Here is a 50509-nt window from a genome sequence, read left to right as displayed (position 1 = left end):
CTCCACCATCTTCCGGGGGCGCACTGGTGCCGCTTGCTGGTGGGGCATTGGCAGGGGCCGCGGCTGGGGGCATTTTCGCTCGGTTCGGCGGAGGAGGCGCGATCCCCCCAGGGGGCACGCCGCCATTGGCGTTGCCGGGGCCAGGTGGCATTCCGCTCAATCCGCGTTTCAGCCCGGGATGGAAGGTTCCAAGGGTTGGTGAATACGACTACCTGCACGCTGGCATTGCGGCGGGGATGGCCGGGGGCGGCATCATGGCCGGGCTGCGGTCGGCCCTGGAGCAAGGCGCTGATGTGGCGCACCTGCAGGCCATTCTCGGCACGGACAAGCGGTTGCACCCGGACGCGCTCAAGGCAGCCCTGAACGTCGCATATTTTGCCACGCAGAAGGCCCCCGGATCGACGCTCGCCGGGAATATGGGGGCACTGATCGATCTGAAGACGGTCACCGGCGACATCGGCGAAGCCATGCTGATGCTCCCGGCGTTCGCTGAGCTGTCTACGGTGCTGAACACCGTTCAGAAGACGCGCACTGGCCGGGATGAGCCAGTTTACGCTGCGGCCAAGGCGCTTGAGATCCTCGGCAAGCTAACCGATGAGGTGACGGACCCGAAGACGGGCAAGAAGCGTGTCGAGTTCCACCCGCAGAACCTAAACAAGCTGCTCAGCAATATCGCCCGCGTCGATGTGGCGACTGGTGGCCGCGTTGATCCCGCCGAGATCCTGGCGTTTGCCAAGATGGGCGCTGTCCCAGGGATGATGATGTCGGACGAGTTCCTTTGGGAAATCGCCCCGGCCATGATCCAGGTCATGGGTGGCTCGCGGTTCGGCACCGCGATGATGTCCATGTTCCAGGTGGTCGAAGGCGAGCGTATGACCGCCAAGACCTATGATGCGCTTGCGAAGATCGGCCTCGCGAAGCAAGACCCGCATACAAAGGTAGTAGTAGACCCGAAAACGGGGCGCTCCAAGCGGACACGCGAGCAGGTCACGACGGAAGGCGTCTACGACAAGGAAATGATGTTCTCCAATACGCTCGAATGGGTTCGTAAAGCCCAGGAGAGGATGGAGAAAGCCGGCGTCCACGGCATTGAGGCGCAGATCAGGGCGCTCTCTGGGCCGGCGGCTCAAAGATCAACTTATGCTCGGCTTCTGGCTGATTTTCTCAAGGATATGCCAGCCATTGAAAAGGAGGCTGCGAACACCCGCAATGTTCGTCCAGACCTTCCGAAATATCTTCAGGCCAATGATCCAAAACTGAAATTCGCGGCTTTCCAGGCATCTCTGGAAAAATTCCTAGCGATGCTGGGCGGACCACTTATGGATCCGGCCATCAAGATGCTCGATTCTCTCACAGACAAGTTGAACAAGATTGCCGATTGGGAGAAGGAGCATCCACGCCTGACCGAGCTGGCAGGAACAGGGGGAGGCTACCTTGGTGCGGGACTGCTCGGCCTGATGGGACTGAGCATCGGTTCGTTCTTCCTCAGGCCGGGGGCGCGCGTGCTCGGGAAGATGGCAAGCCTCGCGGCTCCGGGTCTGTTCGCCGGGGGCGCCGCCACAACTGGGGCGGCAGGCGCCGCGGCCGCCATTCCGCAGCTTGCCCTTGTCGGCGGCACGGCCTGGGGCATCGGCAGTGCACTGGACTGGGGGCGCGAAAAGCTCGAGGAAGCGATCTGGGGCAAGACCTACGTCGAACTCCGGAAAAAGCTGGAGGCCGAGCGTGCTGAGCGGGCCAAGCGTGAGATCGGGAACATTGGCTCCTGGATCTTCGGCAATGGCTCAGTAGGCGGAATCGGCCGGCTGCTGTTCGGAGAGGCCACGCCAGCGCACGCGGCGACGCAGGGGCCGGTTCCCGTGACCGTCGTGCGATCTGGTGGGGTTGGTGAAACGCAGGAGGCGATCCCTGTGAAGGTCGCGCCCGATAGCGCCGATGCCCTGTCCAGGCAGGTGGCCGAGGCCGTTAAGCATGGGCTGGAAGGGGTGGGGGTCTATCTCGACGGGCGAGAAGTCGGGCGCATCGTCGCGCGTGCCATCGCAGACAACATGAATCGCGCTCCATCCGGCCCGGCTTCACCAGACATCCGCATCAATCCGTGGGGTGGTCAGTAATGGATATCACTGGCCTGATCGGCCGCGTTGACGCCGCGGCCTCCATCCTCTTCGGGGGTGATGGGGCCGTCATGCTTGGGGACTTCACCTTCCAGGATTACGAGGTGCCCGAGCGCATTTGCTGGCCTCGCCAGCAACAGCTTGTCGTGCATCGGTTACCCGGTGGGAACCGGGTGATCGATGCCATGGGGCCGGATCCGGGGGAGATCGCCTGGTCCGGGTTCATGCTCGGGCCGGACGCGTCGGATCGGGCGCGCGAGCTGTCCTGGATGTGCGATGCCGGCGACGCGGTCCCTCTCTCCTGGGGAGATCATGTCTACACGGTGGTGATCGGCACTTTCGTGCCGGACGAGGGCTTCCACCGGGTCGATTACCGGATCACCTGCACGGTCTTGCAGGAGGAAGTGGCCGAAGCCGATCCGGGATGGCTCGACGGGATCAAGAACGACATCAACGAGACGCTCGGGTTCGACATCTTCGCCGCCGGCTCGGCGGCGCTCGGCGCGGCGCAGAAGGTGGCCGGGCTCGCCGCGGCGGTGACGGGCGGCAGCAGCGCGGCCGTGAGCGCCCTGTCCACCGTCAGCGCCGTCAGCGGCGGCGTGTCGCTGGCCTCCGGGGCAGTGTCCAAGATCGCGTCGGCCGTGGACGGAGCCAGGAGCATCCTGTCTGCCTCGGACGGCGGGATCGCATCCATCGCCGCTGCGGCGCCGTCCGGGGGGCTGATCGGTTCCGTGGCCTCGCTGGCGCGGGCGGCGAACCTGTCCGGGGTGTCTGCGCAAGCGGCTGGGGCGACTGGTTACCTCGGCCGGGCCGCGCGGAACGCAGCATCTGGGGGCTGACATGCGCACCATCACCGTCATCGGCGGCAATCTGTTCCGGATCGCCGCTGACTACCTGCGCGATGCGACCCAGGCGACGCGGATCGCGGAGGTGAACGGCCTGTCCGATTTCGTGCTGTCCGGGCAGGTTACGCTTCGCATCCCGAATGCGGATCCGTCCGCTGCCGGCGGGGTGCCGGATCAGTCATGAGCGGCACGAACGGGCCTCCGGCCGCGGGCGTTCGAGCGCCCAGGCTGCTCATCCTGGCCAACGGGGTGGAACTGCCGGGCGCGGTATCGGCGGACGTGGAGCAGAACAGCGCCTATCAGGCGGACAGCTTCCGGGCCGAGATCACGCTGAACGCGCCCGGTGGCCAGACCGCGGCGTGGTGGGCAGACCAGCCCACGTTGCTGTTGGATATCCGGGTCAGCATCGACGGGGGGAACGCCTGGACATCGCTCATCCAGGGGCAGGTCGAGCACCTGAGCATCCATCCGGACACGGGCCGGATCGAGGTGGACGGGCATGACCTCTCCATGCGGCTGGTGGAGGCGAAAACGCAGGAGGCGTTCCAGAACCTGACCGCCTCGCAGATCGCCGCGACGCTGGCAGCACGGCATGACCTCAAGGCGGACGTGACGGTCACCACAACCCCGGCTGGCCGCTACTACGAGTTGGACCACACCCATGAAAGCCTGGGCCAGTTCAGCCGCGTGACGACGGAATGGGAACTCCTGGTGTGGCTGGCCCAAAAGGAGGGGTTCGACCTCTATGTGACCGGCGAGACGCTGCATTTCCATCCGGCGACGGAGATCGACACCCGCAACCCCTACGTGGTCGATTACCAGCCCCGCGCACCGGGGGCGCCCTATCCCGTGTCCGGGGTGCAGGACATCCGCTTCGAGCGGTCCCTGACCCTGGCGCGGGACATCGAAGTGGTGGTCCAGAGCTGGCACGCGAAGCAGGGGAAGGCTTTCAAGAAGGTCGCGAAGGCGATCGGGGCCAAGAGCGCCGCCGCGGCGAAGTCGGCGACCCAGGTCGGCACCTCCACGCAGCGGTTCGTGTTCGTGATCCCAAACCTCACGGAAGCTCAGGCGCAGGCCGAGGCGAACAAGCGCCTGGCGGAACTGAGCAAGCACGAGAAGAACATCACCTGGCAGGGGCCGGGCGACGTGATCCTGTCCCCCAGGAGCATCGTGGATCTGCGGGGGACGGGGGCAGCCTTTGACCAGCGCTACTACGTCAACACCGTGTCAAGGCGGATCGAATTCACCGGCGGGTTCGGTATGTGGGTGACCCTGAAGAACCACGATACCAGATCGCAGGCGGCGCTGACCTGATGGACATTCGATGGACGCAGGCGATCCGACGCGTGGTGTCGGAGATGCTGAGCATGCAGCCGCGGCCCCGATGGGGCATCGTCCGGTCGGTCAACGCCGCTGATCAGACGGTCCGGGTGCTGATCCAACCGGAAGGGGTGCTGTCCGGGTGGTTGCCGGTTGTCCAGGCCGCGGCGTCCGGCGGTTGGGGCGTGACTGCGCTCCCGATGCCGGGCGACATGGCTCGGCTGGAACCGGACGGTGATTCCTTCGCGGTGACCGGGTTCGCCCACAACGATGGCAACCGGCCGCCGGCGCCGCCGAATGCCCCGGGCTCCGGTGGGGCGCCGAGCACCGGCAAGGCCGAGGCCGTCGCTGGTGAGGTGATCCTGCAGCACAGGAGCGGCAGCGTGATCCGCCTTTGCGCGGATGGGACCATCTACAGCCGCGGCACCTGGCGCCACGACGGGGACATGACCGTCAACGGCAACATGACCGCCGACCTCGATGTGAAGGCCCTGCAGAACGTCCGAGCGGTTCAGGATGTGACCGACCGCGACATGCAGCACGGTTCGGTCCGCGACCTCCGCGACGCCTACAACGCCCATCACCACCCGGTGCCCAACGTCGAGCCCGGCCCGGCGACGATCGACAGCAACACGACGGATCACCCGGTGGAGTGACATGGCCGATCTGGCGCATACCATGGGTTCCGACCTCTCGGTCGGCGCCACGGGCGACCTCGCCCTTTCGACAGGATCCCAGGCCGGGCAGGAGAGGGTCCTGCGCCGGCTGCTGACGAACCCGACCGACTACCTGTGGGACCTGGGCTACGGCGCTGGGCTGCCGGCCATGGTCGGCCAGCCGGCGAATGCACAGCGCATCGCGGCGATCGCGCGGGCGCAGATGCGGCAGGAGGCGGCCGTCGCGTCCAGCCCGGCCCCGACCGTGACCGTCTCGGCCCAGGATGACGGCACGGTGGTCGCCTCGATCCGCTACGTCGATGCCGATACCGGCGAGACGCAAACCCTGACCGCTCCGGTGACCTGATGGCAACACTTTCCCTCCGCACCTTCGCGGATTGGCTGTCGCAGCAGGCGGCGGCAGTCCAGGCGTCCGCATCCTCGCTGCTCAACGTGGCCTCGGGGACCGTCCTCCGGGCGATCCTGGAGGCGAACGCCAGCGTCGCGCTGTGGATGCAGTGGCTGATCCTCCTGGTGCTGCGCACCACCAGGCTGTCCACCAGCACGGGAGACGATGCGGACAGCTTCGTCGCCGATTTCGGCCTGGAACGGCAGGCTGCGACGGCGGCAACGGGCTCCGTCACCTTCTCGGCGTTCACGGCGCCGACCTCGGCGGTGGCCATCTCGACCGGGACCGTCGTCAAGACGGGGGACGGATCGGTCAGCTTCGCCACCACGGCCGGCGCGACCTTGGCGGCCGGTGCTACCTCGGTCACCGTGCCCGTCCAGGCGCAGACGGCCGGCACGGTCGGCAACGTCCTGGCGGGCACCATCACGCTGATCTCGGCGGCGCTGCCGGGGGTGGACACCGTCACCAACGCGACGGCCTTCACGAACGGGGAGGATGCCGAGACCGATGCGGCGCTGCGGACGCGCTTCATCAACTACATCAACACCCGCTCGCGCGCGACGCCGGCGGCGGTCGAATATGCCGTGACCTCCGTCCAGCAGGGGCTGTTTGTGCAGCTCGCCGAACGGGTGGACGGCTCCGGCGCGGCCCGGGATGCGCACACGACGGTCTATGTGGACGACGGATCCGGCTCACCGAGCGCCGACCTGATCGACTCGGTAGCCGCGGCCGTTGAGGCGGTGCGCCCCCTCGGCGGGACCTATGAGGTGCATGGGCCGACCGTGGTCCCCGCCAACGTGGCGCTCACCGTGACCGCGGCATCCGGCTACGCGCACGGCGATCTGGTCGGGCCGGTGCAGACCGCCATCGCGGCCTATATCGACGGGCTCGGGATGGGCGAGGCGCTGTCCTGGACGCGCTTGATCGCGGTGGCCTACGGCGTGGACGGCGTCGGTGGCGTGTCTGGCCTGACGGTCAACGGCGGCACGGCGAACATCGGCGGCGCGGCCGGCAGCGTCGTGCGTGTCTCCACCGTCACGGTGTCCTGATGGCAATTGGGGATCAGGCCGATTTCGTCGGGCGGCTGCGCTCCGCGCTGCCCGGACGATGGTTTCCCGACGATGCGCCGGTGCTGTCGGCCCTGCTGTCCGGCCTCGCGAGTGCCTGGGAGAGTATCTATGCGCTGCTGACCTACACCAAGGCCCAAACCAGGATCAGCACGGCAACCGACGTGTTCCTGGACGGCATCGGCGCTGACTTCTTCGGCGTGGATCTCCAACGCCGGACAGCCGAGAGCGACACCCAATACCGGCGGCGGATCAAGCGCGAGCTGCTGCGCGAGCGCGGGACGCGGGCGGCGGTCATCTCGGTTCTTGAGGATCTGACCGGGCGGACACCACGGGTGTTCGAACCAGCGCGGCCGGCGGACACCGGGGGGTATGGTGCCGGTGGCTGCGGCTATGGTTCGGCCGTCGCTCTCTTTGACAGCCGGGGCTCGCCTGGGACCTATGTCGGGGCCGATGGCCTCGTGCATACGGCCGGCCCCTACACGCCCCGCTACGACTACTCGTCCGGTCCCGCAGCGCTGCTGAATGAGTCGGGGGCGACGAACTACTGCCCGTATTCGAACCTCCAGAATGGGGGCACCTGGGGCGGCTGCACGGTGACGCAAAATGCCGTGGTGGCGCCGGACGGCACAATGACCGCAGCGCAGATCACCGCGCCCACAGCCGGCGGGGCGACCAGCGCGAAATACGCTTCACCGGACATTGGCACATACACGCCATCGGTCTGGCTGCGCGCCGACGCTGCAACCACGGTTTCGTTCTATTCCATGTGGAATGATTCGACCGGCTCACAGAAGGTATCGCGGCTGGACATCGCGTTGACGCCGACGTGGCAGCGTTTTCGGTTACCCACCATCACCACACAAGCGGGCGCGCAGAACGTTTACTGGCAGACCAACCTGCTGGCAGGCACGACGATTTACGCGTGGGGCACGCAGATCGAACCCGGCACGTCCATGTCGTCGCTCATCTATACGAACGGCGGCCCGGCTACCCGCGATGCCGATGTCATCTGGTCTCCGCAGTCGGGCGGCGGCTGGGGATCTCTGGACCTGCCAGGCCAGTGCTTCGTCGAGGCATACCGTCCCACATCCGGCGGCATCGCCAATGTCGGCGGATACTACAGCGGCACGGGGTGGGCCGGCGGCGGCTACGGGGCTGGCGCCATCGAATACCTGTCGGCTGACATGGTTGGCGACCGCGTGACCGACGACGAAATCAACGACGCAATCGCCCGCACGATGCCTTCGGGTTTCGTGGCCTGGGCGCGCATCACCTCCTGATCGGAGCTTCCATGGACCGTACGATCGTTTACCCGGGCGCAATCCCGCTGGATACGCATGTCCTGCAATCGCAGCGGGATGCCATGGTCGGCCTCGGCGCGCTGCTGCAGGCCGCGTTCGGCACCAGCACGCTGGTTGACGGGCTCGCGTGCACTCCGACCTCGCCGGCGTCGCTGAGCGTGCAGGTCGGGCCGGGCAGCATCATTGCCCTCGATACCGTCGATGACAGCGCGTTCGGATCGCTCGCGGCGGATTCCTCGAACCTCGTCAAGCAGGGTATCAATCTCGGGACCACGGCACTCGGCCCCCTGTCGGCGCCGACCACGGCCGGTCAGTCCCGCAACTACCTCGTGCAGGCCACGCTGGGCGAGACGGACGGCACTCCGGTGGCGCTGCCCTACTACAACGCGGCCAACCCAGGCGTGCCCTACGTCGGCCCGAACAACAGCGGCGCGGCGCAGAACACGCGTAGGCCGCAGACCGTTACCCTCGGCCTGAAGGCCGGTGCGGCGGCGACCACGGGCAGCCAGGCCACGCCATCGGCCGACAGCGGCTATGTGCCCCTCTATATCATCACCATCGCCTACGGGCAGACCACGATCACGGCCGGGAATATCGTCCGGCATTCGCAGGCACCCATTATCCCGGCGAAACTCGGGGCCGGCATGGTCCCGGGCTTCGCAAACATGCAGGTGTTCACGGCGAATGCTGCCTGGACTGTCCCGGCCGGCGTGACCCGCATTCGTGCACGCGCTTGGGGGGGCGGCGGAGGTGGGGGCGGGGCAACCGGCTCGTCCTCGGCTGGTGGCGGTGGCGGCGGTGGTGCCTATGCCGAGGGAACCTACACTGTCACCTCTGGCCAGGCATTGGCGATTACGGTGGGTTCCGGTGGCACCGCAGCGGCCGGTGCGAACGGCACGAACGGCGGTGCATCATCTGTCGGATCGCTGCTCACCGCCGGCGGCGCATCTTGGGGCGCTGTTGGGGCGAGCGGGTTGGGCACCTATGGGTATGGCGGGACAGCTACCGGCGGACAGATCAATATCAGTGGGCAGACCGGCCAGTCTGGGTCGCTGATTGGAACGGCTCCTGCGGGCGGGACTGGCGGGGGGGCGTTCGGATCCGGATCTGCCCCGTTCGTAACCGGCACGTCCACCGGATCGTCAGGCCCCTTCCCTGGCGGAGGTGGCGGTGGCGGATCCAGCGGTTCTGGCGCCGCTGTTTCCGGTGGAGCCGGCGCTGCTGGCCTTGTCATCATCGAGTATTGACCTATGGCATACGCACTGATCTCCCCGGCTGGCATGGTGGCGCAGGTTGCCGACGCCAAATTCGACGTTCACAGCGATTGGACCTGGGCAGAGTTGGCCGCTGGCACCACGGCCTCCGCTGGAGATGTGGCGTCGAAACAGACTGACGGCACTTGGACATTTGCCGCGCCATCCCCGGTGATTGTGGATCTCGTCTCTGCAGCACGGGCTGCACTGGACGGATCCGACATCACGGCGCTGCGTTGCTTTAAGGCTGGCGTTGCATTCCCGGCCGAATGGCTGACCTACGTGCAGGCGCTGCGCGCGATCGTCAACGGCACGGACACCAGCTCCACCGCGCTGCCGGCGCGGCCCGACTATCCCGCCGGGACCTGATCCTCGGCCCAGCCTGATCGGCTGACCTGCGGCCTTCTGGTGGCCGCTCCCCTCACAAGGAAATCGATATGGACGACCAGACGTGGCGCGACATCGCGCACACGGCGGCGACGGCTGGCGGCCTGGGGTTGCTCGGCCGGCTCCTGGCCTTGGCTGCGCACCGGCGCCCCCTCGGGTGGAGCCTGCTGTGGGAGGTGCCGACAGCAATCGGAATGGGGTGGATCGGCCAGGGGCTCGGTGAATGGTTGGGGCTGCTCGGGTTCCCGCGGTTCGCCCTGATCATCAGCATCTCCTATGTTGGCCCGCGCCTGATTGATGCGGCGGTGGTGGCCGTCCAGGCTCGGATCGCGGGGCGGGTGCTGTGACGGACGACGTGCAGCGCGCGGCCGGCCTCCACAAGCTGGCCGTTGCGGAAGGTGCTGTCCCCATGGGGCAGCACGTCTGCACCGGGCGCCGATCGGCAGTCTGGGAAGTCGCGGAGCGGGCAGGGTGGACGCGCAACGTCGCGCTCGCCCGGCTGCGGGAGGCGGAGAGACAGGGGCTGCTGTCGCCCCCTCCGGCTGACTTCGAGGTGCCGGACCTGCCGGACGAAAACCCGGATGTGGACGCGCTGATCGAGGCGCGCACCGCGGCCTTCCGGCGCAAGCAGGTGTCCCGTGAGGCGCGACGGCTGATCCCCGTGACGGTCCGGCTGGATGGGCCGATCGGGATCCTCCACATGGGAGATCCCCATGTTGACGATGACGGGTGCGACTGGCCTCGGCTTCGCCGGCATGTCGACTTGGCCCAGACCACGAAGGGCCTATTGGCCGGCAATGCCGGCGACATGACGAACAACTGGGTGGGCAGGCTGGCCCGCCTCTACGCCGCGCAGTCCACCACGGCGGCGCAGGCGTGGAAGCTGGCCGAGTGGTTCATCGGCGCCGTCCCTTGGCTCTACCTGATCGGGGGAAATCATGACGCCTGGAGCGGCGACGGCGACCCGGTGAAGTGGATGGCCAAGCAAGCCGGCGTTCCCTACGAGACGCACGGCGCACGGCTCGCCCTGCATCTTCCAAACGGGCGCGAGATCAGGGTGAACGCGCGGCATGATTTCCGCGGTGCGTCGCAATGGAACCCGGCGCATGGGCCCGGGAAGGCGGCGCAGCTCGGGCCGCCCGACCACATCTTCGTCTGCGGGCACAAGCACGTCTTCGGGCAGGGCTGGCACCGGCAGCCGAACGGCGTGTGGTCCTGCGCGCTGCGGGTGGGCACCTACAAGGTGTTCGACGGCTACGCCGATGCCCTCGGCTTCCCGGAGCACAACCTGCCAGCCGTCGTCACCCTGATCTTCCCCGACGCAGACGAGGAAGGGCTGATCGAGGTGGTCAAGGATCCGGAGCGCGCGGCCGAGTTCCTGACATGGGCTCGGGCGCGGCATGCCGCCGGCAAAACGGTGCGGCCCTGTGAAGCGAAAGCCGCGTGATGCCCTGCCGCCGCTGGCCTCTGGGCCGATAGCGGACGGGGCGCGGGCGGCGCTTGAAGCGCTGCTCGCCGAGGGCGTCAACGCGGCGCTGATCAAGGTGGAAACCAGAGACGGCCGGACGCTGCAGCGTGTGGTCCCTGACCTCGGCTGCATCGCGACCGGGCTCGAAATGGCGGAGGTGGACGAATGAAGCTGATCCTGCTGAACGGGCCGCCCCGGGCGGGGAAGGACACTGCGGCCTCGGCCATCCTCGCGCGCATGACCGGCGCGGTCCGGCTCGGGATGTCCTACCACCTGAAGGAGGCCACGCACGCGGCCTATGGCATGCCGGGCCGGCCGCACGACGCCTATGAGGCGGTGAAGGACGTGCCCAATGCGGACTTCTTCGGGCAGACGCCGCGCGCCGCCTACATCGCGCACTCGGAACGCTACATGAAGCCGCTGCACGGCGCCGATGTGTTCGGGCGCATCTTCGTGCGGCGGGCACTGGCGCTGAACGTGCAGACGATCGTGGCGCCGGATGCCGGCTTCGCCGATGAGTGGACGCCGGTCATTGCCGAGTTCGGCGCCGGGAACATGCTGCTGATCCGCGTCCACGCGGAGGGGAGGGGGCGCACCTTCGCCGGCGACAGCCGCAGCTTCATCAGCCTGCCGGGCGTGGTGACGGTGGACTTGCACAACGACGGGGACCGGTCGGTCTTCGAGCGCCAGGCGGTGCATGCTGTCCTCGACTGGGCATGGGCAGGGGAGGCACTGGCCGCGTGAGCTACTGGTATATCTGTTCGCCCTACACCCGCTATCCCATGGGGCGAGAAGCCGCATTCAGGATGGCCTGCCGGGTGACGGCGGCGCTGATCCGATGCGGGGTGCCGGTGCTGTCCCCGATCTGCCATTCGCATCCGATCGCCGAGCACGGGGATATCGATCCGACCGATGTGGAGCTGTGGCTCCGGGCCGATGCGCCACTGATGGCGTCGGCGCGAGGGCTGATCGTGGTCAAGGCGCCCGGGTGGCGCCAGTCGGTCGGGATCGCGGCCGAGATCGCCGACTTCACCCAGGCCGGCAAGCCGATCGTGTTCATGAGCGTGCGGGAACCGCTGGTCATCCCGCGGGAGGTGCTTCCGTGAGTTTGGACCGCTTCAACGTGTGCCTCCCCTTCGTGCTGCGTGAGGAGGGGGGATACAGCAACGATCCGCGGGACCCCGGCGGCGCGACCAACCTGGGCATCACCATTGCCACGCTGACGCGCTGGCGCGGCAGGTCGTGCACACCGGCAGATGTGCGGGCGCTGACCCGAGACGAGGCGGCGGAAATCTACCATGCGCAGTATTGGAACGCCCTGCGCTGCGGCGACTTGCGGCCCGGCCTCGACCTGTTGGCGTTCGATGCGGCGGTGAACCCAGGGCAGGGATGGGCCGCGCGCGAGCTGCAGCGGCAGGTCGGCGCCGAGGTGGACGGCCTGGTGGGACCAATGACCGTGCTGGCCGCACGCGGCGCGGACACGCGTGCCATCATCAACGGCATGTCGGTCGCGCGGGCGGCCTATTACCGGAGCCGGCCGGGCTTCCGGACCTACGGCAACGGCTGGCTCGGGCGCACCGACCGGTGCCGCGATGCTGCGCTGGCCGCTCTCACGCTCGTGGCGGCCTGATCCCGCCGCCTGCGGGCGGCTCCCCGAAAATCTGGAGTCTTGCATGACATCCGTGCTGCAGAAGCTGCGCGCGCGTCTCGCCGCCGTGGATTGGGTCGCAGTTGCCCGATGGGTTGCCGCCAAGTCCGCTGAGCGCACAACGCGGGGCGGCGCGCTCGGCCTGCTCGCCTTGGCGCTCGGTGTGTCCATCTCGCCCGAGCGTCTGGACGCCATTGCCTCGCTGATTGGCCTGGCGGCGTCGCTGTGGCTGGTGGTGATGCGCGAGCGCCCGCCCGGGCCGCCGCCGGGAGGGCAGCCATGAGCCGGCTGTCAGCCAAGCTGCGTGAGCTCAGTAGCCAGCATGGCCGCATGCTCGGGTTCTGGTGTCCCGGCTGCCAGGAAACGCACGCCGTCACTGTCGATGGCCCGAATGCGAACGGCGCGCGGTGGTCCTGGGATGGCAACGCCGACGCGCCGACGTTCTCGCCGTCGGTGCTGGTTACCAGCGGGCACTACGTCTCGAGCCACAAGCCTGGTGATTCGTGCTGGTGCAATTACGAGGCCCGGCTCGGACGCAAGGCGCCGTTCCTGTGCCATCGCTGCCACAGCTTTGTCCGTGCCGGCCGGATCGAGTTCCTCAGCGACTGCACGCACTCGCTCGCCGGGCGGACCGTGGACCTACCCGACTGGCCGGCGGCGGAGGATGTGGAATGATCACCGCCCTGCTCTCGCTGCTGTCCGGGACGGCCGGCCGCTACGTGGCGATCGGCCTCGCCGTGGTGGCGGTGATCGGGGCGGCATGGGGCGCGGTGGCGCTCCATGACCGCGATGTCCGGGCGGCGTTGGTCGCCCAGCAACAGGCCGCGCAGGTCGCCGCCGATTTGGCGCAGCAACGCCGCGTGACGGCTGCCCTCGGCACCGCGCTGGCCGCGGCCAACGCGCGGGCGGCGGAGACGGCCGACATCAAAGAGGCAATCGACCATGCAACTGCGACCGATGGCTGCGCTCAGTCTCCTGCTATGCGCGCTCTCCTTGACGGCCTGCGCAAGCGGGCCAGCACCAGCGCCGCGGGCACAGATTCCCGCGGCGCTGCTGACGTGCGCGGCCGAGCCAGCACCGCCGGCAACGGCCAGTGACCAGGCCCTGGCACGGTGGATCGTGGATCTGTCCAGCGCCGGGGCGGAGTGCCGGGATCACCTGGCGCGGGTGCGGTCCCTGGTGGCCAGCGAGGTGACGCCATGACCCGTCCGTTGTTCACCCTGGTGGCCGTCCTGCTGCTCACCGGCTGCGCTGCCCGGCAGGCGCGCGAGGCCCGGACCTGGGCAGTCGGGCGCACGCTGGCGGAACTGCAATCCTGCATGGGCGTGCCGGACCGGACCGCGCCACTGCCGGACGGCGGATTGGTGGCCCAATGGGGCCGGTCCGAGGCTGCGACATCCGCGTCCCTGCCGTTGTTCGCCGATTTGGCGCTGCTCCCGGTTACCTGGCCGATCTCGCTCGCCAGCGCGGGCTCGGTATCGGTGGGGTCTGCGGCCTCCTGCCGGGCGATCGCCACGGTTCGGGGCGGCCGAGTCGAGTCTCTCCGCTATGCCGGGGACAGCGATGGGGTCAGCGGGAGGGATGCGGTGTGCGCACCAGTGGTGCGCGGCTGCGTGCGGGCGGATCGGTGAAGGATGTGTGGCCCCGGGGATCGCTCCCCGGGGTCTTTTTTGATTCTGGCGCTGGCTGGCTTCGGTCTGGGGGAGGGCAGTTATCGCGTGATCGCAGCGTCAGGAGACTCGCGGTTTTCCTCCGTTTTTTCGAATTGTGGCAGCGTATCATCTTTCATGGGAATCGGAGGTTATCACGTGTGAGGCCGGGAAATGGGATATCCACAGGCCGGTGTGGAGTCTGGGGGCGCTTGTGTGGAGTCTGGGGGCGCTGTGGATAACTCTGGCTGTGGAGATTCAATGCCTTACAAAGTTATCCCGTGGAGTCTATGGGCGCAGAACTAATATAAGAATCTAATATCTTCCAAATAGCTTGCGCCCCCAGACTCCACATTGACCGGCGGCAATGGATACCGCCATGGTCGCCCCATGGGCACCGTCCACCAGTTGATCCTGCGCGATGGCATTGAAGTGGCTCGTCAGCAGGCGGTCACCAAGCACGACCGCTCCGTGGTTGAGGCAGCGTATCAGGTGCTTGGGGATGACGCTGACCGGGTCGGATTCACGTATTCAGGGTTCGCCCTCACTTCTTTGCCCCACAAGCCCGTGGATGGCCTTCTGTGGCGTCGGGAGAGCGCCGGCCTTACCCTCATGCTGGAAGCCGGTCATGACCGCGCTGGCAGCGCTGTAGGGCTGCCATACGGCTCATATGCCCGGTTCATCCTGCTATTCCTCCAAAGCCAAGCCGTTAAGAGCCAGTCGCGGGATATCGAGCTTGGCCGCTCCATGCGCCAATGGCTTGAAACGATGGGACTCTCAATCGGAGGAACGACCTACCGGCTGGTGAACGAGCAGGCCCGGCGCATCTCATGGTGCCGGCTGACCTTCTACGCCGATCGCGCGGGCCGAGAAATCATGCGGCATGGCGGGTTCGTGGACGGGGCGATATCGCTGACGGCCGATGAGGGACCGCAAGGAGCGCTATGGCAAGAGCGCGTTCTGCTCAACGAGCAATTCTATCAGGCGTTGGTTTCCCACCCCGTCCCAGTCAGCGAAACGGCGCTGCAAGCAATCGGTGCGCGCTCTCTCGTGCTCGACGTGTATGTGTGGCTTGCCTACAGGCTGCACGCGCTCAAGGGTGATGTGTCGGTGAGCTGGTCTGCCCTGCATGCGCAATTCGGTGGTGGATTTACCCGCCTACGGCGCTTCCGATCGCACTTCCTGGAATCCCTGCAACTCGCCCTGGCCGCCTACCCTGATGCACGGGTAAGCGCCTCTGAAACCGGCCTCGTGCTCCATCCGTCAAAACCGCCTGTTCCTCCCCGCTTGATCGCCGCCAAGCGCCCATAGACTCCACACCTACGGGTGGTGTTGGCGGTAGAACTCCACGATCTCTTCCAATAGGTTCTGGATCGGCATCCGGCGCACGAAGGCGCGCACGCGGATCCATTCCTGCAGCTCCGGAGGCAGCCGGGCGCTCACTGAGACGCGAGGGGCCTGCTGCGGTGGCTCCCTCACCAACTGCGGCGCCGATGATGGAACCTGCTTTGGAGCCGATCTGCGCGGCGCAGGCGGCGGGGATGGTTCTGGCGCGGTTGCGGGGGCGGCCTGTGCCTCCGTGGGCTCTGCCGCAGCCTCTTCGGGTGCCGGCGTGGGCGGTGGCGTGACCGGAGCGGCCTCCCCCTTCTTCACCGGTACCAGACCGGCGGTCAGCCTAGCCGGCGGCTGCGACATGACGCATCTCCCTCCCTGCCATTGCTCCCGCCAGGAACGCCCATAGCTCGGAGATTTCACGGGCTGCCTCCCCCCGTGGCTCCACCTCCCCTGCCGTCCGTCCATCAATCATGGCATTGACGTAGGCCACCCGGTTGAACAGGAGGCCGGGGGCGACCGGCCCATGCTCGCTGAGCGCCGCTCTTGCGTCTTCGTTCAGCCGGGCGCGCTGGATGCACATGTTGACCACGAACAGCATCTGCCGACCTTCCGCGCGAACCAAATCAACCGTCGCGCCAACGGCGCGCAGATCCTGCGGACTCGGTTTTGCCGGCACGAGCACCAGGTCTGCGACGGCGATTGTGGCGGCGATCGAGGCGGTAATGGCCGGCGGGGTGTCGATGATCACCGCTCCGAAGCCGGCAGCCTGCAGACCGTCCAGGGCGGATTGGAGAGGCCCGTCCACCCTGAAAAAAGAGGGCGTCTCGGCGGCGCGGGCATTCCACCAGCCCGCCAATCCGCCCTGCGGGTCGGTGTCTATCAGCGCGGTGCGCGTGCCATTGCGGTCAGCATGGACAGCCAGATGCGCAGCAAGCGTGGTCTTTCCCACGCCACCTTTCTGGCTTGCGACGACAATCACATGCATGCAGCATCTCCAACGCGCTAGCGCGCGATGCAGATGCACAGCATGAAGGCGGGCAGACCGTCAACAACTCTTTCTTCCCCGCCTTCCCACTAGCCGCTCGGCTATCCAGCTTGCTCACATGTGAGCAAGCTCACATGCTCACATTCACGCTCGCCAGCGTGATGGCCTGCTACAGCGCTTGCGTGCCCGTAAGCCATCTCGCTCAGTAGCTCACCTTGTCCCTGTGGATGCTGTGAGCGGCGCCCCCATTGAGACAGTTTCTCCGCAGCGCGCCGCATCAGTTCCCGGTCCCGGCGGAGCATGGCGCCCCATCCGCCCCTCGCGGTGACGGGCTTCGCGGCCTCTCGGGCGAGTTCCCGCACCAGCTCGGCAAGTGGATCCGGCCGCCACCCGAGGCGGTGGATCTTGCTGTCACTGGCCATCCCTGGCCTCCCAGCACCGTGCCCGCATCGCGGGATAGACATACATCATGGGCCGCTCATTCCCGGCGGCGTCGGTGACCGTGCCGTTCCGGACGCAGCCGTTGTCGATCGGGGTGAAGTGCCGGCATGTCAGGCACCGGCCGCGATCGCCGGCGCCGGGGGCGAGTAGGGGCGCCTGCTGCTCAGGCATGGGGCGCCTCCGGGAGCGGCATCCGGCGGATGTGGGCGGCATGCGCGGCGTGGCTGGCAGCGGCCCATGCGAACCGGGCGCGGTCCTCGGCGGTCATGCACATGTTCGGACGCGGGGCGCCGAACCATCGCGCCTGCTCGGCGTGCCACGCAGCGATCGCCTCCTGCATCGCCATGGCGCCGGCCTGCCAGTCGGTTGCTTGCTGGTAACCCGCCATCATCGCCCTCCGATCACCACCATGCGGCCGGCGGCAACCTCTCGGTCCCGGCACTTCCGGCGCCGCTCATCTGCGGCGGCTTTCGCCGCGACCTTCGCCTCAGCCTGTTCAGCGAGTTCGACCAGCGATCGCGCGAGCGCGCGGGCTTGGTCCGTGGTCAGGTCCGTGCTGGCGTCGATCTTCGCGCTGTCGTTCCCAAAGCCGCGGCATCGCAATTGGACGCCGACCGCAACGTGGCCGTCCTTGAAGGACTTCTTCGCGACCACGGGAGCGGTCGTTTGCTGGTCAGCCATGGGCCGCCTCCCTGATCTGCGACAGGCGCGTCATGAGCGTCCACGCCAGCAGCCCCGCGAGTGCCTTTTCCTCGATATGGCACTTCAGAATTGTGCTGCCGTCCGGCTGCCGCTCGCCGGGCAGCGCGGCGACGATCTCGGTTGCCTCCATGGCGTCGGCCAGAGAGATGCCGGACAGGTCCGGCACGGGACCGCACGTGATCTGCTCCCGCACCATCCAGGCGGTGACGAGGGCGTCGTTGATCTCGCGGGCGCGGTCGGTGGTCATGGGGTCAGGCATTGGCCCCACCCTCCGCCGGCGCCTTGGCGGCCCGGTCAAGCCGTTCGATTTCGGCGACAATCAGGGCGGCTGCGCGCACCATGTCGCGCCGGCGGTCCTTTGGCTTCCACCACGAGCTGTCCCACGGCCACAGATCGCGAGCCAAGAAGCGCACACGGTCGGCAAGCGTCGCCTCGCCGATGGCGCTACGCAGGCCGTACAGCACGTAGCAAGCTGCCGCACCGGCCAACTCGCCACGGCGGTGCGCATCGTCGTGCGCCGGCGCCCAGCCTTCCGCCTCGACCTGTCGTCGACGTTCGGCTGCGATCTCGGCGATGACGGCAGAATCCGCCGGGGTGGCAGTATGTGCAGAATCTGCACGAACTGGCGCCAAGGCGGCGAGCACCGCATCGGCGATCTCTCGCGCCAGCGAATTGCGCCATTCGACGCGAGCGTTGAGGGTCATGGAATCCGTCGCAGCAGGGGTGACGCAATGCTCCCCGAGCACTATGCGCACCTCCCGGGCGATCGTGTCGCGGAGGGTCATTTCTGCACCTCGATCTTGTGCCCCGCGCGCGCCGCCGCGAGGCAGAACCGGAAGAATTGCCACAGGCCCATGAACTCCACGCGCCCGCTCGGGGCCGTCACCAGCGCCTCGCCGTTGCTGCCGGCGCGGGCGGTGAAGGTCTCGGTCGTTAAGGGAAGGGGGTCACTCATAGCCGCACGCCTCCATCGCCTCGCGCCATGTGATGTCCCGCGTGTTCGCGGTCTCCGCCACCAGCTTATCGGCCGCCAGAAACTCGCGACCGGCATCCGTGCGCAGCCACGCATCAAGCGCTTGATTTGCGGCATCTCTCTCCGTCTGTGTGCTATCGTCCGTGATGCCGGCCCAAAAGTCCGGCATCTGCGGGAAGCGTTTGTTCGTTTGTGGAGTGGTCATGCGCGTCGCTCCATGAACTGGCGCCGCCACGTGCTGAACCGCATCGGACGAATGTCCGTCGCATCGTCGCACTGGCCGGATTCAATCGGGTGCTCGCGTGACCACTCGGTGCCGGTATCGGGATTGTAAAAGCTGTATCCCCGCGTGTTCCCGCTGTAGCCGCAGAGGCCCATGTTGGTCTCGCGCCGATCAATCAATGAGCGCTCAACCACGGCTCGCCTCCCACGCCGCGAGGGCGACCCGCAACGGGTTGTCAGACGCCATATCGAAAGCAGCAATCACCGTCCGCGCCGCCTCTGCCATCCGCTCGGCCATGGCGATGCGGGCACGCATGGCATCGCGCTCGATCTCGGCCTGTTCCTGGGCTTTCAGGGCAAGAGCGGTCCCGCTGCACCAGTCGTCACGCTCCCGCGTCAGCCGCTCCACATCCGCCTGGAGGCGCTGGTTCTCGGCGCGGAGCCGGTCAAGCCCAGCCCGGACCAGGGCGATCCGCTCAGCGGCGGATTTGAGAGGGTTGGCCCCCGCTGCTGCGGGAGCCGTGTGCTCGGTAGTGGTCATGCCGCGATCCTCGCATCGATGTTCTGGCGCTCGACGGTGAACGTCAGCGCGGCGACCTCGGGGTTGCTGTCCCACGCGCCGGCGCCGTGCAGGCGGTCCCAGAGGTCGCGGTACTCAGCAACTGGATCGGTCGGCTCGGCGGAGCCGCAGGCGTGCAATCCGGCGCTGTCACTGACGGGGCAGTAACGCTCTGGCTCTATCCCCTCCGCCAGCGCATCGGCATCGGTGATGTCGTGTAGCCGCTGCACGCGCACGTCGGTGACGGTCAGGGTGAGGCGCGAGGCCCAGCGCGGCATGTGGATCGAAGGCAACCCGCCGCCGCTTCTCCACCAAGGGGCCAGATTGAACCCAGCGTCGTTGACGACATCGCCATTATCAGCCGCATAGGCGGCCACGATGGCGTTCGTCGGTTCCCCGGTCAGGAAGTTCGCCATCGGGCGCTGCAACAGGTTCTCCCGCACCCACAGACGGTCCCCGGGCACGCACCGGGCCAGCGGGGAGGTCGCCAACCGTCTCGTCTGCGTCTTCCCCCCGTCGAGCAGCGCCTTGATCATGGGCGCGCTGAATATGATGGGACGGTCGGTCATGCGGCCTGCCTTTCGGCTTTGGCCGGCGCGTTCATCCATGCCGGCGCGCTGGCCTTCATGTCGGAGAACAGGGCGCGGTCTGCCTTCATCGGCATGATCAGCCCGAAGAAGTCGGTGCGCCCGCATTCGATCAGGGCCGGTTCGTGCTCCTGGCCGAGGTAGATGCTCATCGGCTTCCCAATCGGGGCGAAGCGGGACAGCAGTTCCGGATTGAAGGCGCCAGGATGTGCTGAAGGCTTGCGTTCGCGCGGCACGCACACGCGCCATTCCGTGAAGCTGTTCATGGTTCGCACGACGCCGCACCAGTTTGCGTCTCTCATGTCCGCCAGTTCGGCCGCTTCAGCGACGGACGCGGCTCCCGTGATCCACCCGAGGGCACGGCCGGGCACAGGTTCGTTTGCCGGCAAAGCGAAGAAGGGGAATGTCGGCTTGGCGTGCCGCCGTGTGCTGGTCTTCGAGCGTGCCCCGGCGATGCGCGCGGCCGGCGGCAGGCAGATGTTGACGGGCCGGTTCACCATGGCGTCGGGATCGTGGAACACAGCCATGGTCCATCCATCGGTGGCGACCAGGACGGCGCCGCCTTCCGCAGAAGGCTCGATCCACACACCTTGCAGGTAGACGCGCAATGAATCGGCGGACACGAAGCGGTGCGCCATCACCAGCAGGTCAGCGCGGACCATGACGTGAAAGTCAGGCTGCTCGGTCAAGGGTCATCTCCTGAGGAGCGATGATGATGGCTGCCCCCGCCAGAGGGGGGCAGCAGGTCTGGCAGCACCATCCCGGCCCGTAGCCGGGGGTGGCGTTGGGATCGGCGGCGAGGCGCCACCAGCGGCGCCCGTGGCAGACGATGCAGTGCTTGGCGCCATCCGGACGCCAGTTGATGGGCCAGGACGGCGGCAACGCATCGACGTTGGACAGGTAGCTGGCCCAGGTGGCGATGCTTTCGCGCAGGGCAGCCGCTATCTTGGACGACTGCCCAGGATCGCCCCGGCCAGTGGTGCGCGGCGCTTTGGTCATGCCGCCATCTTCCAATCGAGCTTCGCTTCCTCGGCCCGGATCATCCGGCCAACGCTGGCCTCGACGCGGTTGATCTCCTTTCCGTAGCCGGGCCAGTCGTTGTTCAGGAGACAGCGCGCCCAGGTGGCTGTTGCGCGGTGGACATCGGTGGTCGCCGCTTCGATCAGCGTCTGCTGCGCCTCGTAGACGGCGATGCAGAACGGTTCGTATGTCTCGATCGCGACGAAGCGGAAAGCTGTCGGCGCCTCCATCAGGCCGAGTTCCGCCAGGATGTTGCCGCCTGACCGATAAAACACATCCTGCGTTGCGTGCTCGCGCTCCAGGGTGCGGCTGAAGTCGGCCGGCGCCACGCTGGTGGAGGTGGTCTTGATGTCAAAAAACACACCGCCGGGGGCCAGTCGGTCGGCCATGGCCCGGCACCACAGCGGGCCGAGCTGCCACAGCAATGTCACCTCCGAACGTGCGTCGGGATCGAAGAACGGCTCACACGCCTCGATTTCCATCATCTGCTCGACCGCAGCATCCGCGCACTCGTGCAGCTCGGCCAGCCGGCGAGAGAGAACCGGGATGCGCCCGGCGGCCCGCGCTTCCGCCCGCGCGGCCTTGGCGCGCTGGCTGGTCCAGTTGTCGGCCGACACCTCGGTGATCGGCACGCCGGTCCCGAGGATCAGGCTGTGGAGGATCGAGCCATCCTCCATCGCGTCCGTCACCTTCTTCGGCTTGAAGTTCGGGGACAGGCGCGGGTGCGCGTATTGCACATGGCGCGGTGATTTCTGCAGCAGCATTTTGATGAGGCTGTTCGACAGGCTCGGTTCAGGAGCCGGATCAGCGTGGTAGTCGGCGGCCCGGAGCGAATACACTCCGGGCTCGGTGAGGCGGACGGCCATCTCAGTAACCGATGCTGACGTGCGGGATGGCGCTGCGGGCGATGGCCTCCACGATTGTCTTGGCCTGGTCCTCCGTCAGGCCGATCGGCAGGCCGAGCAGGGCCTGCAGGACGGCGCGGTTGATCCGGCCGCGGTGCCGTTTGTCGGCTGCCCGGCGCTCTTCCTCGGCCTTCCGGGCGGCTTCCTCGGCGGCGACCCGGCGGCGCTCGGCCTCGATCGCCTCCTGGCGCTCACGCTCCGCGCGGGCGGCAGCCTCCTGGCGTTCGCGCTCGGCCCGCACCTCTGCCTCGCGCCGGGCGGCTTCGGCGCGGGCGGCAGCTTCCTCGGCCTCCCGCTTCTGCTGCTCGATCGCCTCCCGCTCCGCAGCGGCCCGACGTTCGGCTGCCAGGCGCTCGGCCTCCGCCTTGGCTGCAGCCTCCCGGGCGGCGCGCTCGGCGGCTTCCTGGGCAATCCTGGCCTCGCGCTCGGCCCGCTCCTTGGCGGCCTTCGCGTCAGCCTCCGCGCGCGCCCGCGCCTCGTCCTCCAGCCGGCGGCGTTCGGCCTCGGCCCGGAGACGGGCCAGTTCGGCACGCTCGGCCTCGCGCTGGACAGCGGCGGTGTGCAGCGCCTGCAGCTTGTCCACCGTGTCGGCGCGGGCCTTGGCGGCCGGCTCGGCGAATTCCTCCCAATCCCTGGTTCCGACATCCTCGGCCTGGGGGATGCGCGCGGCGATCTCGGCGGTGGTTGGCTCGGCCATATCGAACTGGCCGAGGGCATAGATGGCCGCGATGGCGTCCTGGTGGCCCTGCTTGCGCTCTTCCTCGGCCCGTTCCCATTCGGTAACCGGCTGGCGGATGTCGGCCTTGAGGGTGTCGAACGCCGAGGTGATGCGGGTCCGGTCCGTGTTGACCACCTTGGTGCGTTCGCGCCAGCCGGCCGTCATGTCGAGGCCGAGCTTGTCCAAGCCCGTCTTCGTGCTCGCGATCTTGGCGGCGAGGCTGACGAGGGCGGCGCGGCCTTTGGTGGTGCCAGCGTCGGCCTTGGCGGCTTCGGCGCGAGCCCAACGCTCGACGGCGCCGATGATGACCATGGGGTTGCCGGGGGCGTAGACCACCTCTGCGGTCAAGGTCGGTAGCAGTTCGGATGGGTCGGTCGGAAGAACCAGTGGCGCCTGGCTGCCCGGCACGGTCAGAGCGAATGTCGGGGTGGATTCGGTAGCGTCGAGCATTATTCGCCCCTCCTGAACTTGTCCCACTGCTGATGCAGGCTGGTGTTGATCTCGGTCATCATCTCCGCCCGCACGGCGTCGAGATCGTCGCCGTCCTCAATGGCGACGGTTGCGCCGGCCTCCAGGCGGATTGAGTTGTAATTTCCGAGGTTGACGGTCTTCGCGACCGACACCCGGAGTTCGGTGATCTTCACCGGATGATTCCTTTCTGGCGGAGCGGCCCCGCGAGCCGCGTCATCGCCTCGGTCCAGAGTCGTGCGTCGGCCCGTTCCTGGCCGTATGTCGAGCGCGGCGCGGTTTGAATCTCGCCGTAGACCCGCAGCACCTTTGCGTGGGCGAGGCCGATCCGCCTGGACCGGTAGAGTTGGTCCAGAATGCGGATCACATCGTCCACCTCGCATGGGCGGGGCGTCTGGTCCTCCATTGTGGTGCCGTCCCGCCGGGCCACATGGGCAGCCATCGTCCACAGCCACGCCTCTTCGGCTGATGCGAACGGCACCGGCTGCGCCGCCCCTTTCGGGGCGGCATGGACGGGGAGGGCGGCCACGCTGGTCATGCTGCAGCCGGCGGCGTCGGATCGTTGCTGTGCATGCGGCCGAGCGGGCCGGGGCGGCGCCAGGGGAGAACATCAGCGCTGGTCGGCTTGGCGGTGACGCGCTCGATCGTCCGCGCGGCAGCGGCCTTCGACAGTTCGACGTTTCGGCGCTCCAGTTGCGCCACGGTAACAGCGGCGGCGTTCAGGCGTGCAGCGGTCAGCACATCGTGCCGGCTGACTGCATTCGCGCATGCGCGGATTTCGTCTGCGGTGCTCATGTCAGGCTGCCTTCGCCATCTGCTGCAGGGCCGGGGTGGCGACCATCGGCTGAACCGACACGACGCCGGCGGCGGTGCTGGTGACGTAGAGCATCGCCCCGCCATCAGGCGCCGAGACGAAGACCACGTCGCCCATGGCCATCATGTCGGATGCCGCGTTGAAGTGACCCTGCGTCATCGCCTCGGCGAGCGGTGCGGGCGACTTGAAGTGCCACTGCGTGTGGCCGCACGCATAGGCCAGGACGGACAGATTGCGGATAGCGAAAGCCATATGTGCGATCTCCTTTGTTGGGATCAGCGGTTGTGGATGCGGCGCCAGAAGCGGCGGATGGAAAGCTTGCCGAACCAGCGGCCCCGGAGGGCGCGGCGGGGGTAGGTGCCGAAGGCGGTTGTCTCGCTCACGGGATCGTCCTCCGCAGCGCGGTGCGAAGGAGGCGGTCACCGATCCAGGCGCCGACAGCAGCGCCGATGATCGAGCCGGTGAGGATCAGGAGCATGGTCATGGTCATGGTTAGGCCGCCTTCCGGTTGGCGATCTGGCTGGCAAATGAGGCGGCAACGGATAAGTATCTCTCGCGAACCTCGTCGAGAATTCCGTCGATGTCCTTGATGACGATTTTGGTGAATGCTCGACGCGACGGATCAAATGCTATCCAACTGATCGCAATATGTTCCGCCTGGACGGATGATCGTGTTCCTCCCTTGCTGACGCTCTCGATGCGTCTCAGCAAGGCGGATGTCCCCGGAGCCATGGCCGCCGTATCCAGGTGGACCCATGCGCGCCACTGTTCGCAAAGATAGTCCTGACGCAACGGCGACGTGGCGTGGCGCAGAATCCAGCCGGCCCGAATCCCAGATGCCGTTCTCCCCCGCGCGTTCGAACTCGCGGTAGCCAGCATCGCATCAATGCTGGGGCGCAGGATGTCTATGACCAGATCAACATCGCACGAGTCCACACGAGTGCCGCTGAGGCTGACACCCTGGGCGAGGCGCGCCAGTAGCGAGCATGGATCCACGACGCGCCCCGTCTCCTTCAGGTCGTCGCGGATCGTCCTGATGATGCCCTTGTCGAGGACGCCGAACATCTCTTCGTCGCAGCCGGTGAAGACCATCATGGGGACGGTGCAGCCGGACTGAACAACGGCTTCGAGACGATGCTGCCCATCCAGCAGGCGGCCAGTGGCGGAGATGGCGATTCCTTGATGCGTCAGGCGCCACCTGCCGGCTTGCATCTTCGCGGCAAGATCCTTCACGTGCGTTGGCCGCAGTGACCGATTGCCGCCATTATGCTGAAGCCAACTCTTCGCCATCTCCGGTGTCACCATGATGGCGTCGGGAGTCATCCTCATTTTCAAAATCCTCACGCTATTCGGCGTCGTGTTCGGAGATCGAGGCATGGTCAGGCAGCCTTGTGAGAGGGGTGGATCAGGCGGGCAAAGGAGGTGGCGAGGGCGCAGTGCCCGGCGTAGCGGCTGCACTGCTGATCAATCGGCTTGGCCGGCTCGGGGATGGGCGCCACGTATTCCCAGCGCTCGTTCCAAGCCTCGTGCGGCGACATGACAATCACGTCGTCCACGTCGTAGACTTGCCACTCGGACTTGTCGGCGTAGACCGACCACTGCGCCAAATAGAAGATGCCGTCGCTCTTGAGCCAGTGCGCGCCGTTCTTCTCCGGATCGGGCGGCAGCAGGCGCTCGGCGGCTTCCTTCTCGTCAAGCGCGGCCTGCTCTTCCGCAGAGATGGCACCGACATAGTCGTCATAGGTGCGATACATGTCAGGCGGCTCCTTGCTTCGCTGCCTTTGCAGCCGCTTGGATCGCGCTCAGGTGAACGAGATAGTAGACCGCTGCCTCGCGCTCATCCGCTGTCAGGTCCCGCTTCCGCGCGCTCGCGAGCAGGCCAATCTCAAAGATGATGCTGCCGTGGCGTGGACCGTAGCCGTATTCGTGGTTGCTGCGCTGGCCGCGCCACCGGTCATAACTCTTGGTGCCGAAATACTCGTGGCGCAGGCTGCCATAACCAGTAGCGGGCTGGCATGCGGCAAACCAGTTGATGGCATCCTGGCGCGCGCCATCGCGATCTTCGCCAGCGCGGTCGAACTCGCCATGCACGTAGAGCACCGTTTCCGCAAGAGCGACCTTCGCCAGATCAATGCCCGCCTCAAGACAACGGATCTCGGTCTGCAATTCGCCGATGCGCGTCCGAAGTTGGCGCGAGACGGCGGCAGCTTGGGCCTCATGATCCGCAAGGGCACTGCGAGTGCCCTCGACTTCGTTGACCAGTTCAACAAGCGATTTTGTCATGTCAGGCAGCCTTCCGGTCCAGGCCGACGTAGTGGCCGCCGTTGTCGTTCCGCGGGGCGTCGGCGGTGAGCGTCGTGCTCAGCGCCTTGGCGATGGCGTCCTGGACGTGCTGCTCAGTCCCGGCCGGGATGGGGTGCCCGGCGAACGCGGCCATGGCGGCGGCGCACCAGCGCGCCCAGGCGAGGCTGTCCGGGGGCGGGTAGGGGAGGGCCGTGGAGAACGCGCCCATGAAGCGCGCGCGGGCGATGGCGTCGGACACGATCCGATCCTTTCTGATCAGGCGGCGTGCGGGAGGGTGAGGGCGTCGAGTTCATCGGCGATGCGAAGCGCCTCGATCTGCGCTTCAACCTTCGCCAGATGGCGGCTTTCCTCGGCCTTGCGGCTGTTCCAGCGGCCGAGATCACGACGCCAGTCGTTGATGGACATCGCGTCCGCCTTCGAGCCGGAACGGCGATAGGCAGCGCGGGCCTTATTCAGCTTCGACAGTGCGTTCGCCTGCATCTGGCAGGCGTGGACATATTCAGCGCGGATGCGACGGAGGGCTTCCTCGGCCTCGTGAACCGTCCCGTAAACGCCGGCCCGCGCCACAGGCGAGAGGCTGATGCCGCCGCCGATAATTTCGCGTCCGTAGAGGGGGTTGCTGGTGAGGAACATGGTGTGCCTCCGATCTGATGGAGGCATGTAAGCACCACCTTCAGTGCCATTGCAAGCAGAATGTAAGCTACACCTTCAAATTGAAGGTGGTCGGGCAAGCCGGCGCCCCGGGCCGAACGGCTGTGGCTTGGAATCCTTCCCCCGTGCCGCACTGGTTGCTACGGTTCAGCAACCAAACCGGGAGAAACCAATGCGTGGTCGGCTGGTGGCCGCATCTCTGATTGCGGCATCAATTGGCGCTCAAGCGGCGAGGGCTGATGAAAACCTTGTTCCGCTCGCCATGAGCGGCGAATGGATCGCCTTGGCGCATAAGACAAGCATCGTCGCGCCACCAGATGTGTGCATGGCTATGCATATAAAAGGCAGCATTGCCTTTCGGGCCGGCTATAGCGGGACCGAAGTTAGGGTAATAAATTCTAAATGGAGTCTTCCATCAAGCGTGAATGGCTCAATAAATTTGTCTGTTGGTACTTTTAAAAAATCGTTTGATATAACCAGCAACACTGATGATATGGTTGTCGCTGACGTTGATGAAGACGATATGATTAAATTGTTCTCTGCCATGGATGCAGCGTCGGCGATGGTTGTGACGGCCGGGAAGGCGCAGCCAGTTTCGGTTTCTCTGGCAGGAAGCACAAAAGCGACCAACGCGTTCCGGACATGCGCCAGGATCGGCGGGAAGCCGAAGTCGGCTGATCCTGAAGGCAATCCATTCGAGTAGGCGCTGCGCCTGTGAGCCTGATCGAGAACGAGCGGATTATAGCTTGACGTATTACGTAACGCATAATAGCTTTCTGCTATGCCGATCCGCTCCTTTCGCGATGACGACACCCGCGAGCTGCACCTGATCGGGCGCAACAGGCGCTGGGCCGCCATCGCCAAAGTTGCGGTCCGAAAGCTCGACATGCTCGATGCCGCGGCGGCGCTGAACGATCTGCGGGTGCCACCCGCCAATCGCCTGGAAGCGCTGAAGGGCGACCGGGCGGGGGGGCACAGCATCCGGATCAACGACCAGTTCCGGATCTGCTTTCGCTGGACCGACGCCGGCCCGGAGGATGTCGAGATCGTGGATTACCACTGAGGAGGTGCTCAGATGACAAAGCCCCGCATCCGCACGCACCCCGGCGAGGTGCTGCTTGAGGAATTTATGCGCCCGCTCGCGCTCAGCGCGAACGCCCTGGCGCGTGACCTGGCTGTGCCGCCCAATCGCATCACGGCGATCATCAATCCCGTCGCACCGCGCTCCATCACGCCCGACACGGCGCTGCGCCTGAGCCGGTATTTCGGGACGACACCCGAGTTCTGGATGAACCTGCAGGCGGCGCACGACCTGTCCAAGGCCCAGGCCGAGAGCGCCGAGCGGATCGCGGCCGAGGTGCAGCCTCGGGCGGCGTGAGGGTGGCAGATAACCTGGGCGGGGGTTTGGATCGAGCGCTGGATCACTATCGCGGTGGCGAGCTGACCAAGCACGATCATCCAACCCCTAGCGCCTCGTCTGATTCGATCACGCGCCAGACGCGATGAACGACTGCAGATGGTGCCATCTGGCGTCTGTCTACTGACCGCTTGAGCGAGGTCGGCGCCCCGCACGCGGCAGGCTGGCTGGTTTAACTTCGTCGGGCAGGCTCAGCCGCAGATCCGACACGCCCCGGCTCTGCAGCTCTTCCAGGGCCTGCGCGATCTGACGCAGGAACGCCTCTGCCCCGGCGGGGGAATCGGCGAAGGATCGTTCGATCCGGTCCACCAGCTCAGCATTGATGGACCTGCCGCTGGCCCGCGCCGCCGCCTCGACACGCTCCTTGAGCGCATGTGGCATCCTCAATTTCATCTGCGGGTCGTCACGGGCCATGCCCCAATTTGGACCACCGTGGTGTTGACAGCAACGGAACCACGGTGGTTTAGTCCCCATAATGGACCACGGTGGTTCATTATGATGGGTAATCCGATGAATGAGGCTCAGTTAAAGATCAGGCTTCCTCCAGAGTTAAAGGAGTGGCTTGCGGCGTCGGCTGATAAAAACTGTCGCACCATAAGTAATGAAGTGGTGTTCAGACTCAAAGAAGCAAAAGCCATGGAAGAAAAATCTTCCCAAAAATCGCAATAACAGGTCAAATTTTCTGTTCCTTACCAACAATTTTGTTCGTCAATCTGCGCTATGTGTGGCGCAGATATTTTTCCTGAAGCTCTGTGATACAAATCCTATTTGCCGACATCAGGATGCCCCTGTAGGCATCTCGGAATGGTTGCTTTCTGCGTCTAAAAAAAGAGTCCGAGTCTTTTCAACAACTTATTAGTTGATTGCGGTTGCTGACATCCGCCTGTGGCGATAGCCTTATAGGTAATTACCGGGATCTTGACGGTGGATAGGAGGCACGGGACGAGCATGGAACCCAGCGACCTATGGCCTTTCGGGCGACTCCAATTACTTGGCGCTGACTGGGCGCGTTCCGCCGCGTATCTGGCCAATTGGAGGCGTGGTGGCCGCCACGATGCGCCACCCTGTGCGCGAAATACGGTAGACTCATTGCGCTTCAGCGCGTATGTTCCCGTTCTGTTCGAAGCAGGTTAGGGCTATGAGTCGATCAGCCACGAGCGCGCAGGTGATCCTGTCGCATCTCGAGCATTTGCGTCATCAGGATCCTTTGGGCGTGGTCGAGGCCGCGCCAAAATCTGAGGAGGGCGAGTTCGTCGGGATCTTTGACAAACTCTCCCGGCAGTGGGCCGCTGATAAAAGGCGTTCCGCTATCCGTGTAGTCAATTTTGATGCCGAGATGCAAAAGGATTACCCTCAAGGCATCCCGTAACTCTGGAGATAAATCTGGCAGACTAGGATTATCGGTATGTGATTGTCCTACTTGGCCAGTAGCTTCCGATGATCCGCCCCGATCATCGATCAGGTCAGCCACAGACACACCAAGTGCACCAGCAATGGCGGGGAGGCGGTCACGGCCAGGGGCCGTTCTTCCCGCGATCCACTGGTTCACAGATTGCGACTTGATGCCAAGGGTGCGGGCCAGCGCCGACTGGTCCATGCCGCGCGCTTTCATCAGTTCGGAAATTCTCTGCCCCAAGGCCATATCAGTCCAGACTCTTTAACCCAAGGATTTGGTCGCTTGTAATCCACCTTCAGCGGTGAAGTCGCTAAAAGCTCCCCTTGAAAGCAATGAAGGTTATGCTTACAATGGGGGCATGAGAGATGAACCCCTCATGCGAGCGATCAGGACCGCCGGCGGCGTCAGTGCGCTCGCACGTGCGATCGGGATGCGGAACCCGCAATCCGTCTCGCAGTGGCGGCGCGTTCCGGCTGGACGCGCCCGTTCCGTCGCGCAGGCAACCAGCATTCCCCTTCATGAGCTTCGTCCTGATCTCTGGGATCCGCCTGCGGCCAACGACGACACCATCATCCCGCCGCCTGGTGGGGCGGCAGCACATGCGGAGGCGGCATGAAGCTGGAAATCGCCAAGATCCGAACGGACGGCGGCACCCAGCCACGCGCCGCCCTGCACCGGGACTGGGTCGAAGAGTACGCTCAGGACATGGCCGATGGCGCCGTGTTCCCGCCGGTGATCACCTTCTTCGACGGCACCGACTACTGGCTCGCCGATGGGTTCCATCGGACGCTGGCCGGTCAGTCGCTGGGTCTTGTCGAGATCGAGGCCGACGTGCGGCAGGGGACGCAGCGCGATGCCATCCTGTTCAGCCTGTCCGCCAATTCCTCGCATGGTCAACGGCGCACCAACGAAGACAAACGCCGCGCCGTGCTGCGGCTGATCAATGATCCCGAGTGGAGCAAAGAAAGCAATCGCTGGATCGCAAAGATCGCTGCCGTGGACGAGGGGACAGTCAGGAAGCTGCGTCCGCCTCCTCCACCCGTATCTGCGGAAAATCCGCAGATAGATAAAGCTCGCACGGCACATCGTGGTGGTATCTCCTACACCATGAATACGTCGAGCATTAATTCCAATCGCTCGCGTCCTTCTGCTCCGCCGCCATCCCCACCCCCACCCCCACCCCCACCCCCACCACCCCCGCGCCCGGCCGCGCCTGTGGCGCCCGTTCAGGCACGCCCGGTGTCTGTGCCCACGCCAGCCCAGGCGCCCGTCGTCTCGCCAAAGCCTGAGCCCGCGTGGACGCCCGCTGACATCGGCGCCGAGGAACCTGATCAGGAGACCGTGGCGGCACGGCAGCCGCAGCCTGAGCCTGTGCAGGAGCCGGATCCGGCCTGGACGCCGGCCGACATCGCGGAACCGGCTGACGAACCGGAAGAGGTAGAGCAACCCACCGATCCGGTGCCTGAGCCCGATCCGGAACCCGAACCTGCGCCGCCGCCGCCCCAACCGGTTGAACGGTTCGATTGGGCTGCTGCTGAGGTCCGGCGGAAGGCGATGGACGCGATCAAGAATCTCGCGGCGCTCCCCGCGCCGTCCGTCGTCATCGACGCCTGGAAGAAGCACACCGGTTACGGGGAGCCGGTCGAGATGTTGGACAAGGCCGCTGCATGGTTGGCCGAGTTCATCCCCCTGTATCGCGAGGTCGAGCCGGTTCGATGGGCGCGGATTGAACGCGCCATCGCGGCAACGGTGGAGACGAAGCATGCGGCATAAGGACATCGTCCAGCAGGCCATATCATTCGCCAACGATGGCATCCGGATCGACCGACACAAGGCGATTGAATTCGGCTTCCCCATGATCGAAGCCAACCGCGAATTGCTCGTGGAGGGCGCAAAGCGCGACTTCGCGCGTTCGGTCAAGGAAGCTGCAACGAAGCAGATGCGCAGGATGGCGACTGACACCGATGCGCAATCCTGCTTCGATATGCTGCGGCGTCGGTATGCGCTTGATGACGAGGCGAAGGTCATCAAGGAAACTGACTTCCTCCGCGAGATGGAGTTGGATCGCATCATCGCCATCCGTGAAAAATCCGTCGCGGATGACATGCAGCATTTGTCTGCGCTCAAGGAGGTCCGCGCCAGCCTGAAACCGATCTGGAGGGCGCACCCCGACTGGACGCTCGGCGAATGCGAGCGGGCCTTCCGGAACGTGAGGCTCGCTGCCTGATGCTCCTACAGCTTCCACAGGATCAGAAACCCGAGGATGTAAAGCGCCACGGCCAGCGTCCACAGGATGCACAGATAGACCTGCACGCGGTCTGGCTTCGTCACGGCCCAGCCCGGAGCCGGTCCAGCGCGGCCCGCTGCTCGCGTGCCCATGTCGCGCGGGCCTTGTCCAGGCCGTCCCGCCGCTCACGCTCGGCGACCAGTTCGCCCTGGATCACCTCCAACACAGACAGCATTCGCCGCAGCAGCGCGAGCTGTGCGGCTCCAACATCGAGAGGTTCATCCATGATCGCTGCGATCCCATCGCTCGGCCGCCGGGACCGGGTTTCGCTCCGCACGGCCTTGCTCTTCGTCATTGGCGTGTCTGTCCCTTGGTGGGTGGGCATGGCGGCGATCCTGTCCCGTGTCGGAGAGGCCGTGAAAACGGCGATAGCGGGCGTATAGGAGCCCGCCATGTCGTCCGCCTCTCTCTCTGCTGTTGTCGGTTGTGATCTCCCCAAGACGCAATCTGCACCGGAGAGCACTGGCGTGGCCTGGAAAGACTGCCGCAGAAATTTGGATAATTTTTTCCGTGATCGAACGATTCGGGAACTATCCGGAATCATCGCGGAGGTCGTTAGGTTATGCCGTAGACACAATGACACAATGAAGGCCGCTGAACACGACGCGGCTGAAATCCTCGGGATCACCCCGCGCCGTCTCAGGTCATGGCGCGCTGCTGAGGTGTTCTCCGTCACCGTGGAGGAGGCGGAGTTGATCCGCTCGTCCCGGCTCAAGCTCGCCGAGTATCGCTGCGAGCAATTGAGAAAAGAACTCGCCGTTGAAGAGGCGCGGCTCAGGGCCGTGACTGATGAATGGATGCGTGCTGCCAACGCTTGCCTAAGTGGTGCCGGCGCAGATTGAGCGGTGTGTTCGCTTGGCTGAGCTATCGACTGCGCCTCTGCTACTGGTTCGGCATCAACCGGGCCAGTGGTTTCGTGCTCTGGTGGGAGCGCGTTCTCCGCCTCTCGCTACGAGCTGCCGAAATCGCGAGGGAGTTGGAGAAGTGACCGGGACTGCTAACCAGCCAAGCGAACAGGAGCCGGGCGTTATGCCCGGCCACCCGCTCGGGCGGCCGACCATCCACGACAGCCGGCAACTCGATCTGGAGCGCGATGCGCTGAAGGTGTTCCGGCCGCTGTCCGAATTGCGATGCCGCCAGTGCGGCGGTGATGCAGGACCGGACGATGATGCCGTGCGGGTCTATGCCGTGGATGGCCCCAGGGTGCGCGCCTACTGCGGCCCGGACTGCGCCCGCACCGCTCGGCAACAGCCATGGGTGGAGGCTGCCTGATGCGCCCGCTCCCTGTAGCCGTCATGCGTAGGATCATGCCGCCCGAGGTCCCGGAGATGACCGACGCCGAACGCTGCGCAGTGCTGTTAGAAGAGCTTACGGAACTGCGTGCCGTGGTTAGGCCATCTCCCGGTCAGCGTGATCGGTTGGCCGAGCTGGAGCGGCTGACGGCGAAGGCGCCGCGCCCGACGTTGTCGCTGGCCGATCTCTATGCCCGCCTGCGCCGAGAGATCGAGGCGGCCGGCGGCCAGCAGGCGTGGGCGAGGGCGCACGGCATCTCGCCGACGGTGCTCAACGACGTGCTGACCGCGCGGCGCGATCCAGGCCCGACGCTGCTCGACGCGCTCGGCCTCCGGCGAGTGGTCAGATACGCAGATGTGCGGAGTTCTGCGACATGATGGTGCTGGGTGTGGATCCGGGCTGTGAGGGCGCGCTTGCTCTGCTGCATCCGGACGGATCGCTGGCGCAGGTGCTGGATATGCCCGTCGTCTCCGTCCGGGTGGGCAAGACGACGCGGCATCGGATCGCGCCGGCGGAACTGGCGGACGCTATTCGGTCCCTGCGGCCGGATCACGTGGTGCTGGAGCACGTCACCGGCCGACCTACCGATGTGCCGACCTATGCCGGCGAGCTGTGCCGGGCCGCCGGCATTGTCGAGGGCATTGTCGCGGCGCTCGGATTGCCGATGACGCCGGTGCAGCCCCAGGCGTGGCGCAAGGCCATGGGCGTAAGCCTGCCGCCTGGTTCGAAGCCGGCGCAGCGAAAGGAAGCCAGCCGGCAGCGCGCCCTTCAGCTCTGGCCGGGCCAATCCGGCATCTTCTCCCGCAAGCTGGATGCAGACCGCGCCGAGGCCGCGCTGATCGCGCGCTGGGGCCTGTTGTGCGCTGGGCTTGGCGCGATCGCGAGGGCGGCGTGATGCGCGTATTAATCGGGTGCGAGTTTTCGGGCGTGGTGCGGCGTGCGTTCGCGGCGCTCGGGCACGATGCGTGGTCCTGCGACTTCCTCCCAGCGGAGGACCGGTCCAATAAGCACATCGTCGGCGACGTGCGCGACGTGTTGAACGACGGCTGGGACCTGCTCGCGGTGTTCCACCCGCCTTGCACGCGCCTGTGCAATTCCGGCGTGCGCTGGCTGCGCGAGCGCGGCCTGTGGGACGAACTCGACGCGGCGGCGGAGTTGTTCAGCGCGCTATGGAATGCGCCGATCCCGCGGCGGGCGATCGAGAACCCGATCATGCACCGCTACGCCAAGGAGCGCATCGTCAACTACCGGGAGCCGGCGCAGGTGATCCAGCCGTGGCAGTTTGGCCACGGGGAGACGAAGGCCACCTGCCTTTGGCTGCATGGCCTGATGCCGCTGTATCCGACCAAGATCGTGGATGGGCGTGTGGCGCGCGTTCATCGGATGTCGCCGCACCCGGACCGCTGGCGGGAGCGCAGCCGCACCTTTGAAGGGATCGCACAGGCGATGGCGAGTCAATGGGGCGGCCCTGTGGACGACGACATCGCGGTCGAGCGGAGGGCGGCATGACAGCGCGCAGGATCGTTGCGTGGTTCTCGGCTGGCGCCGCAAGTGCGGTTGCCGCGAAGCTGACGCTGTCTCGCTTCCCTGACGATGAGGTTGTCATCGCCAGGTGCATCGTGGCCAACGAGGATGCGGATAACAACCGGTTTGCGGCCGATTGTGAACGGTGGTTCGGGCGCGAAATCGTCAACCTGAGCAGCCTCGATTACGCGGACTGCTGGGAGGTCTGGCAGAAGCGCCGGTATCTCGGCGGCATCCAGGGCGCGCCGTGCACGGTGGAGATGAAGAAAGCTCCACGCCAGATCTTCGAACGCGACTGGGACCCGCACATTCAGGTGTTCGGGTTCACGGCGGAAGAGGGGGGGCGTGCGGCTCGGTTCAAGGCGCAGAACCCAGAGGTCCGGATGGCCAATGTGCTCATTGATGCCGGCCTATCCAAGGGCGACTGCATGGGGATGCTGGACCGGGCCGGGATCAAGCTGCCGGCGCAGTATGCCCGCGGGTTCGCCAACAACAACTGCACGACATGCGTCAAGGCCCGCGGGCGCGGATATTGGGCGCTGGTGCGCAAGTGCCACCCGGCCGATTTCGCCAGGATGGCGGCCCTGTCCCGTGCCATCGGCTGGACGCCGTGCCGGGACGGGAAGGGCAACCCTGTGTGGCTGGACGAACTGCCCGCGAACTATCCGCCGCAGGACGACAGCCCAGCGATCGAGTGCTCGATCATGTGCCACCTTGCAGAACAGGACATGGCGGCGTGAGCGACGTTCTCCCCATCAGCAAGCTGCGGAGCCGACGCCAGTGCCGGCGAGAGACGGACAGGCCACGGTCAGAAGCGCACCGGCGATGGGTCGCGCAGCTTCCGTGCTGCGTCCCCAGATGTGGGCGGACGGATGTCCAGGCCCACCATCTCACCTGCGCGCCGGTGCCGAAGGCCCGCGGCCTCAAGCCGGGCGACGAATGGTGCTGTCCCGTCTGCGTCCGGCATCACGATCCGAACTGGCCCGGGAGCATCCACCACTGCGGTGATGAACGGGCGTGGTGGGCAGCGCGGGGAATCGATCCGATCCCGCTGGCCACGCGTCTGTGGAGCATCAGCGTGGCCGTGGGCCGGGTGCGTGCGACCGATGCCGAGCGCCAGGCAGCGCGCGTGGTCGCGGGGGCATGGGAGGAATGGCTCTCATCCGGATATTCCCAAACAAGGCGCGCGGCGTGAGCAAAATCCGTCAATCAGCGGATCATGCAGATCCCGAGCAGAGATTCTCAGGGGGTCGCATTGCTGAACAGGCGCTCGTGAAGCATAATGGTCTGGCTTGGAAACAGGCGGGGCGTCGAGGTGGTGGAACACCTGCGACGCCCCTCACCAAGCCAGGGCTACCTACCGAAGAGGTGCCACACAATGCCGGCTGACGGCTTATTTGCATACACGCGGCCTAGGTGCAACGAAAATCCAGATTATGCCTACGATGACGCCGCCGTGGACTGTGAAGGCTATTGAGATCTAATCGCAGAACAGCTTGATCGTATCGAACGCGATGGTCCCTGCGGGATGCGCCACATCAGCGAGATCCTAAAGGACATGAAGATTTTCGGGGGCGTTCTCGGGTGAAATTCTCCGATCGAGAGATGGCGCTGATAGGGGCTGCGACCGAGCGTGATGCGGCCCTTGCTGCCCTGGTGACGCCAGAGACTGAGCAGGCGCTGCTCGGCGCGCTGCTATCGAAGGCGGAGCTTATCGAAGCCCTGCCGGCCGCGCTCGCGCCGGAGCACTTCGGGGTGCAGACACATCCCGACATCTACGCAGCAATTCGCGCCGCCGCGACGGCGCAGCCGAAGGGGCCACTGCTGCTCAGCGTAGCGCAGGTCTTCGCTGCTGATGAGGACATGAAGAAGTATATCACCAGCCTGATCAGCGCCACGGTGGGGTTGCTGCCAGACTCGGTGGCGACCTATGGCCGGATGGTGCTCGACTATGCCCGGCGCCGGCAGATCGTGGAGATCACCGAGCGCCTGCGCGTCGATGCGGCGATCAAGGAGCATGCGACCCCGGCGGATGCCCTGGTTGCGCGCGCGATGGCGGAACTGGACCGGGTTGCAGCGGCAGAGATCGGCGGCCGGCGCGCGGTATCGTTGGACGAAGCGATTGACGAGGCGATGGCTGCGGCCGAGGAAGCCACAAGGCGTCAAGGCCCATGCGGCATTTCAACCGGTATGGTGAGCGTCGATGACGTGCTCGGCGGCATGGAGCCGGGCACACTGCACGTCCTCGGCGGCCGGCCGGGCTCTGGCAAGAGCAGCCTGGGGTGGCAGTGGGCGCTCAACGTGGCCCGAGCCAAGCATGGCGTGTTGGCCATCAGTCTGGAGATGTCCGCGGCCGAGCTGGGCCGGCGGGCGCTGGCGGTTGCCTCGGGCGTGCCGATCTGGCGGATGCGCAAGGGTCAGCTTGACCAGCACCACATGAACGACCTGGTGGTGGCCAGGAAGGAACTCCGTGGCCTGCCGCTCCGGATCGAGGACGGCGGCGGCCTGACGGCGGCGCAGATCGCGCTCAAGGCCCGGCACGCGTCGCGGAAGGTGCCGCTCGGCCTGATCATGATCGATCACCTGCACATCGTCCGCCCCGAAGATGGGGACGTGCGGGCCGGCGCGACATGGGCTGTCGGGCGCATCTCGGGGGCGATGAAGCGCCTGGCGAAAGAGCATTCCTGCCCGGTCCTGCTGCTCGCCCAGCTCAACCGCATGGCAGACGGCCGCGACGATCACCGGCCTGTCATGGCTGACCTGCGGCAGTCCGGCGACATCGAACAGGACGCGGACACCGTCTCGTTCGTCTACCGCGAGGAATACTACGTCTCGAAGGCACAGCCCGAGCGCCGGGAAGGAGAGGGGGAGGAAGCCTATTCGAAGCGCATCACGGCCTGGGAGGACCGCAAGGAGCGCGCCGCCGGCCGGGCTGAACTGATCGTCGCCAAGGTCCGGGATGGCGCCACGGGTGTCATTCCGCTGCGGTTCGACGGTGAACTGACCCGTTTCGGGGAAATGGAGGCCGCGACGTGAGCAAGGCCGACACATGGATGCCTCTGCACATCGGCGCCTATCTCGCGGACACGATGCATCTGCGTGCCGCTGAGCACGGGGCTTACCTGCTGCTCCTGATGCACTACTGGCGGAACGGGCCGCTGCCCGACGACGACGCGAAGCTTTCCGGGATCGCCAGGATGTCGAGAAAGGAATGGGTCGAGATCGCGCCGACCATTCGTGAGTTCTTCACGGCTGATGCAGGCAAGTTGCATCAGCGTCGCGCTGATGCCGAGCGTGCAAAAGCGCAGCAGATCAGCAGCAAACGCGCCGACGCTGCACGCGAGAAGCACATGCAGGCAGCGCGCAAACGTGGTGCACTTGCAGAGCAAGCGGACTGCAAACCGTCTGCAAATGCACCTGCAAATGCAGAGCAAGAGCATACACACGCGCGGGTCGCGATACCTCAACAAGAACAGAAGAAAGATTCAGAGCTTCGCTCTGGCGCTGGCGCGCCGCCGGCGGAGGCGTCCCTCCCGCTCAACACCCCAGGCATTCCGGACGCGACGAAGGCGCTGTTCGAGGAAGGGGCGGAGATTGTCTGCCGCCTCACCGGCGAGGACAGGAAGGGCGCGTCCAAGCAGATCGGCGTCTTGCGCCGGCGTTGCCAGGACGATGCGCGCATTCTCGCCGCGCTCCGCGACGCCGAGGCCAAGCGGGTTGAGGCCCCGATTGCCTGGGTGACGAAGGTGCTCAGCGGGCGGCGGGAGGCTCCAGCAGGCCCGGATTGGGACACGCTGGCCGATGCCACGACCACCTACGAGGGGGAAACCTACCCGGCGGTGGAGGGGTGGGCGCTCCCGATTGCCGGCCGCCTCGTGGCTGAAGCCGCCGGCGTGTCCGGTGTCGAGGCGTTCCGCGACTGGACGCCGCTGCGGGACTGGCTGCGCGCCGGGCTCGACCTGCACGACCACATCCTCTCGGCCATCCGGCGCATCGCCAGCCGCTCCGGATACGCGCCGCCTGCATCGCTGGCGTATTTCGATCGGGCCGTGCGCGAAGCCGGCATGCGGAGAGCAGCGTGATGGCGCAATCCGAGATCGCCTGGACTCCTGTGATGGATGACGAACTCCGCCGGCAACGCCGCTGGCGGCGGGGCTGGGGAGCAGCAGCCAAGGCCATCGGGGTGAGCACTGACGAGGCATTCAAACGCGCCAGGGAGCTTGGCCTGACTACGAAAACAGCGGCTGGCCAGAATGGGCGCCCTGTTCGGGCTCTGTCGGAACGGCAGGCTGCCACCATCCGGGCCATGCGCGTGGATGGCGCCTCGTGGTTCGCCATCGGCAAGGAACTCGGCGTGCACGAGACGACGGCGCGCGTGTGGGGCAAGGATCTCGGGCTGGTTACCGCACGCGAGGCGGCGCCCGCGCCGGTCATGCCCATGGTGGTGACGCGCGGGCCATTGCCGGCAGGGCATCCGGACGCCTGGGCGCTCCTGACCGGCCGGTCCCCCGAACTCTACGAGCCGTATGCCTACCAGGACCCGGCAATGGGCACGCGCCGCCCCACAGCCGCGCGCCAGGGCGTTCCGACGCCGCCGGCCGCTACCACGACACCTGAAATCGCTGTGCCGGCCCCTGCGGCCGTCTGGAAGGAAGCAGCCTGATGGTCGCGCTGACGACACAATGGACCGTGGTCGCCCGCAAGCGGCCGGGCCGCAGGGAGTGGGAATGGCCCAACGCGGAGACCGAGGCCGGTGTGCTGGCACTGAGGGAACAGGGGGAGGCAATCACGATGCAGGAACACCGTCCGGATGGGGGATGGGACCTGAAAGCCGCGATGTTGCCGGCGTGGAAGCGTTTCGGGAGGGCGGCCTGATGCGCCGGCATAGCCGCTATGAAGGCCCGATCGATGCGGCCTATGTCGAATACCGCCTCCGCCACGCGGGGAAGACCCTCATGGCATTGCCTGACACTGGGCACAGCCCGAAACTGCGCCTCCGGTCCTTGGAGGTGATCAAGGGGGTAGAGGAACTGGTCGAGGCAGAAAGGTCAGTCCCCCGCTTCGAGCCGACCGCACACGACATCGCCATGATGGATGAGGTGTTTCCTGATTGGCTGCATTTCATTCCACAATCCAACCTTCCTATCCGCCGTGTGATCGCGCTGCGGTCCCTGGTGTCGCCGGTCACCGATCGCCATTTATGGCCATGGCGGCGCATCGGTGAGACTATGGGCACATCTCACGAAAGCGCCCGTCTATGGCACGCTCGCGGGGTTGATATGATAATCGGCGGCCTGGCGCGCGCACGGCGTGAAAGCCAACTTCCAATGGCGGCATAGATGGATGGGGTGGAGTGATCTGATGAAGCAGTGCTCAGTTTATGAATGCATCCGCATTGCCCGCGAGGATGGATTGTGTGTTGAGCACTTTAAGGTAAGGCATGGACGGCCTCCGTCAGTGGTTCGCAAATGCGACGAACCAGAAAAGAAGCGGAAACCGGAGTTCTTCAAGCGGTTTCTGCAAAAATCTGGATACGTCACAGTTCGTGTTCCGGCGAATTTCCCTGGCGCGGTCAGGATGCAGCGCGGATTCTGGTGGATCATGGAACATCGGATGGTCATGCAGAACATGATCGGCCGCCCACTCCGCATGAATGAGAACGTCCACCACAAAAACGGTATCCGGCACGACAACCGCCCCGAAAACCTGGAGCTGTGGGTCACATCGCAACCATGCGGGCAGAGGGTGAAAGATAAGCTGGCATGGGCGCGTGAATTCTTGGCAACCTACGGCACCAAGGCGGAGCGCGGCGCCATCGCGGTATCCCAGCAGCGAGCAGAAACCAAAAAGGCGGCTTGACAAAACTGGGATTTTTATTCTACTTTTTCGCTATTATAGCGCGGCACGCGCCCGGCAGGCACCCCCTGCCGGGCGTTGTCGTTTCTGGGGTCCGCTGCTCGCATCAGATGCGGGGACAGCGCGGGGTGTGCAGCCCGTGGCCGTGCTGGTCGGCCCTCTGCGCAGAAGGCAGTGCACTGCCTGCGCCGGGTGGAAGCCCCGGACACCAGCAAACCCAGCAGGAGTGCATCATGGCTTCCTTTCGGAAGGGCCAGCGCGTCAGCGTGACCCGCAAGGGCAAGACGGTCGAAGGCAAGTTCGTGGGCGAGGAAGACGCCGGCGCCGGCCGTGGCGGCGGTATCTGGATCGAGGTGGACCTCGGCGAGGGGAAGACCACCCGCGCTCGGCCGGCCCAGGTGAGCGCGGCCTGATCGGGATACCCAGCCCACAGGGGTGAGAAGGGCGCAGATCAAGGTGCCCGGAATTTCCGGGCTACTCCCTGAAGCCGGTGGAAGCCCGGCAAATACGCGCATCAGCGGATTTCTGAGAGGATACCATGCCGTCGCCCGATGGAGGCGCCCGCGCCCCCGGGCGGAAGCAGATCGACTGGGAAGCTGTGGAGCGGGAATACCGCACCGGCACGTTCTCGACCCGCCAGCTCGCCGCCAAGCATGGGTGCGCCGAGGGAGCGATCCGCTGGCACGCCAAGAAGGGCGGATGGCAGAAGGACCTCACCGAGGCGGTTCGGCGGGAGACCGATGCGCGGCTGTTGCGCGCCGACTTGCGCACGACCAACGCGCGCGAGGATGCGCAAATCGTCTCCGACGCCGCCGAGACGCGGGTTGCCGTCGTGCTGCGGCACCGGCGGTCCGTGGCGCGCGACAATGAGCGGCTGGAGAAGCTGGCTACCAAGCTGGACGCGCTGATCGAGGGCGCGGAGGGGATCGCCGGCGTCGGCGCCGCGCAGGACATCCTGGAGAGTATGGCGCGCACCCGGGCGAAGCTGATCCCGCTGGAGCGGCAGGCGTTCGGCCTGACCGACAAGGAGGCGGGGGAGGACCAGAGCGAGATCAGGACCATCCGCCGTGTCATCGTCGAGCCTGGAAATCCAGACACCACGGGTGTTCGTCCCGCTCCTGGGGCCGAAGCGGTATAAGGGCGCATGGGGCGGGCGCGGCAGTGGGAAGAGCCACTTCTTCGCCGAGGGCCTGGCCGAAAAGGCGATCCTGCAGCCCGGCCTCCGGGCCGTCTGCATCCGCGAGGTGCAGCTCAGCCTGAAGCAGTCGGTCAAGCGGCTGATCGAGGACAAGATCCAGGCCCTCGGCGTGAGCCGTATGTTCCGCTCCCTTGAGACCGAGATTCGGACGCCGGGCGGCGGCCTGATCATCTTCCAGGGCATGCAGAACCACACGGCCGACAGCATCAAGTCGCTGGAAGGCTATGACGTGGCATGGGTGGAGGAGGCGCAGGCCCTTTCGGAGCGCAGCCTCCGCCTGCTGCGGCCGACCATCCGCAAGCCCGGGTCTGAGCTGTGGTTCTCCTGGAACCCGGAAAGCCCCGCCGATCCGGTTGACGAACTGCTGCGCGGGCCGAACGCGCTCGGCCCGGACATGGCCGCCGTCGTCCAGGCGAACTGGCGCGACAACCCGTGGTTTCCGGCCGTTCTGGACGAGGAACGCCGGACCGACCTCGCGCGCCGGCCGGACGAGTATGACCACATCTGGGAAGGCGGATACGTCACCATCTCGGATGCGATCATCTTCCGCGGCAAGGTGGCCGTGGAGGCATTCGAGACGCCGCCGGATGCCAGGTTCTTCCACGGGGCGGACTGGGGCTTCGCGACCGATCCGACCGCCTTGGTGCGGTCCTTCATCCGCGACGACTGCCTGTTCGTCGACCAGGAGGCATTCGGACACGGGACCGAGATCGACGCCCTTCCGGCGCTGTTCGATCGCATTTCCACCGCCAGGCAGTGGCCGATCAAGGCCGACAGCGCGCGGCCCGAGACGATCAGCTACGTGGCGCGGCAGGGATTCCGGATCAGCGCCGCCGACAAGTGGCAGGGGAGCATCGAGGATGGCATCGCCCACCTGAAGGGCTTCCGCCGGATCGTCGTGCACCCTCGTTGCGAGCACATCGCCAGGGAGTTCCGCCTCTACAGCTACAAGGTGGACCCCAAGACTGAGGACGTGCTGCCCATCATCGTGGACAAGCACAACCACGGCATAGACGCGCTGCGCTACGCCCTGGACGGCTACATCAAGCGGCGCGCACCCGCCAAGACTGAACCGCTCCGCCTGTAGGATCGCGCATGCTCACCGACGATGTCCGTAAGCCGTCCCCCCAGGTCTTGGAGATGGCCGAGGACTGGGAGCTGATCGATGCCCTGATGGGTGGCACCAAGGCGATGCGGAAGGCCGGGAAGCGCTTCCTGCCGCAGTGGCCGGCCGAGGATGACGTCAGCTACAAGGCCCGGCTGGCAACGGCGACGCTGTTCCCGGCCTACGCCCGCACCGTATCGGTCCTGACCGGCAAGCCGTTCAGCAAGCCGGTGACGATCGGTGAGGACGTGCCGCCGCGCATCGTCGAGTGGCTGGGCAACGTGGACCTGCAGGGGCGGAACCTGCACACGTTCGCGGCCGAGGTGTGCGCCGACGCGCTGGCCTACGGTCTGTGCGGCATCCTGGTGGACTGCCCGCCGAGCAACGGCGCCAGGACCGTGCAGGATGAGCGCCAGGCCGGCATCCGCCCCTACGCGGTGCACATCCGGGGCCATCACATCCTTGGCTGGCGCGACGAAATGCGGGGTGGCGCGCGGGTCCTGACCCAACTGCGTCTGCTCGAATACGTGCATGAAGACGATGGACCGTTCGCCAGCAAGGCGGTCGAGCAGGTCCGTGTCCTGGAACCGGGCCGATGGGCGGTCTACCGCAAGCAGCGGTTGGAGAACGGCGCCGAGACGTGGGCCATCCATGACCAGGGCGTCACCACCCTCCCGGTGATCCCGTTCGTGCCGGTCTACGGGCTGCGGTGCGGCTTCATGATCGGCCGTCCGCCGATGCTGGAACTGGCGCACGCCAACGTGGAGCACTGGCAGTCCAAGTCTGACCAGCAGACCATCCTCCATGTCGCGCGCGTGCCGCTGCTGTTCGCCAAGGGCTTGGGGGACGCCCAGATCACGGTCGGGGCCAACTCGTTCGTCCAGACCGGTGCCGAGCACGCCGACCTGAAATACGTCGAACACTCCGGCGCGGCGATCGAGGCCGGCCGGCTGTCGCTCCTGGATCTCGAGGACCGGATGCGCCAGGTCGGCGCCGAGTTGTTGGTGATCAAGCCCGGCAACACGACCGAGGTGCAGACGATCGCCGATAACGAGCAGGGCATGTGCGACCTGCAGCGCATCATGCAGGCGGTGGAGGACAGCCTCGATACCGCCCTGGGCCTGATGGCGCAGTGGGTGGGTGAAAAGGAGGGCGGGCACGTCTCGATCTACCGGGACTTCGGCGCCGCCACCCTGGCCGAGGCATCCGCCAGCCTGCTGTTCCAGATGCGGAGCGTCGGTGCGCTCTCGTTCGAAACGCTGCTCTCCGAGCTGAAGCGGCGGGGCATCCTGTCCCCGGATATCGACATCGAACAGGAAATGGCGCGCGCCAAGGCCGACGCGCCGAAGACGGTCGCGACGGAAGAAACCGTCCGGCCGTAGCCGATAGCTGCCTGGCAGGTGCCGGCGGCGCACCGGGGCGGATGCCCCTTCATCGGGCCGGATGGCCCTGAAAGCGACTCATGAAGCTGAAGCTGACCGCGGACGGTCACGCCGTCGTGCAGGACGGAAAGCCCGTCTATGTGGCCGATGACGGCAAGGAAATCGCGTTCGACTACACCGCCACGCTGGCGACCATCTCCCGCCTGAACGGCGAGGCGAAGGGCCATCGGGAGCGCGCCGAGGCGGCCGAGGGCAAGCTGAAGCTGTTCGAAGGGATCGAAGATCCCGAGGCGGCCCGCAAGGCGCTCGGCACCGTGGCCAACCTGGACGCCAAGAAGCTGATCGACGCCGGCGAGGCGGAGCGCGTCCGCACCGAGGCGATCAAGGCGGTGGAGGACAAATACCGCCCGATCGTGAAGGAGCGCGACGGCCTGCAGGCCGCGCTGGTGGACGAGAAGATCGGCGGCGCCTTCAGCCGCTCCAAGTTCATCGCCGACCGTCTGGCGATCCCCGGCGATCTGGCGCGCGCCGCCTTCGGCTCGGCTTTCGCCCTGGAGGACGGAAAGATCGTCGCCAAGGACCGCGCCGGCAATCGCATCTACAGCCGCGCCCGCCCCGGCGAGGTGGCCGATTTCGACGAGGCCCTGGAATCGCTGGTGGACGCCTACCCGCACCGGGACAGCATCCTGAAGGGCACCGGCGCGTCCGGCAGCGGCGCGGCGGGATCGGGCGGCACCGGTGGCGCGGGGCGGCGCACCATCACCCGGGCACAGTTCGACGCCCTGGAGCCGGCCGCGAAAATCTCGGCCGCCAAGGACTGCGCGATCGTCGATTGACGGTCGCCTGACTGACTGTCCGACGCCTCGGATGGGGGTCGGAGTAGGGGCCGGATGGCCCACGGTTCACATCTGATCCCCAACAGGAGCCTGTCTTGGCCAACACCCTGACCAACCTGATCCCGACCATCTACGAGGCGATCGATATCGTCTCCCGTGAGATGGTCGGGTTCATCCCCGCCGTCACCCGCAACGCCTCGGCCGAGCGTGCGGCGCTGAACCAGACGATCCTGGTGCCCATCACCCAGGCGCAGACCGCGGCGGACAACACCCCGGCCGTGACGCCGCCGAACACCGGCGACCAGACGGTCGGCAACGTCGCCATGACCATCAGCCGGTCCAAGCACGTGCCGATCCGCTGGAACGGCGAGGAACGCGTCGGCCTGCAGTCCGCCGGCACCTACCAGACCATCATCGGTCAGCAGTTCCAGCAGGCGTTCCGCACGCTGGTCAACATGATCGAGGCCGACCTGTGGGCGGCGGCCTACCAGGGCGCGTCCCGTGCCTATGGCACCGCCGGCACCACGCCGTTCGGCACCAGCGGCGACCTGTCCGATATCGCCCAGGTGCGCCGCATCCTGGATGACAACGGCGCGCCGCAGACCGACCTGCAGCTCGTGCTCGGCTCGGCCGCGGTCGCCAACCTGCGCGGCAGGCAGAGCCTGCTGCTGAAGGTCAACGAAGCCGGAAGTGCCGGCCTGCTGCGGCGCGGCTCGATCTCGGAAATGCCCCTGGAAGGCTTCGAGCTGCACAATAGCTACGCCATCCAGACCGTCACCAAGGGCACCGGCGCGAGCTACGTCACCTCGGGCGCGACGGCGCCGGGCGTGAGCAGCGTCGCCCTGGTCACCGGCTCCGGCACCGTGCTGGCCGGCGACATCGTCACCTTCGCGGCCGACACCGCGAACAAATACGTGGTCAACTCCGGTGTCGCCGCGCCGGGGACGATCACCCTCGGCGCCCCGGGTGCGATGGTCACCATCCCGACCGGCAACGCCCTGACGGTCGGCGGCAACTACACGCCGAACGTAGCCTTCAGCCGATCGGCCATCCAGCTCATCGCCCGCATGCCGGCGCGGCCGGAGGGCGGGGACATGGCCGAGGACGTGATGACGGTGACCGATCCCGTGTCGGGCCTGTCGTTCGAAATCAGCGAATACAAGCAGTTCCGGCAGACCGCCTATCACGTCGCCATCGCCTGGGGCGTGGCGAACACGAAGCCGGCCCACACCGCCATCCTGATCGGGTGACGCATGGCTGCGAGTGACGGCCGGGGGCGGAAGCGCTCCCGGTCGGCGCCGTCTCAGGAGGAACCGATGTCCGATACCACCCCGCCGGTCCCGGCCGCCGCCGATCCGGCACCCGATCCGAACGCCGGCTTGATCGAGGTGGCCAAGGAAGGCGCCCGCCTGTGGGTGCATCCGGACACCCTGAAGGCCCATCTCGCCGCCGGCTGGCGGCACGCCTGATGGCCCTGACGGCGCAGCAGATCGCCGACACCCGCCACTACATGGGCTACTCGGTGGCGGGCGACGACGCATCCCGCCCATGGCGTGAACTGGCGTATTCGAACGTCAGCTACATGGGCCTGTCGCTGGATTACCGGCTGGCGCACCTGTCGGCGGAGGAAGAGGCACGGCTGACCGGGTTCTTTCTGGTCAACCTCGCCGCGCGTGAGCAGGAGATCCAGGACGCGGCGGGGAACCTGGACACCGCGGCGGCGGCGGTGTGGACCCACAACCTGAACGAGATCACTGACCGGCGCGCACTGTTCAACGCCCTGCGGCTGGAGCTGTGCCGCTTCCTCGGCTTCCCGCCGGGATCGGGGCTGCAGCAAGCCGGGAACAAGCTGATCCGGTCATAGAGGAGGTTTCATCATGGGCGGCATCCCGGACGGCGCGGCAAACAAGATCACCGGCACATTCACGGCCGCAGGCGCGGCCGACAAGTCGGTCGCATGCAGCGGTCGCTTCAACGTGTCCATCTGGGGCACCTTCGTCGCCACCGTCGTGATCGAGCGCAGCTTCGATGGCGGCTCGACGTTCCTGCCGCTCTCGACCGACGCCTACGGCACTGCTGTCGCCCTGACCGTGCCGTGCTCGCTGGTCATCGATGAGCCCGAGGCCGGCGTGATCTACCGCCTTCGCTGCACCTCCTGGACCTCCGGCTCCGTGAACTGGCGCATCAGCCAGTAGGCACCATGCTGATCCGCTCCCCCATCCGCAGCCCGGTCCGGGCGCCGATCCGATCGGCGTTCGGCGGCGTGTCCAACCGTCCCGACGCCCTCCTCGACGACCCCACCTACCAGTCCGTCCACCTCATCGACGACCCGCTGACCGGCGCCCTCCGCGCCTGGGACAACGACCCGGTCAGTGCCGATCACGTCGGGCGCATCTCCTGGGCGCGCGGCATTTCGATCGCCGCAGGCCCGATCAACACGAGCGGCTATTCCCGCCTCGACGCCATTTTCGATGACCCGCTGAGCGGCACTGTGAAGTGGAGCTGGACATGAGCCTGATCGATGCTCGATTTGCCGATATCTGGGATTTCAGCAACGGCAACACTTGGGATTTCGATTCCAGCGGCGTGCTGAACCAGTACGGCCCGAACATGCCCAGCCAGGGCTATGAATTCGACTCTGGCTCGGGGCTGTGGGTGCCGGCGGGGCGGGCATTTTACGGGCAGATTACAAACGCTGTCCGGAATCCCCGCTGCGAGGGGGCGGCTGTCGGATCGCCGGGAACGGGACCCCTAAATTGGACCATCCCTGTGGGAGGTTCTCGTCAAATAGTCTGGCAGGGCATAGAAAACGGCGTCCCATGTTTTGACGTCAAATGCACGGGGGTTGCCGGAGGAACAACAGGGGTTGACGCTCTCGCATTAAACTTTTCCATGGATACTGCAGGAACACCAACAATTACAGGAGATGTATTCTCGTCATCTATATTTATAAAACTCGTTGATGGCGTGCTACCAGGAAGGGTAGTTTTAGGTACAGCTACTACTGATAGCAGCACCGGGACAACTGACTACAAAGTTATCACAGTAATTAATCTCGGTGACGATGCATCTAGGCTAAAGCGGTATTCCACACTTCCAGTAGTATCAAAAACCGGCAACCTTACTTCGCAGCAAACTTTGTGGGTGTACACCAAAGGCGGAGATACGCTTAACTTCACTATGCGGTTTGGCGCTCCGGTGTTCTCCAAGACACCATTCCTGCCCCCTGTTATTCTCCCACCTGTCGGCGCCCCCGCTCAAAGCACCCGCCTCGGCGACAACGCCTCCATGAAAGCCGCCGCCTACGCCCAGACATTCGGCGCCGGCCAGCGCGGCACCGGCATCATGCAAGCGCGGGTCGATGCGATCCCGCCGGCCGGCAGTTACGCGCCGCTGTTCTGCGTCGGCAGTGACGCAAACAACTGCCTCACGCTCTATGTCGGCGCCGACGCGAAACTGCACGCCAAGGCTATCATCGGCGGCACGCAGCTCGGCGAGGCGGTGAGCGCCGGCACCGTGACCGCCGGTACGGCATTCGCGGGCGGCTTGCGCTGGTCCGAGGCAGGCTATGCGCTGGTGCTCAACGGTGCGGACCCAGTCGGCGTGACCGCGACGCTGCCGGCGCTGTTCGGCCTGCTGCCGGGCCGGGATTACGCCGGCTACTACCTCAACGGCAGGCAAAGGCCGACCGGGTTCTGGGGCCGGCTGCTGAGCGATTCCGACCTGAAAGCGAAGTGCGTTGTGGGAGGCGTCTATGCCTGAGTGGCACACAACCCGCCTGCGCGCGACGGACGACGCCGCGCTCTGGGCATCTCTCCGCGCTGCTGGCCTCGTGCGCGATGTCGTCAACGCGCTCGGCGTGACGGTCACCGTGGCCGCGAACGACAGCGTGCGCATCGACCCGATCCCCGTGGTGACGCGAGAGACCGGCGAGACGACGACCGACGCGGACGGCAACACGGTGCCGGTGACCGAGCCGGTGCCGGGGGCGCACTGCAATGTCTACTCGCTGGAGCCGCTGAGCGACGCAGTGCTGGCGGTGCTGCCGGTGGTCAATCCCGAACCCACAACTCCCGTGAGGATAGCCGCCTGATGGCTGTTCAATATTCCGTCGCGGTCCGCAATGCCCGCGCCGACGCGATCGAGGCAACGATCGGCACCGCGCCGAAACTCCAACTCCGATCCGGAGCGCCGCCATCGAACTGTGCGGCGGCGGATTCCGGGTTGCTGCTGGCCGAGTTCGTCTTGCCGAGCGACTGGATGACCACGGCGGCGAGCGGTCAGAAAACCATGAATGCCGTCACGCCGGTTGCTGCTGTCGCAAGTGGAACGGTGGCGCATTATCGGATCAAGGACTCCACCGGCGCCACCTGCCACGAGCAGGGCACTGCCGGGGTTGCGGCCAGCGGCCCTGATCTGGTGGTGGACAACCCCGCCGTCGTGGCCGGGCAGACGGTGAGCATCACGGGCTGGACGATCGTCGAAGCTGGAGCCTGATCTATGCAGACGATCGCCGTTTCGCGGACGACCGTCGCGCCGGCGGTGGCGGCTGCGGCGGCGGTCAGGGTTGGTCTGAACTGCGCGCGGACGACAGCGGCGCCAAGCCGAGTGGCGACTGCCAGTGCGCCGGCGCGGCTCTCGCTGACGCGCATGAACCCCGTGCCGAGCGTCGCCGCGGCGGGTGCTGGGCGGGTGTCGGCCACCATGAACCGCGTCATGGCTGGGCCGACTGTGGCCGCAGGGACGGCGGTGGCGATCGCGGTTTCGGTCGCTCGGGTCACTGCCACGCCCGTCATTCAGGCCAGGGCCAGCGTGCCGCGTCTGCCGGCCGGCGCGCGGTTACAGGCCAAGATCAGCAAGGCATATGGCATCGCCGCGTCCAAGATCGGGCAGCCCTACGCCATGTATCGGCCGGCGAGCGCGACGGCGCCGATGGCGGCCCAGGCCGGGACCGTGGCCGCCGCATTCAAGCCGATGGGCAAGGCATTCGGCGCCCCGAACACCCCGCAGAACCCCTGGTTCGACGGGCACATGGACCTATCGGTGGTGCAGCGGGGGGACGTGCTGGTCGGGCCGGGCGGGACCTTCTTCATCTGGCAGATGGTCCCCTTGGGGGCGACGCTGTGCGTGCAGTGCAACGCCACGGTGACGGTATCCCGGCCAGGCCAGCCGGCGACCGGGGACGACTACTACGGCGGCAACGCCACGGCGGACGAGGTGGTCCTGATGTCCGGCTGGCCGGCCAGCGTGCTGCAGGGAACCAAGGGTGAGCGCGGGGACCTGTCGCTACCCTCCGATGTCAGGATGCCCTGGAAGACGATCCTCCTGCCGGCCTGGACCGGCGCGCAGATCCGGAACGGCGACATCATCACCACGGCGGAGGATCGCCCCATGCGCTACGTCGTGTCCGGGGC

81 protein-coding genes (1 of these 81 cut by a window edge) are annotated in these 50509 nt (G+C 66.3%); 54 read left to right on the top strand and 27 right to left on the bottom strand.

Annotation, left to right across the window (positions count from 1 at the left end; all coding sequences use genetic code 11):
- From NBY65_RS33650 to NBY65_RS33550, 21 genes are all read left to right on the top strand, one after another.
- Positions 1 to 2111 carry the 3' portion of a phage tail tape measure protein gene (locus NBY65_RS33650; protein ID WP_150043263.1) on the top strand. Its footprint begins 313 nt before the window's first position, so the window shows 2111 of its 2424 coding nt (coding positions 314-2424); its start codon lies off the left edge, out of view; the stop codon is at positions 2109 to 2111.
- The gene (locus NBY65_RS33645) at positions 2111 to 2950 is read left to right on the top strand and encodes a hypothetical protein (RefSeq protein WP_150043261.1); all 840 of its coding nucleotides are present in this window, start codon (positions 2111 to 2113) and stop codon (positions 2948 to 2950) included. The genes NBY65_RS33650 and NBY65_RS33645 overlap by 1 nt, the downstream gene beginning before the upstream one ends.
- Before the next feature lies 1 nt (position 2951).
- Positions 2952 to 3140: a hypothetical protein gene (locus tag NBY65_RS33640; protein ID WP_150043259.1), complete on the top strand. Its 189-nt coding sequence runs from the start codon at positions 2952 to 2954 to the stop codon at positions 3138 to 3140.
- Positions 3137 to 4270 (top strand): phage late control D family protein, encoded by a 1134-nt coding sequence (locus NBY65_RS33635; protein WP_150043257.1) that lies wholly within the window; start codon positions 3137 to 3139, stop codon positions 4268 to 4270. The genes NBY65_RS33640 and NBY65_RS33635 overlap by 4 nt, the downstream gene beginning before the upstream one ends.
- Positions 4271 to 4314: 44 nt before the next feature.
- Positions 4315 to 4932 carry a hypothetical protein gene (locus NBY65_RS33630; protein ID WP_150043255.1) on the top strand — a complete coding sequence of 206 codons (618 nt, stop codon included), beginning with the start codon at positions 4315 to 4317 and terminating at the stop codon, positions 4930 to 4932.
- A 1-nt stretch (position 4933) separates the two neighbouring features.
- On the top strand, positions 4934 to 5299 hold the full coding sequence (locus NBY65_RS33625) for a hypothetical protein (protein WP_150043253.1): 366 nt from the start codon (positions 4934 to 4936) through the stop codon (positions 5297 to 5299).
- On the top strand, positions 5299 to 6390 hold the full coding sequence (locus tag NBY65_RS33620) for a baseplate J/gp47 family protein (protein WP_150043251.1): 1092 nt from the start codon (positions 5299 to 5301) through the stop codon (positions 6388 to 6390). The genes NBY65_RS33625 and NBY65_RS33620 overlap by 1 nt, the downstream gene beginning before the upstream one ends.
- On the top strand, positions 6390 to 7691 hold the full coding sequence (locus NBY65_RS33615; protein ID WP_150043249.1) for a phage head spike fiber domain-containing protein: 1302 nt from the start codon (positions 6390 to 6392) through the stop codon (positions 7689 to 7691). Before NBY65_RS33620 ends, NBY65_RS33615 begins: the two co-directional genes overlap by 1 nt.
- A gap of 11 nt (positions 7692 to 7702) precedes the next feature.
- A complete protein-coding gene (locus NBY65_RS33995) occupies positions 7703 to 8959 on the top strand; it encodes a glycine-rich domain-containing protein (protein ID WP_150043248.1) in 1257 nt (418 codons plus the stop codon).
- Between the two features lie 3 nt (positions 8960 to 8962).
- Complete coding sequence (locus NBY65_RS33605) at positions 8963 to 9334, top strand: hypothetical protein (RefSeq protein ID WP_150043246.1); 372 nt, start codon at positions 8963 to 8965, stop codon at positions 9332 to 9334.
- 68 nt (positions 9335 to 9402) lie between these two features.
- Positions 9403 to 9699, top strand: a complete 297-nt coding sequence (locus NBY65_RS33600; protein WP_150043244.1) for a phage holin family protein — start codon at positions 9403 to 9405, stop codon at positions 9697 to 9699.
- Positions 9696 to 10799 (top strand): hypothetical protein, encoded by a 1104-nt coding sequence (locus NBY65_RS33595; protein WP_150043243.1) that lies wholly within the window; start codon positions 9696 to 9698, stop codon positions 10797 to 10799. The genes NBY65_RS33600 and NBY65_RS33595 overlap by 4 nt, the downstream gene beginning before the upstream one ends.
- The gene (locus NBY65_RS33590) at positions 10780 to 10989 is read left to right on the top strand and encodes a hypothetical protein (protein WP_150043241.1); all 210 of its coding nucleotides are present in this window, start codon (positions 10780 to 10782) and stop codon (positions 10987 to 10989) included. The genes NBY65_RS33595 and NBY65_RS33590 overlap by 20 nt, the downstream gene beginning before the upstream one ends.
- Positions 10986 to 11564, top strand: coding sequence for a hypothetical protein (locus tag NBY65_RS33585; RefSeq protein ID WP_150043239.1), 579 nt, complete (start codon positions 10986 to 10988; stop codon positions 11562 to 11564). Before NBY65_RS33590 ends, NBY65_RS33585 begins: the two co-directional genes overlap by 4 nt.
- The gene (locus tag NBY65_RS33580) at positions 11537 to 11926 is read left to right on the top strand and encodes a DUF1937 family protein (RefSeq protein WP_150043237.1); all 390 of its coding nucleotides are present in this window, start codon (positions 11537 to 11539) and stop codon (positions 11924 to 11926) included. The genes NBY65_RS33585 and NBY65_RS33580 overlap by 28 nt, the downstream gene beginning before the upstream one ends.
- Positions 11923 to 12450 (top strand): glycoside hydrolase family 108 protein, encoded by a 528-nt coding sequence (locus tag NBY65_RS33575; protein ID WP_162530754.1) that lies wholly within the window; start codon positions 11923 to 11925, stop codon positions 12448 to 12450. The genes NBY65_RS33580 and NBY65_RS33575 overlap by 4 nt, the downstream gene beginning before the upstream one ends.
- Before the next feature lie 43 nt (positions 12451 to 12493).
- Positions 12494 to 12751, top strand: a complete 258-nt coding sequence (locus NBY65_RS33570) for a hypothetical protein (protein WP_150043233.1) — start codon at positions 12494 to 12496, stop codon at positions 12749 to 12751.
- On the top strand, positions 12748 to 13143 hold the full coding sequence (locus tag NBY65_RS33565; RefSeq protein ID WP_239002980.1) for a DUF6527 family protein: 396 nt from the start codon (positions 12748 to 12750) through the stop codon (positions 13141 to 13143). The genes NBY65_RS33570 and NBY65_RS33565 overlap by 4 nt, the downstream gene beginning before the upstream one ends.
- Positions 13140 to 13565: a hypothetical protein gene (locus NBY65_RS33560; RefSeq protein WP_150043231.1), complete on the top strand. Its 426-nt coding sequence runs from the start codon at positions 13140 to 13142 to the stop codon at positions 13563 to 13565. The genes NBY65_RS33565 and NBY65_RS33560 overlap by 4 nt, the downstream gene beginning before the upstream one ends.
- Before the next feature lie 102 nt (positions 13566 to 13667).
- Positions 13668 to 14099, top strand: a complete 432-nt coding sequence (locus tag NBY65_RS33555) for a lipoprotein (RefSeq protein WP_150043229.1) — start codon at positions 13668 to 13670, stop codon at positions 14097 to 14099.
- 408 nt (positions 14100 to 14507) lie between these two features.
- On the top strand, positions 14508 to 15428 hold the full coding sequence (locus NBY65_RS33550) for a replication protein RepA (protein WP_150043227.1): 921 nt from the start codon (positions 14508 to 14510) through the stop codon (positions 15426 to 15428).
- A 364-nt stretch (positions 15429 to 15792) separates the two neighbouring features.
- Here NBY65_RS33550 and NBY65_RS33545 read toward each other — a convergent pair whose 3' ends face one another.
- The 24 genes from NBY65_RS33545 to NBY65_RS33430 form a co-directional block, all read right to left on the bottom strand.
- Positions 15793 to 16437 (bottom strand): ParA family protein, encoded by a 645-nt coding sequence (locus tag NBY65_RS33545; protein ID WP_150043225.1) that lies wholly within the window; start codon positions 16435 to 16437, stop codon positions 15793 to 15795.
- Between the two features lie 411 nt (positions 16438 to 16848).
- Entirely contained in the window at positions 16849 to 17049 is a 201-nt protein-coding gene (locus NBY65_RS33540; RefSeq protein ID WP_150043224.1) for a hypothetical protein, read from the bottom strand.
- Positions 17042 to 17266, bottom strand: coding sequence for a hypothetical protein (locus NBY65_RS33535; RefSeq protein ID WP_150043223.1), 225 nt, complete (start codon positions 17264 to 17266; stop codon positions 17042 to 17044). Before NBY65_RS33535 ends, NBY65_RS33540 begins: the two co-directional genes overlap by 8 nt.
- Positions 17266 to 17559 (bottom strand): hypothetical protein, encoded by a 294-nt coding sequence (locus NBY65_RS33530; RefSeq protein ID WP_150043222.1) that lies wholly within the window; start codon positions 17557 to 17559, stop codon positions 17266 to 17268. The genes NBY65_RS33535 and NBY65_RS33530 overlap by 1 nt, the downstream gene beginning before the upstream one ends.
- The gene (locus NBY65_RS33525) at positions 17552 to 17839 is read right to left on the bottom strand and encodes a hypothetical protein (protein ID WP_150043221.1); all 288 of its coding nucleotides are present in this window, start codon (positions 17837 to 17839) and stop codon (positions 17552 to 17554) included. The genes NBY65_RS33530 and NBY65_RS33525 overlap by 8 nt, the downstream gene beginning before the upstream one ends.
- Positions 17832 to 18365: a hypothetical protein gene (locus NBY65_RS33520; protein ID WP_150043220.1), complete on the bottom strand. Its 534-nt coding sequence runs from the start codon at positions 18363 to 18365 to the stop codon at positions 17832 to 17834. The genes NBY65_RS33525 and NBY65_RS33520 overlap by 8 nt, the downstream gene beginning before the upstream one ends.
- On the bottom strand, positions 18362 to 18535 hold the full coding sequence (locus NBY65_RS33515) for a hypothetical protein (RefSeq protein WP_162530753.1): 174 nt from the start codon (positions 18533 to 18535) through the stop codon (positions 18362 to 18364). Before NBY65_RS33515 ends, NBY65_RS33520 begins: the two co-directional genes overlap by 4 nt.
- Positions 18528 to 18758, bottom strand: coding sequence for a hypothetical protein (locus NBY65_RS33510; protein WP_150043219.1), 231 nt, complete (start codon positions 18756 to 18758; stop codon positions 18528 to 18530). Before NBY65_RS33510 ends, NBY65_RS33515 begins: the two co-directional genes overlap by 8 nt.
- Positions 18755 to 18970 carry a hypothetical protein gene (locus NBY65_RS33505; protein WP_150043218.1) on the bottom strand — a complete coding sequence of 72 codons (216 nt, stop codon included), beginning with the start codon at positions 18968 to 18970 and terminating at the stop codon, positions 18755 to 18757. The genes NBY65_RS33510 and NBY65_RS33505 overlap by 4 nt, the downstream gene beginning before the upstream one ends.
- On the bottom strand, positions 18963 to 19316 hold the full coding sequence (locus NBY65_RS33500; RefSeq protein ID WP_150043217.1) for a hypothetical protein: 354 nt from the start codon (positions 19314 to 19316) through the stop codon (positions 18963 to 18965). Before NBY65_RS33500 ends, NBY65_RS33505 begins: the two co-directional genes overlap by 8 nt.
- The gene (locus NBY65_RS33495) at positions 19313 to 19903 is read right to left on the bottom strand and encodes a hypothetical protein (protein WP_150043216.1); all 591 of its coding nucleotides are present in this window, start codon (positions 19901 to 19903) and stop codon (positions 19313 to 19315) included. Before NBY65_RS33495 ends, NBY65_RS33500 begins: the two co-directional genes overlap by 4 nt.
- On the bottom strand, positions 19900 to 20610 hold the full coding sequence (locus NBY65_RS33490) for a hypothetical protein (RefSeq protein ID WP_150043215.1): 711 nt from the start codon (positions 20608 to 20610) through the stop codon (positions 19900 to 19902). The genes NBY65_RS33495 and NBY65_RS33490 overlap by 4 nt, the downstream gene beginning before the upstream one ends.
- Positions 20594 to 20920: a hypothetical protein gene (locus tag NBY65_RS33485; RefSeq protein ID WP_250266069.1), complete on the bottom strand. Its 327-nt coding sequence runs from the start codon at positions 20918 to 20920 to the stop codon at positions 20594 to 20596. Before NBY65_RS33485 ends, NBY65_RS33490 begins: the two co-directional genes overlap by 17 nt.
- A complete protein-coding gene (locus tag NBY65_RS33480; protein WP_150043353.1) occupies positions 20917 to 21807 on the bottom strand; it encodes a PD-(D/E)XK nuclease-like domain-containing protein in 891 nt (296 codons plus the stop codon). Before NBY65_RS33480 ends, NBY65_RS33485 begins: the two co-directional genes overlap by 4 nt.
- A 1-nt stretch (position 21808) precedes the next feature.
- On the bottom strand, positions 21809 to 23014 hold the full coding sequence (locus NBY65_RS33475; protein WP_150043351.1) for a hypothetical protein: 1206 nt from the start codon (positions 23012 to 23014) through the stop codon (positions 21809 to 21811).
- Positions 23014 to 23208 (bottom strand): hypothetical protein, encoded by a 195-nt coding sequence (locus tag NBY65_RS33470; protein ID WP_150043349.1) that lies wholly within the window; start codon positions 23206 to 23208, stop codon positions 23014 to 23016. Before NBY65_RS33470 ends, NBY65_RS33475 begins: the two co-directional genes overlap by 1 nt.
- Positions 23205 to 23570 (bottom strand): hypothetical protein, encoded by a 366-nt coding sequence (locus tag NBY65_RS33465; RefSeq protein WP_150043347.1) that lies wholly within the window; start codon positions 23568 to 23570, stop codon positions 23205 to 23207. The genes NBY65_RS33470 and NBY65_RS33465 overlap by 4 nt, the downstream gene beginning before the upstream one ends.
- Positions 23567 to 23827, bottom strand: coding sequence for a hypothetical protein (locus NBY65_RS33460; protein WP_150043345.1), 261 nt, complete (start codon positions 23825 to 23827; stop codon positions 23567 to 23569). The genes NBY65_RS33465 and NBY65_RS33460 overlap by 4 nt, the downstream gene beginning before the upstream one ends.
- A 1-nt stretch (position 23828) precedes the next feature.
- Positions 23829 to 24098, bottom strand: a complete 270-nt coding sequence (locus tag NBY65_RS33455) for a hypothetical protein (RefSeq protein ID WP_150043343.1) — start codon at positions 24096 to 24098, stop codon at positions 23829 to 23831.
- 240 nt (positions 24099 to 24338) lie between these two features.
- Complete coding sequence (locus NBY65_RS33450) at positions 24339 to 25175, bottom strand: hypothetical protein (protein WP_150043341.1); 837 nt, start codon at positions 25173 to 25175, stop codon at positions 24339 to 24341.
- Between the two features lie 50 nt (positions 25176 to 25225).
- The gene (locus NBY65_RS33445) at positions 25226 to 25600 is read right to left on the bottom strand and encodes a hypothetical protein (RefSeq protein ID WP_150043339.1); all 375 of its coding nucleotides are present in this window, start codon (positions 25598 to 25600) and stop codon (positions 25226 to 25228) included.
- 1 nt (position 25601) lies between these two features.
- Positions 25602 to 26129, bottom strand: a complete 528-nt coding sequence (locus NBY65_RS33440) for a hypothetical protein (RefSeq protein ID WP_150043337.1) — start codon at positions 26127 to 26129, stop codon at positions 25602 to 25604.
- Position 26130: 1 nt separating this feature from the next.
- A complete protein-coding gene (locus NBY65_RS33435) occupies positions 26131 to 26388 on the bottom strand; it encodes a hypothetical protein (RefSeq protein WP_150043335.1) in 258 nt (85 codons plus the stop codon).
- A 17-nt stretch (positions 26389 to 26405) separates the two neighbouring features.
- Positions 26406 to 26783 (bottom strand): hypothetical protein, encoded by a 378-nt coding sequence (locus tag NBY65_RS33430; RefSeq protein ID WP_150043333.1) that lies wholly within the window; start codon positions 26781 to 26783, stop codon positions 26406 to 26408.
- A 190-nt stretch (positions 26784 to 26973) separates the two neighbouring features.
- Here NBY65_RS33430 and NBY65_RS33425 point away from each other — a divergent pair, with 190 nt between their 5' ends.
- From NBY65_RS33425 to NBY65_RS33415, 3 genes are all read left to right on the top strand, one after another.
- Entirely contained in the window at positions 26974 to 27504 is a 531-nt protein-coding gene (locus NBY65_RS33425) for a hypothetical protein (RefSeq protein ID WP_150043331.1), read from the top strand.
- Positions 27505 to 27582: 78 nt separating this feature from the next.
- Positions 27583 to 27864, top strand: a complete 282-nt coding sequence (locus NBY65_RS33420) for a type II toxin-antitoxin system RelE/ParE family toxin (RefSeq protein WP_150043329.1) — start codon at positions 27583 to 27585, stop codon at positions 27862 to 27864.
- Between the two features lie 12 nt (positions 27865 to 27876).
- On the top strand, positions 27877 to 28179 hold the full coding sequence (locus tag NBY65_RS33415; protein WP_150043328.1) for a HigA family addiction module antitoxin: 303 nt from the start codon (positions 27877 to 27879) through the stop codon (positions 28177 to 28179).
- A gap of 159 nt (positions 28180 to 28338) precedes the next feature.
- Here the strand turns inward: NBY65_RS33415 and NBY65_RS33410 are convergent, their stop codons facing one another.
- Entirely contained in the window at positions 28339 to 28599 is a 261-nt protein-coding gene (locus NBY65_RS33410; protein ID WP_203330638.1) for an Arc family DNA-binding protein, read from the bottom strand.
- Positions 28600 to 28728: 129 nt separating this feature from the next.
- On the opposite strand from NBY65_RS33410, the gene NBY65_RS33405 reads away from it, so the two are divergent.
- A complete protein-coding gene (locus NBY65_RS33405) occupies positions 28729 to 28887 on the top strand; it encodes a hypothetical protein (protein WP_162530760.1) in 159 nt (52 codons plus the stop codon).
- Positions 28888 to 29365: 478 nt separating this feature from the next.
- On the opposite strand, the gene NBY65_RS33400 is transcribed toward NBY65_RS33405, so the two are convergent.
- Positions 29366 to 29860: a helix-turn-helix domain-containing protein gene (locus NBY65_RS33400; protein ID WP_150043324.1), complete on the bottom strand. Its 495-nt coding sequence runs from the start codon at positions 29858 to 29860 to the stop codon at positions 29366 to 29368.
- A 112-nt stretch (positions 29861 to 29972) separates the two neighbouring features.
- Between NBY65_RS33400 and NBY65_RS34250 the strand changes: the two genes are divergently transcribed.
- Genes NBY65_RS34250 through NBY65_RS33390 form a run of 3 tightly spaced genes read left to right on the top strand, consistent with a single transcriptional unit; the run spans position 29973 to position 31841 of the window.
- On the top strand, positions 29973 to 30230 hold the full coding sequence (locus NBY65_RS34250) for a transcriptional regulator (RefSeq protein ID WP_150043322.1): 258 nt from the start codon (positions 29973 to 29975) through the stop codon (positions 30228 to 30230).
- Positions 30227 to 31387 (top strand): ParB N-terminal domain-containing protein, encoded by a 1161-nt coding sequence (locus NBY65_RS33395; RefSeq protein ID WP_203330637.1) that lies wholly within the window; start codon positions 30227 to 30229, stop codon positions 31385 to 31387. Before NBY65_RS34250 ends, NBY65_RS33395 begins: the two co-directional genes overlap by 4 nt.
- Positions 31377 to 31841 carry a hypothetical protein gene (locus NBY65_RS33390; RefSeq protein WP_150043320.1) on the top strand — a complete coding sequence of 155 codons (465 nt, stop codon included), beginning with the start codon at positions 31377 to 31379 and terminating at the stop codon, positions 31839 to 31841. The genes NBY65_RS33395 and NBY65_RS33390 overlap by 11 nt, the downstream gene beginning before the upstream one ends.
- Before the next feature lie 100 nt (positions 31842 to 31941).
- On the opposite strand, the gene NBY65_RS33385 is transcribed toward NBY65_RS33390, so the two are convergent.
- Positions 31942 to 32127, bottom strand: a complete 186-nt coding sequence (locus NBY65_RS33385) for a hypothetical protein (protein ID WP_150043318.1) — start codon at positions 32125 to 32127, stop codon at positions 31942 to 31944.
- 166 nt (positions 32128 to 32293) lie between these two features.
- Between NBY65_RS33385 and NBY65_RS33380 the strand changes: the two genes are divergently transcribed.
- The 26 genes from NBY65_RS33380 to NBY65_RS33255 all read left to right on the top strand — a co-directional run.
- The gene (locus NBY65_RS33380) at positions 32294 to 32743 is read left to right on the top strand and encodes a hypothetical protein (RefSeq protein WP_150043316.1); all 450 of its coding nucleotides are present in this window, start codon (positions 32294 to 32296) and stop codon (positions 32741 to 32743) included.
- Positions 32744 to 32885: 142 nt separating this feature from the next.
- Positions 32886 to 33173: a hypothetical protein gene (locus NBY65_RS33375; protein ID WP_150043315.1), complete on the top strand. Its 288-nt coding sequence runs from the start codon at positions 32886 to 32888 to the stop codon at positions 33171 to 33173.
- 56 nt (positions 33174 to 33229) lie between these two features.
- Positions 33230 to 33571 (top strand): hypothetical protein, encoded by a 342-nt coding sequence (locus NBY65_RS33370; RefSeq protein WP_150043313.1) that lies wholly within the window; start codon positions 33230 to 33232, stop codon positions 33569 to 33571.
- Entirely contained in the window at positions 33568 to 34089 is a 522-nt protein-coding gene (locus NBY65_RS33365) for a RuvC family protein (protein ID WP_150043311.1), read from the top strand. The genes NBY65_RS33370 and NBY65_RS33365 overlap by 4 nt, the downstream gene beginning before the upstream one ends.
- Positions 34089 to 34703 (top strand): hypothetical protein, encoded by a 615-nt coding sequence (locus tag NBY65_RS33360; RefSeq protein WP_150043310.1) that lies wholly within the window; start codon positions 34089 to 34091, stop codon positions 34701 to 34703. The genes NBY65_RS33365 and NBY65_RS33360 overlap by 1 nt, the downstream gene beginning before the upstream one ends.
- Positions 34700 to 35458 (top strand): hypothetical protein, encoded by a 759-nt coding sequence (locus NBY65_RS33355; RefSeq protein ID WP_150043308.1) that lies wholly within the window; start codon positions 34700 to 34702, stop codon positions 35456 to 35458. The genes NBY65_RS33360 and NBY65_RS33355 overlap by 4 nt, the downstream gene beginning before the upstream one ends.
- Before the next feature lie 844 nt (positions 35459 to 36302).
- Positions 36303 to 37754, top strand: coding sequence for a replicative DNA helicase (locus NBY65_RS33350; RefSeq protein WP_150043306.1), 1452 nt, complete (start codon positions 36303 to 36305; stop codon positions 37752 to 37754).
- Entirely contained in the window at positions 37751 to 38800 is a 1050-nt protein-coding gene (locus NBY65_RS33345; RefSeq protein WP_150043304.1) for a YdaU family protein, read from the top strand. The genes NBY65_RS33350 and NBY65_RS33345 overlap by 4 nt, the downstream gene beginning before the upstream one ends.
- Positions 38800 to 39381, top strand: a complete 582-nt coding sequence (locus NBY65_RS33340; protein ID WP_150043302.1) for a helix-turn-helix domain-containing protein — start codon at positions 38800 to 38802, stop codon at positions 39379 to 39381. The genes NBY65_RS33345 and NBY65_RS33340 overlap by 1 nt, the downstream gene beginning before the upstream one ends.
- Positions 39381 to 39593, top strand: a complete 213-nt coding sequence (locus NBY65_RS33335; RefSeq protein WP_150043300.1) for a hypothetical protein — start codon at positions 39381 to 39383, stop codon at positions 39591 to 39593. Before NBY65_RS33340 ends, NBY65_RS33335 begins: the two co-directional genes overlap by 1 nt.
- Complete coding sequence (locus NBY65_RS33330; protein ID WP_150043298.1) at positions 39593 to 40057, top strand: hypothetical protein; 465 nt, start codon at positions 39593 to 39595, stop codon at positions 40055 to 40057. The genes NBY65_RS33335 and NBY65_RS33330 overlap by 1 nt, the downstream gene beginning before the upstream one ends.
- A gap of 22 nt (positions 40058 to 40079) precedes the next feature.
- A complete protein-coding gene (locus NBY65_RS33325; RefSeq protein WP_162530757.1) occupies positions 40080 to 40577 on the top strand; it encodes an HNH endonuclease in 498 nt (165 codons plus the stop codon).
- A 230-nt stretch (positions 40578 to 40807) separates the two neighbouring features.
- Positions 40808 to 40987 carry a hypothetical protein gene (locus NBY65_RS33320; RefSeq protein WP_150043294.1) on the top strand — a complete coding sequence of 60 codons (180 nt, stop codon included), beginning with the start codon at positions 40808 to 40810 and terminating at the stop codon, positions 40985 to 40987.
- A 125-nt stretch (positions 40988 to 41112) separates the two neighbouring features.
- Entirely contained in the window at positions 41113 to 41712 is a 600-nt protein-coding gene (locus NBY65_RS33315) for a hypothetical protein (protein ID WP_150043293.1), read from the top strand.
- Positions 41642 to 42859, top strand: coding sequence for a PBSX family phage terminase large subunit (locus NBY65_RS33310; RefSeq protein ID WP_203330636.1), 1218 nt, complete (start codon positions 41642 to 41644; stop codon positions 42857 to 42859). The genes NBY65_RS33315 and NBY65_RS33310 overlap by 71 nt, the downstream gene beginning before the upstream one ends.
- 8 nt (positions 42860 to 42867) lie before the next feature.
- Positions 42868 to 44259: a DUF4055 domain-containing protein gene (locus tag NBY65_RS33305; protein ID WP_203330635.1), complete on the top strand. Its 1392-nt coding sequence runs from the start codon at positions 42868 to 42870 to the stop codon at positions 44257 to 44259.
- An 80-nt stretch (positions 44260 to 44339) separates the two neighbouring features.
- The gene (locus NBY65_RS33300; protein WP_150043291.1) at positions 44340 to 45095 is read left to right on the top strand and encodes a DUF6651 domain-containing protein; all 756 of its coding nucleotides are present in this window, start codon (positions 44340 to 44342) and stop codon (positions 45093 to 45095) included.
- A gap of 95 nt (positions 45096 to 45190) precedes the next feature.
- The gene (locus NBY65_RS33295) at positions 45191 to 46345 is read left to right on the top strand and encodes a P22 phage major capsid protein family protein (protein ID WP_150043289.1); all 1155 of its coding nucleotides are present in this window, start codon (positions 45191 to 45193) and stop codon (positions 46343 to 46345) included.
- Between the two features lie 66 nt (positions 46346 to 46411).
- Entirely contained in the window at positions 46412 to 46564 is a 153-nt protein-coding gene (locus NBY65_RS33290) for a hypothetical protein (RefSeq protein WP_162530756.1), read from the top strand.
- Positions 46564 to 46959 (top strand): hypothetical protein, encoded by a 396-nt coding sequence (locus tag NBY65_RS33285; RefSeq protein WP_150043287.1) that lies wholly within the window; start codon positions 46564 to 46566, stop codon positions 46957 to 46959. Before NBY65_RS33290 ends, NBY65_RS33285 begins: the two co-directional genes overlap by 1 nt.
- Positions 46960 to 46972: 13 nt before the next feature.
- A complete protein-coding gene (locus NBY65_RS33280; protein WP_203330634.1) occupies positions 46973 to 47290 on the top strand; it encodes a hypothetical protein in 318 nt (105 codons plus the stop codon).
- Between the two features lie 5 nt (positions 47291 to 47295).
- On the top strand, positions 47296 to 47607 hold the full coding sequence (locus NBY65_RS33275; protein WP_150043285.1) for a hypothetical protein: 312 nt from the start codon (positions 47296 to 47298) through the stop codon (positions 47605 to 47607).
- Positions 47604 to 48857 carry a hypothetical protein gene (locus NBY65_RS33270; RefSeq protein ID WP_150043283.1) on the top strand — a complete coding sequence of 418 codons (1254 nt, stop codon included), beginning with the start codon at positions 47604 to 47606 and terminating at the stop codon, positions 48855 to 48857. The genes NBY65_RS33275 and NBY65_RS33270 overlap by 4 nt, the downstream gene beginning before the upstream one ends.
- Positions 48850 to 49188 carry a hypothetical protein gene (locus NBY65_RS33265; protein WP_150043281.1) on the top strand — a complete coding sequence of 113 codons (339 nt, stop codon included), beginning with the start codon at positions 48850 to 48852 and terminating at the stop codon, positions 49186 to 49188. The genes NBY65_RS33270 and NBY65_RS33265 overlap by 8 nt, the downstream gene beginning before the upstream one ends.
- Positions 49188 to 49592, top strand: coding sequence for a hypothetical protein (locus NBY65_RS33260; RefSeq protein WP_150043279.1), 405 nt, complete (start codon positions 49188 to 49190; stop codon positions 49590 to 49592). The genes NBY65_RS33265 and NBY65_RS33260 overlap by 1 nt, the downstream gene beginning before the upstream one ends.
- A gap of 3 nt (positions 49593 to 49595) precedes the next feature.
- Positions 49596 to 50509, top strand: a 914-nt coding sequence (locus NBY65_RS33255; protein WP_250266067.1) for a hypothetical protein, incomplete at its 3' end; no start/stop codon positions are given.

This window comes from Rhodovastum atsumiense (assembly GCF_937425535.1).
Taxonomy (GTDB): Bacteria; Pseudomonadota; Alphaproteobacteria; order Acetobacterales; family Acetobacteraceae; genus Rhodovastum; species Rhodovastum atsumiense.
Note: the sequence above shows the minus strand (reverse complement) of the source record. Positions and strands in the feature narration are given on the sequence as shown.

Coding starts and splice junctions, on each gene's coding strand:
- NBY65_RS33995 (WP_150043248.1), top strand. CDS start 7,703: ATGGACCGTACGATCGTTTACCCGGGCGCAATCCCGCTGGATACGCAT.
- NBY65_RS33545 (WP_150043225.1), bottom strand. CDS start 16,437: ATGCATGTGATTGTCGTCGCAAGCCAGAAAGGTGGCGTGGGAAAGACC.
- NBY65_RS33405 (WP_162530760.1), top strand. CDS start 28,729: ATGAATGAGGCTCAGTTAAAGATCAGGCTTCCTCCAGAGTTAAAGGAG.
- NBY65_RS33445 (WP_150043339.1), bottom strand. CDS start 25,600: ATGTATCGCACCTATGACGACTATGTCGGTGCCATCTCTGCGGAAGAG.
- NBY65_RS33515 (WP_162530753.1), bottom strand. CDS start 18,535: ATGAGTGACCCCCTTCCCTTAACGACCGAGACCTTCACCGCCCGCGCC.
- NBY65_RS33620 (WP_150043251.1), top strand. CDS start 5,299: ATGGCAACACTTTCCCTCCGCACCTTCGCGGATTGGCTGTCGCAGCAG.
- NBY65_RS33330 (WP_150043298.1), top strand. CDS start 39,593: ATGCGCCGGCATAGCCGCTATGAAGGCCCGATCGATGCGGCCTATGTC.
- NBY65_RS33485 (WP_250266069.1), bottom strand. CDS start 20,920: ATGACCAAAGCGCCGCGCACCACTGGCCGGGGCGATCCTGGGCAGTCG.
- NBY65_RS33600 (WP_150043244.1), top strand. CDS start 9,403: ATGGACGACCAGACGTGGCGCGACATCGCGCACACGGCGGCGACGGCT.
- NBY65_RS33520 (WP_150043220.1), bottom strand. CDS start 18,365: ATGACCCTCCGCGACACGATCGCCCGGGAGGTGCGCATAGTGCTCGGG.
- NBY65_RS33585 (WP_150043239.1), top strand. CDS start 10,986: ATGAAGCTGATCCTGCTGAACGGGCCGCCCCGGGCGGGGAAGGACACT.
- NBY65_RS33420 (WP_150043329.1), top strand. CDS start 27,583: ATGCCGATCCGCTCCTTTCGCGATGACGACACCCGCGAGCTGCACCTG.
- NBY65_RS33340 (WP_150043302.1), top strand. CDS start 38,800: ATGGCGCAATCCGAGATCGCCTGGACTCCTGTGATGGATGACGAACTC.
- NBY65_RS33430 (WP_150043333.1), bottom strand. CDS start 26,783: ATGTTCCTCACCAGCAACCCCCTCTACGGACGCGAAATTATCGGCGGC.
- NBY65_RS33270 (WP_150043283.1), top strand. CDS start 47,604: ATGAGCCTGATCGATGCTCGATTTGCCGATATCTGGGATTTCAGCAAC.
- NBY65_RS33465 (WP_150043347.1), bottom strand. CDS start 23,570: ATGACCAGCGTGGCCGCCCTCCCCGTCCATGCCGCCCCGAAAGGGGCG.
- NBY65_RS33305 (WP_203330635.1), top strand. CDS start 42,868: ATGCTCACCGACGATGTCCGTAAGCCGTCCCCCCAGGTCTTGGAGATG.
- NBY65_RS33355 (WP_150043308.1), top strand. CDS start 34,700: ATGACAGCGCGCAGGATCGTTGCGTGGTTCTCGGCTGGCGCCGCAAGT.
- NBY65_RS33615 (WP_150043249.1), top strand. CDS start 6,390: ATGGCAATTGGGGATCAGGCCGATTTCGTCGGGCGGCTGCGCTCCGCG.
- NBY65_RS33400 (WP_150043324.1), bottom strand. CDS start 29,860: ATGGCCTTGGGGCAGAGAATTTCCGAACTGATGAAAGCGCGCGGCATG.
- NBY65_RS33300 (WP_150043291.1), top strand. CDS start 44,340: ATGAAGCTGAAGCTGACCGCGGACGGTCACGCCGTCGTGCAGGACGGA.
- NBY65_RS33380 (WP_150043316.1), top strand. CDS start 32,294: ATGTCGTCCGCCTCTCTCTCTGCTGTTGTCGGTTGTGATCTCCCCAAG.
- NBY65_RS33550 (WP_150043227.1), top strand. CDS start 14,508: ATGGGCACCGTCCACCAGTTGATCCTGCGCGATGGCATTGAAGTGGCT.
- NBY65_RS33385 (WP_150043318.1), bottom strand. CDS start 32,127: ATGGATGAACCTCTCGATGTTGGAGCCGCACAGCTCGCGCTGCTGCGG.
- NBY65_RS33325 (WP_162530757.1), top strand. CDS start 40,080: ATGAAGCAGTGCTCAGTTTATGAATGCATCCGCATTGCCCGCGAGGAT.
- NBY65_RS33475 (WP_150043351.1), bottom strand. CDS start 23,014: ATGCTCGACGCTACCGAATCCACCCCGACATTCGCTCTGACCGTGCCG.
- NBY65_RS33265 (WP_150043281.1), top strand. CDS start 48,850: ATGCCTGAGTGGCACACAACCCGCCTGCGCGCGACGGACGACGCCGCG.
- NBY65_RS33625 (WP_150043253.1), top strand. CDS start 4,934: ATGGCCGATCTGGCGCATACCATGGGTTCCGACCTCTCGGTCGGCGCC.
- NBY65_RS33260 (WP_150043279.1), top strand. CDS start 49,188: ATGGCTGTTCAATATTCCGTCGCGGTCCGCAATGCCCGCGCCGACGCG.
- NBY65_RS33320 (WP_150043294.1), top strand. CDS start 40,808: ATGGCTTCCTTTCGGAAGGGCCAGCGCGTCAGCGTGACCCGCAAGGGC.
- NBY65_RS33370 (WP_150043313.1), top strand. CDS start 33,230: ATGACCGACGCCGAACGCTGCGCAGTGCTGTTAGAAGAGCTTACGGAA.
- NBY65_RS33285 (WP_150043287.1), top strand. CDS start 46,564: ATGGCCCTGACGGCGCAGCAGATCGCCGACACCCGCCACTACATGGGC.
- NBY65_RS33425 (WP_150043331.1), top strand. CDS start 26,974: ATGCGTGGTCGGCTGGTGGCCGCATCTCTGATTGCGGCATCAATTGGC.
- NBY65_RS33560 (WP_150043231.1), top strand. CDS start 13,140: ATGATCACCGCCCTGCTCTCGCTGCTGTCCGGGACGGCCGGCCGCTAC.
- NBY65_RS33500 (WP_150043217.1), bottom strand. CDS start 19,316: ATGACCACTACCGAGCACACGGCTCCCGCAGCAGCGGGGGCCAACCCT.
- NBY65_RS33395 (WP_203330637.1), top strand. CDS start 30,227: ATGAAGCTGGAAATCGCCAAGATCCGAACGGACGGCGGCACCCAGCCA.
- NBY65_RS33530 (WP_150043222.1), bottom strand. CDS start 17,559: ATGGCTGACCAGCAAACGACCGCTCCCGTGGTCGCGAAGAAGTCCTTC.
- NBY65_RS33640 (WP_150043259.1), top strand. CDS start 2,952: ATGCGCACCATCACCGTCATCGGCGGCAATCTGTTCCGGATCGCCGCT.
- NBY65_RS33525 (WP_150043221.1), bottom strand. CDS start 17,839: ATGCCTGACCCCATGACCACCGACCGCGCCCGCGAGATCAACGACGCC.
- NBY65_RS33645 (WP_150043261.1), top strand. CDS start 2,111: ATGGATATCACTGGCCTGATCGGCCGCGTTGACGCCGCGGCCTCCATC.
- NBY65_RS33360 (WP_150043310.1), top strand. CDS start 34,089: ATGCGCGTATTAATCGGGTGCGAGTTTTCGGGCGTGGTGCGGCGTGCG.
- NBY65_RS33535 (WP_150043223.1), bottom strand. CDS start 17,266: ATGGCGGGTTACCAGCAAGCAACCGACTGGCAGGCCGGCGCCATGGCG.
- NBY65_RS33410 (WP_203330638.1), bottom strand. CDS start 28,599: ATGCCACATGCGCTCAAGGAGCGTGTCGAGGCGGCGGCGCGGGCCAGC.
- NBY65_RS33415 (WP_150043328.1), top strand. CDS start 27,877: ATGACAAAGCCCCGCATCCGCACGCACCCCGGCGAGGTGCTGCTTGAG.
- NBY65_RS33565 (WP_239002980.1), top strand. CDS start 12,748: ATGAGCCGGCTGTCAGCCAAGCTGCGTGAGCTCAGTAGCCAGCATGGC.
- NBY65_RS34250 (WP_150043322.1), top strand. CDS start 29,973: ATGAGAGATGAACCCCTCATGCGAGCGATCAGGACCGCCGGCGGCGTC.
- NBY65_RS33555 (WP_150043229.1), top strand. CDS start 13,668: ATGACCCGTCCGTTGTTCACCCTGGTGGCCGTCCTGCTGCTCACCGGC.
- NBY65_RS33315 (WP_150043293.1), top strand. CDS start 41,113: ATGCCGTCGCCCGATGGAGGCGCCCGCGCCCCCGGGCGGAAGCAGATC.
- NBY65_RS33335 (WP_150043300.1), top strand. CDS start 39,381: ATGGTCGCGCTGACGACACAATGGACCGTGGTCGCCCGCAAGCGGCCG.
- NBY65_RS33635 (WP_150043257.1), top strand. CDS start 3,137: ATGAGCGGCACGAACGGGCCTCCGGCCGCGGGCGTTCGAGCGCCCAGG.
- NBY65_RS33480 (WP_150043353.1), bottom strand. CDS start 21,807: ATGGCCGTCCGCCTCACCGAGCCCGGAGTGTATTCGCTCCGGGCCGCC.
- NBY65_RS33450 (WP_150043341.1), bottom strand. CDS start 25,175: ATGAGGATGACTCCCGACGCCATCATGGTGACACCGGAGATGGCGAAG.
- NBY65_RS33390 (WP_150043320.1), top strand. CDS start 31,377: ATGCGGCATAAGGACATCGTCCAGCAGGCCATATCATTCGCCAACGAT.
- NBY65_RS33540 (WP_150043224.1), bottom strand. CDS start 17,049: ATGCCTGAGCAGCAGGCGCCCCTACTCGCCCCCGGCGCCGGCGATCGC.
- NBY65_RS33570 (WP_150043233.1), top strand. CDS start 12,494: ATGACATCCGTGCTGCAGAAGCTGCGCGCGCGTCTCGCCGCCGTGGAT.
- NBY65_RS33440 (WP_150043337.1), bottom strand. CDS start 26,129: ATGACAAAATCGCTTGTTGAACTGGTCAACGAAGTCGAGGGCACTCGC.
- NBY65_RS33275 (WP_150043285.1), top strand. CDS start 47,296: ATGCTGATCCGCTCCCCCATCCGCAGCCCGGTCCGGGCGCCGATCCGA.
- NBY65_RS33495 (WP_150043216.1), bottom strand. CDS start 19,903: ATGACCGACCGTCCCATCATATTCAGCGCGCCCATGATCAAGGCGCTG.
- NBY65_RS33630 (WP_150043255.1), top strand. CDS start 4,315: ATGCTGAGCATGCAGCCGCGGCCCCGATGGGGCATCGTCCGGTCGGTC.
- NBY65_RS33460 (WP_150043345.1), bottom strand. CDS start 23,827: ATGAGCACCGCAGACGAAATCCGCGCATGCGCGAATGCAGTCAGCCGG.
- NBY65_RS33280 (WP_203330634.1), top strand. CDS start 46,973: ATGGGCGGCATCCCGGACGGCGCGGCAAACAAGATCACCGGCACATTC.
- NBY65_RS33455 (WP_150043343.1), bottom strand. CDS start 24,098: ATGGCTTTCGCTATCCGCAATCTGTCCGTCCTGGCCTATGCGTGCGGC.
- NBY65_RS33510 (WP_150043219.1), bottom strand. CDS start 18,758: ATGACCACTCCACAAACGAACAAACGCTTCCCGCAGATGCCGGACTTT.
- NBY65_RS33580 (WP_150043237.1), top strand. CDS start 11,537: ATGGGCAGGGGAGGCACTGGCCGCGTGAGCTACTGGTATATCTGTTCG.
- NBY65_RS33605 (WP_150043246.1), top strand. CDS start 8,963: ATGGCATACGCACTGATCTCCCCGGCTGGCATGGTGGCGCAGGTTGCC.
- NBY65_RS33290 (WP_162530756.1), top strand. CDS start 46,412: ATGTCCGATACCACCCCGCCGGTCCCGGCCGCCGCCGATCCGGCACCC.
- NBY65_RS33365 (WP_150043311.1), top strand. CDS start 33,568: ATGATGGTGCTGGGTGTGGATCCGGGCTGTGAGGGCGCGCTTGCTCTG.